This window comes from Kitasatospora sp. CMC57, from assembly GCF_045866025.2.
Lineage (GTDB): Bacteria > Actinomycetota > Actinomycetes > Streptomycetales > Streptomycetaceae > Kitasatospora.
The window spans coordinates 3,361,517-3,419,187 of record NZ_AP035881.2 but is presented as its reverse complement, the minus strand read 5'-3'; the positions used below and the strand labels follow the sequence as shown (position 1 = coordinate 3,419,187).

At 71.7% G+C, this 57,671-nt stretch carries 44 protein-coding genes, 2 tRNA genes, 3 rRNA genes, 1 pseudogene and 1 riboswitch (2 of these 51 running past the window's edge); of the genes and pseudogenes, 25 read left to right on the top strand and 25 right to left on the bottom strand.

Going from position 1 to position 57,671, the window contains the following annotated elements:
- The 4 genes in view from ACKUU6_RS15065 to ACKUU6_RS15050 are tightly spaced (at most 58 nt apart) and all read left to right on the top strand, a layout consistent with a single transcriptional unit that may run on beyond the window.
- On the top strand, positions 1-2,179 hold the 3' portion of the coding sequence (locus ACKUU6_RS15065; protein WP_407989045.1) for a glycoside hydrolase family 65 protein. It extends 230 nt beyond the left edge of the window; only the last 2,179 of its 2,409 coding nucleotides appear in the window; its start codon lies beyond the left edge, outside the window; it ends in the stop codon at positions 2,177-2,179.
- A gap of 55 nt (positions 2,180-2,234) precedes the next feature.
- A complete protein-coding gene (locus ACKUU6_RS15060) occupies positions 2,235-3,947 on the top strand; it encodes a pyruvate dehydrogenase (protein ID WP_407992134.1) in 1,713 nt (570 codons plus the stop codon).
- A gap of 58 nt (positions 3,948-4,005) precedes the next feature.
- Positions 4,006-4,590, top strand: coding sequence for a helix-turn-helix domain-containing protein (locus ACKUU6_RS15055; protein WP_407989044.1), 585 nt, complete (start codon positions 4,006-4,008; stop codon positions 4,588-4,590).
- A gap of 15 nt (positions 4,591-4,605) precedes the next feature.
- A complete protein-coding gene (locus ACKUU6_RS15050; RefSeq protein WP_407989043.1) occupies positions 4,606-4,743 on the top strand; it encodes a DUF6126 family protein in 138 nt (45 codons plus the stop codon).
- 7 nt (positions 4,744-4,750) lie between these two features.
- Here the strand turns inward: ACKUU6_RS15050 and ACKUU6_RS15045 are convergent, their stop codons facing one another.
- Complete coding sequence (locus ACKUU6_RS15045; RefSeq protein WP_407989042.1) at positions 4,751-6,172, bottom strand: PLP-dependent aminotransferase family protein; 1,422 nt, start codon at positions 6,170-6,172, stop codon at positions 4,751-4,753.
- Between the two features lie 50 nt (positions 6,173-6,222).
- Here ACKUU6_RS15045 and ACKUU6_RS15040 point away from each other — a divergent pair, with 50 nt between their 5' ends.
- Both ACKUU6_RS15040 and ACKUU6_RS15035 read left to right on the top strand, forming a co-directional pair.
- Complete coding sequence (locus tag ACKUU6_RS15040) at positions 6,223-6,702, top strand: carboxymuconolactone decarboxylase family protein (protein ID WP_407989041.1); 480 nt, start codon at positions 6,223-6,225, stop codon at positions 6,700-6,702.
- Positions 6,703-6,760: 58 nt separating this feature from the next.
- Positions 6,761-7,579, top strand: a complete 819-nt coding sequence (locus ACKUU6_RS15035; protein WP_407989040.1) for an isocitrate lyase/PEP mutase family protein — start codon at positions 6,761-6,763, stop codon at positions 7,577-7,579.
- Here ACKUU6_RS15035 and ACKUU6_RS15030 read toward each other — a convergent pair.
- The 11 genes from ACKUU6_RS15030 to ACKUU6_RS14980 form a co-directional block, all read right to left on the bottom strand.
- Positions 7,576-7,800, bottom strand: coding sequence for a hypothetical protein (locus tag ACKUU6_RS15030; protein ID WP_407989039.1), 225 nt, complete (start codon positions 7,798-7,800; stop codon positions 7,576-7,578). The two genes, ACKUU6_RS15035 and ACKUU6_RS15030, sit on opposite strands and share 4 nt — an antisense overlap.
- Positions 7,801-7,860: 60 nt before the next feature.
- Positions 7,861-8,970: a cytochrome P450 family protein gene (locus tag ACKUU6_RS15025; protein ID WP_407989038.1), complete on the bottom strand. Its 1,110-nt coding sequence runs from the start codon at positions 8,968-8,970 to the stop codon at positions 7,861-7,863.
- Positions 8,934-10,355 (bottom strand): cytochrome P450, encoded by a 1,422-nt coding sequence (locus tag ACKUU6_RS15020; protein WP_407989036.1) that lies wholly within the window; start codon positions 10,353-10,355, stop codon positions 8,934-8,936. Before ACKUU6_RS15020 ends, ACKUU6_RS15025 begins: the two co-directional genes overlap by 37 nt.
- Complete coding sequence (locus ACKUU6_RS15015) at positions 10,352-10,960, bottom strand: GTP-binding protein (protein ID WP_407989035.1); 609 nt, start codon at positions 10,958-10,960, stop codon at positions 10,352-10,354. The genes ACKUU6_RS15020 and ACKUU6_RS15015 overlap by 4 nt, the downstream gene beginning before the upstream one ends.
- Entirely contained in the window at positions 10,938-11,279 is a 342-nt protein-coding gene (locus tag ACKUU6_RS15010) for a DUF742 domain-containing protein (RefSeq protein ID WP_407989034.1), read from the bottom strand. Before ACKUU6_RS15010 ends, ACKUU6_RS15015 begins: the two co-directional genes overlap by 23 nt.
- Positions 11,280-11,352: 73 nt before the next feature.
- Positions 11,353-11,766: a roadblock/LC7 domain-containing protein gene (locus ACKUU6_RS15005; protein WP_407989033.1), complete on the bottom strand. Its 414-nt coding sequence runs from the start codon at positions 11,764-11,766 to the stop codon at positions 11,353-11,355.
- On the bottom strand, positions 11,750-12,946 hold the full coding sequence (locus tag ACKUU6_RS15000) for an ATP-binding protein (protein ID WP_407992133.1): 1,197 nt from the start codon (positions 12,944-12,946) through the stop codon (positions 11,750-11,752). The genes ACKUU6_RS15005 and ACKUU6_RS15000 overlap by 17 nt, the downstream gene beginning before the upstream one ends.
- A gap of 163 nt (positions 12,947-13,109) precedes the next feature.
- Positions 13,110-15,332, bottom strand: a complete 2,223-nt coding sequence (locus ACKUU6_RS14995; protein WP_407989032.1) for a SpoIIE family protein phosphatase — start codon at positions 15,330-15,332, stop codon at positions 13,110-13,112.
- A 197-nt stretch (positions 15,333-15,529) separates the two neighbouring features.
- Positions 15,530-15,739, bottom strand: a complete 210-nt coding sequence (locus ACKUU6_RS14990; RefSeq protein WP_407989031.1) for a hypothetical protein — start codon at positions 15,737-15,739, stop codon at positions 15,530-15,532.
- A 122-nt stretch (positions 15,740-15,861) separates the two neighbouring features.
- Positions 15,862-16,452 (bottom strand): TetR/AcrR family transcriptional regulator, encoded by a 591-nt coding sequence (locus tag ACKUU6_RS14985; RefSeq protein ID WP_407989030.1) that lies wholly within the window; start codon positions 16,450-16,452, stop codon positions 15,862-15,864.
- Positions 16,452-17,270 carry an alpha/beta fold hydrolase gene (locus tag ACKUU6_RS14980; RefSeq protein WP_407989029.1) on the bottom strand — a complete coding sequence of 273 codons (819 nt, stop codon included), beginning with the start codon at positions 17,268-17,270 and terminating at the stop codon, positions 16,452-16,454. Before ACKUU6_RS14980 ends, ACKUU6_RS14985 begins: the two co-directional genes overlap by 1 nt.
- A 102-nt stretch (positions 17,271-17,372) precedes the next feature.
- Between ACKUU6_RS14980 and ACKUU6_RS14975 the strand changes: the two genes are divergently transcribed.
- Complete coding sequence (locus ACKUU6_RS14975; protein WP_407989028.1) at positions 17,373-17,570, top strand: tautomerase family protein; 198 nt, start codon at positions 17,373-17,375, stop codon at positions 17,568-17,570.
- A gap of 7 nt (positions 17,571-17,577) precedes the next feature.
- On the opposite strand, the gene ACKUU6_RS14970 is transcribed toward ACKUU6_RS14975, so the two are convergent.
- Complete coding sequence (locus ACKUU6_RS14970; protein ID WP_407989027.1) at positions 17,578-17,868, bottom strand: YiaA/YiaB family inner membrane protein; 291 nt, start codon at positions 17,866-17,868, stop codon at positions 17,578-17,580.
- Positions 17,869-18,083: 215 nt separating this feature from the next.
- Positions 18,084-18,247, top strand: a riboswitch (cyclic di-AMP (ydaO/yuaA leader).
- A gap of 11 nt (positions 18,248-18,258) precedes the next feature.
- Here ACKUU6_RS14970 and ACKUU6_RS14965 point away from each other — a divergent pair.
- A complete protein-coding gene (locus tag ACKUU6_RS14965; protein WP_407989026.1) occupies positions 18,259-19,071 on the top strand; it encodes a M23 family metallopeptidase in 813 nt (270 codons plus the stop codon).
- A gap of 19 nt (positions 19,072-19,090) precedes the next feature.
- On the opposite strand, the gene ACKUU6_RS14960 is transcribed toward ACKUU6_RS14965, so the two are convergent.
- Complete coding sequence (locus ACKUU6_RS14960) at positions 19,091-19,966, bottom strand: hypothetical protein (RefSeq protein WP_407989025.1); 876 nt, start codon at positions 19,964-19,966, stop codon at positions 19,091-19,093.
- A 164-nt stretch (positions 19,967-20,130) separates the two neighbouring features.
- Here ACKUU6_RS14960 and ACKUU6_RS14955 point away from each other — a divergent pair, with 164 nt between their 5' ends.
- Positions 20,131-20,832, top strand: a complete 702-nt coding sequence (locus tag ACKUU6_RS14955; RefSeq protein ID WP_408649633.1) for a sensor domain-containing protein — start codon at positions 20,131-20,133, stop codon at positions 20,830-20,832.
- A gap of 90 nt (positions 20,833-20,922) precedes the next feature.
- Positions 20,923-21,630: a class I SAM-dependent methyltransferase gene (locus tag ACKUU6_RS14950; RefSeq protein WP_407989023.1), complete on the top strand. Its 708-nt coding sequence runs from the start codon at positions 20,923-20,925 to the stop codon at positions 21,628-21,630.
- Here ACKUU6_RS14950 and ACKUU6_RS14945 read toward each other — a convergent pair.
- From ACKUU6_RS14945 to ACKUU6_RS14905, 9 genes are all read right to left on the bottom strand, one after another.
- A complete protein-coding gene (locus ACKUU6_RS14945; protein WP_407989022.1) occupies positions 21,620-22,552 on the bottom strand; it encodes a hypothetical protein in 933 nt (310 codons plus the stop codon). The two genes, ACKUU6_RS14950 and ACKUU6_RS14945, sit on opposite strands and share 11 nt — an antisense overlap.
- Before the next feature lie 94 nt (positions 22,553-22,646).
- Complete coding sequence (locus ACKUU6_RS14940; protein ID WP_407989021.1) at positions 22,647-25,112, bottom strand: tetratricopeptide repeat protein; 2,466 nt, start codon at positions 25,110-25,112, stop codon at positions 22,647-22,649.
- 372 nt (positions 25,113-25,484) lie between these two features.
- A tRNA-Met gene (locus ACKUU6_RS14935) sits at positions 25,485-25,558 on the bottom strand.
- 151 nt (positions 25,559-25,709) lie between these two features.
- A tRNA-Met gene (locus ACKUU6_RS14930) sits at positions 25,710-25,783 on the bottom strand.
- Positions 25,784-25,836: 53 nt separating this feature from the next.
- Positions 25,837-27,087 (bottom strand): PrsW family intramembrane metalloprotease, encoded by a 1,251-nt coding sequence (locus tag ACKUU6_RS14925; RefSeq protein ID WP_407989020.1) that lies wholly within the window; start codon positions 27,085-27,087, stop codon positions 25,837-25,839.
- Between the two features lie 107 nt (positions 27,088-27,194).
- A complete protein-coding gene (trmB, locus tag ACKUU6_RS14920; RefSeq protein ID WP_407989019.1) occupies positions 27,195-28,025 on the bottom strand; it encodes a tRNA (guanosine(46)-N7)-methyltransferase TrmB in 831 nt (276 codons plus the stop codon).
- Positions 28,026-28,090: 65 nt separating this feature from the next.
- Positions 28,091-29,359, bottom strand: coding sequence for an L-2-hydroxyglutarate oxidase (gene lhgO, locus ACKUU6_RS14915; protein ID WP_407989018.1), 1,269 nt, complete (start codon positions 29,357-29,359; stop codon positions 28,091-28,093).
- 195 nt (positions 29,360-29,554) lie between these two features.
- Entirely contained in the window at positions 29,555-31,093 is a 1,539-nt protein-coding gene (locus ACKUU6_RS14910) for a TROVE domain-containing protein (RefSeq protein ID WP_407992132.1), read from the bottom strand.
- 413 nt (positions 31,094-31,506) lie between these two features.
- Complete coding sequence (locus ACKUU6_RS14905; RefSeq protein WP_407989017.1) at positions 31,507-32,928, bottom strand: MFS transporter; 1,422 nt, start codon at positions 32,926-32,928, stop codon at positions 31,507-31,509.
- 735 nt (positions 32,929-33,663) lie between these two features.
- On the opposite strand from ACKUU6_RS14905, the gene ACKUU6_RS14900 reads away from it, so the two are divergent.
- The 3 genes from ACKUU6_RS14900 to ACKUU6_RS14890 all read left to right on the top strand — a co-directional run bounded on the left by ACKUU6_RS14900 (position 33,664) and on the right by ACKUU6_RS14890 (position 37,168).
- On the top strand, positions 33,664-35,781 hold the full coding sequence (locus tag ACKUU6_RS14900; protein ID WP_407989016.1) for an asparagine synthase-related protein: 2,118 nt from the start codon (positions 33,664-33,666) through the stop codon (positions 35,779-35,781).
- A gap of 74 nt (positions 35,782-35,855) precedes the next feature.
- Entirely contained in the window at positions 35,856-36,374 is a 519-nt protein-coding gene (locus tag ACKUU6_RS14895; protein ID WP_407989015.1) for a universal stress protein, read from the top strand.
- Between the two features lie 104 nt (positions 36,375-36,478).
- Positions 36,479-37,168, top strand: a complete 690-nt coding sequence (locus tag ACKUU6_RS14890) for a DsbA family oxidoreductase (RefSeq protein WP_407989014.1) — start codon at positions 36,479-36,481, stop codon at positions 37,166-37,168.
- 50 nt (positions 37,169-37,218) lie between these two features.
- Here the strand turns inward: ACKUU6_RS14890 and ACKUU6_RS14885 are convergent, their stop codons facing one another.
- Positions 37,219-39,216 (bottom strand): sigma-70 family RNA polymerase sigma factor, encoded by a 1,998-nt coding sequence (locus ACKUU6_RS14885; protein WP_407989013.1) that lies wholly within the window; start codon positions 39,214-39,216, stop codon positions 37,219-37,221.
- A gap of 266 nt (positions 39,217-39,482) precedes the next feature.
- Positions 39,483-40,283, bottom strand: a complete 801-nt coding sequence (locus ACKUU6_RS14880) for a TetR/AcrR family transcriptional regulator (RefSeq protein ID WP_407989012.1) — start codon at positions 40,281-40,283, stop codon at positions 39,483-39,485.
- 370 nt (positions 40,284-40,653) lie between these two features.
- On the opposite strand from ACKUU6_RS14880, the gene ACKUU6_RS14875 reads away from it, so the two are divergent.
- The 12 genes and pseudogenes from ACKUU6_RS14875 to pstA all read left to right on the top strand — a co-directional run.
- Complete coding sequence (locus tag ACKUU6_RS14875) at positions 40,654-42,018, top strand: NAD(P)/FAD-dependent oxidoreductase (RefSeq protein ID WP_407989011.1); 1,365 nt, start codon at positions 40,654-40,656, stop codon at positions 42,016-42,018.
- A gap of 187 nt (positions 42,019-42,205) precedes the next feature.
- Positions 42,206-43,471 (top strand): annotated as a pseudogene (locus tag ACKUU6_RS14870) (PP2C family protein-serine/threonine phosphatase); the annotation flags it as partial.
- A 642-nt stretch (positions 43,472-44,113) separates the two neighbouring features.
- Positions 44,114-45,637 (top strand): 16S ribosomal RNA (locus ACKUU6_RS14865).
- A 284-nt stretch (positions 45,638-45,921) separates the two neighbouring features.
- Positions 45,922-49,043: ribosomal RNA gene (locus ACKUU6_RS14860) — 23S ribosomal RNA — on the top strand.
- Between the two features lie 84 nt (positions 49,044-49,127).
- Positions 49,128-49,244: ribosomal RNA gene (gene rrf / locus ACKUU6_RS14855) — 5S ribosomal RNA — on the top strand.
- Together the 16S, 23S and 5S rRNA genes form the textbook arrangement of a ribosomal RNA operon.
- 92 nt (positions 49,245-49,336) lie before the next feature.
- On the top strand, positions 49,337-50,260 hold the full coding sequence (gene mshD / locus ACKUU6_RS14850) for a mycothiol synthase (RefSeq protein WP_407989010.1): 924 nt from the start codon (positions 49,337-49,339) through the stop codon (positions 50,258-50,260).
- Between the two features lie 163 nt (positions 50,261-50,423).
- A complete protein-coding gene (locus tag ACKUU6_RS14845; RefSeq protein WP_407992131.1) occupies positions 50,424-52,610 on the top strand; it encodes an RNA degradosome polyphosphate kinase in 2,187 nt (728 codons plus the stop codon).
- A 77-nt stretch (positions 52,611-52,687) separates the two neighbouring features.
- Positions 52,688-53,734 carry a CHAD domain-containing protein gene (locus tag ACKUU6_RS14840; RefSeq protein WP_407989009.1) on the top strand — a complete coding sequence of 349 codons (1,047 nt, stop codon included), beginning with the start codon at positions 52,688-52,690 and terminating at the stop codon, positions 53,732-53,734.
- Positions 53,719-54,207, top strand: coding sequence for an NUDIX hydrolase (locus tag ACKUU6_RS14835; RefSeq protein WP_407989008.1), 489 nt, complete (start codon positions 53,719-53,721; stop codon positions 54,205-54,207). The genes ACKUU6_RS14840 and ACKUU6_RS14835 overlap by 16 nt, the downstream gene beginning before the upstream one ends.
- Before the next feature lie 233 nt (positions 54,208-54,440).
- A complete protein-coding gene (pstS, locus tag ACKUU6_RS14830; protein WP_407989007.1) occupies positions 54,441-55,568 on the top strand; it encodes a phosphate ABC transporter substrate-binding protein PstS in 1,128 nt (375 codons plus the stop codon).
- Positions 55,569-55,709: 141 nt separating this feature from the next.
- On the top strand, positions 55,710-56,690 hold the full coding sequence (gene pstC / locus ACKUU6_RS14825; protein ID WP_407989006.1) for a phosphate ABC transporter permease subunit PstC: 981 nt from the start codon (positions 55,710-55,712) through the stop codon (positions 56,688-56,690).
- Positions 56,690-57,671, top strand: the 5' portion of a protein-coding gene (pstA, locus tag ACKUU6_RS14820; protein ID WP_407989005.1) for a phosphate ABC transporter permease PstA. Its footprint extends 92 nt past the window's final position; 982 of the gene's 1,074 nt are visible here — the first part of the coding sequence; it begins with the start codon at positions 56,690-56,692; its stop codon lies beyond the right edge, outside the window. The genes pstC and pstA overlap by 1 nt, the downstream gene beginning before the upstream one ends.

Here is a 57,671-nt window from a genome sequence, read left to right as displayed (position 1 = left end):
GTCCGGCCAGAGCGTCATCAACGTCACCAACGGCAAGATCATCCGACTGCTGGTGGATGACGAGCCCTTCGACCTCAGGTACGGCGAACTACGGCACCACCAGCGGCGGTTGGACTTCCGGGAGGGTCTGCTCCGGCGGGACGCGGAGTGGACCTCGCCGGCCGGCAAGACCATCAAGGTGTCGTCTACCCGGCTGGTCTCGCTCACCCAGCGGGCGATCGCGTCGGTGGACTACCGGGTCACCGCCGTGGACGGCCCGATCCGGATCGTGCTCCAGTCCGAGCTGGTGGCCAACGAGCAGCTGCCCGGCGGGGTGGAGGCCGACCCCAGGGCCGCCGCGGTGTTGGAGGCCCCGCTGGTGGCGGAGGCCGGGCAGGCGTCCGGCACCAAGGCGGTGCTGGTGCACCGGACCAAGTACAGCGGCCAACGGGTGGCGGTCGGGATGGACCACCTGATCGAGGGCCCGGACGGCTTCCACGTCACCGCCGAGTGCGCCGAGGACCAGGGCCGGATCAGCGTCACCACGGTGCTGCATCCCGGCGAGGAGCTGCGGCTGACCAAGTTCACCGCGTACGGCTGGTCGGCGACCCGCTCGCTACCCGCCGTCCGGGACCAGGTGGAGGCCGCGCTGACCGCGGCCAGGTACACCGGCTGGAACGGTCTGGTGGCCGAACAGCGGGAGTACCTCAAGGAGTTCTGGGAGACCAGCGACGTCCAGATCGACGGGGACGTGGAACTCCAGCAGGCGGTCAGGTTCGCGCTCTTCCACGTGCTGCAGGCCGGTGCCAGGAGCGAGGAACGGGCGATCCCCGCCAAGGGGTTGACCGGTCCCGGCTACGACGGGCACAGCTTCTGGGACACCGAGGCGTTCGTGCTCCCGGTGCTCACCTACTGCCTGCCGGACGCGGTGAAGCAGGCGCTCCGCTGGCGGCACACCACGCTGCCGCTGGCCCGCGAGCGGGCGACCCAACTCGGGCTCGCCGGTGCGGTGTTCCCCTGGCGGACGATCAGGGGCGAGGAGTGTTCGGGCTACTGGCCGGCCGGAACGGCCGCGTTCCACATCGGCGCCGACATCGCGGTGGCGACGGCCCGGTACGTCCGGGCCACCGGTGACGTGGAGTTCGAGAAGGAGTACGGGCTGGAACTCCTGGTGGAGACCGCCCGGATGTGGCGTTCGCTCGGTCACCACGACGCGGCCGGGCGGTTCCGGATCGAGGGCGTCACCGGTCCCGACGAGTACAGCGCGGTGGCCGACAACAACGTCTTCACCAACCTGATGGCGCAGACCAACCTGCGGGCCGCCGCTGAGGCCGCCGCCCGGCACCGGGCGGTGGCGGCCGGGTTCGGCGTGGACACCGAGGAGACCGCCGCGTGGCGGGACGCGGCCCGGGCGATGTACATCCCGTACGACGAGAAGCTGGGCGTGCATCCGCAGGCCGACGGCTTCACCGACCACCAGTTCTGGGACTTCGAGGCCACCCCGCCGGAGAAGTACCCGCTGCTGCTGCACTACCCGTACTTCGACCTCTACCGGAAGCAGGTGGTCAAGCAGGCGGACCTGGTGCTGGCCATGCAGGTGCGCGGCGATGCCTTCACCGACGAGCAGAAGGCCCGCAACTTCGCATACTACGAACGCCTGACGGTCCGGGACTCCTCGCTCTCCGCCTGCACGCAGGCGGTGATCGCGGCCGAGGTGGGCCAGCTCGACCTGGCGTACGACTACACCGCCGAAGCCGCCCTGATGGACCTGCACGACCTCGGCGGCAACACCAGCGACGGTCTGCACATGGCCTCGCTGGCCGGGGCCTGCCTGGCCCTGGTGGCCGGGTTCGGCGGCCTTCGGGACCACGGTGACCACCTGTCGTTCCGGCCCCGGCTGCCCGCCGGACTGAGCCGGCTCGCCTTCGCCATGAAGATCCGGGACAACCTGCTGCACGTCGAGATCACCCACTCCCGGACCACGTACACACTCCGCCGGGGCACCTCGCTGAGCCTGCTGCACGAGGGCGAACCGCTCCGGATCGAGCCCGGCCGGCCGGCCTCCCGCCCGATGCCGGTGCAGGCGGCACCCGAGCGCTGCGTCCAGCCGCCCGGCCGGGAGCCCGCCCGGCGCCAGCAGCAGTCCGGCCCGGCGGTCGGCAGCGGAGCCGAAGCGCCGCCGCACCTGGCGGCCGAGTAGCGCTCTTCGAGAAGAAACGAGAGAGGGGTCAACCGTGGGCAGCGTGGCCGAGCAGATGGTCGAGGTACTCCGGCAGGCCGGCGTTGAGCGGGTCTACGGCGTGGTGGGGGACAGCCTCAACCCCGTGGTGGACGCCATCCGCCGGGCCGACGGGATCGACTGGGTGCACGTCAGGAACGAGGAGGCGGGCGCCTTCGCGGCGGCGGCCGACGCCGAGCTGACGGGCCGGCTGGCGGTCTGTGCCGGTTCCTGCGGGCCCGGCAACACGCACCTCGTCCAGGGCCTGTACGACGCCCAGCGCAGCGGGCTGCCCGTGCTCGCGCTGGCCTCGCACATCCCGAGCGCCCAGATCGGCACCGGGTTCTTCCAGGAGACCCACCCCGAGCGGGTGTTCGTGGACTGCAGCGCCTGGTGCGAGATGGTCTCCACTCCGGCCCAGCTGCCCCGCCTGCTCCGGGTCGCGGTGCAGCACGCGCTCGGCGCCCGGGGCGTCTCGACTCTCGTCTTCCCCGGTGACGTGGCCGCGCTGCCCGCCGCCAACCCGACCGGGACCGGCAGTTTCCTCACCGAGCAGGCGGTGGCCGCTCCGCCGTGGTCCCAGGTGCAGGCGCTGGCCGAGCGGCTGAACGCGGCCGAGCGGGTCACGCTGTTCTGCGGGGCGGGGGTGCGCGAGGCGCACACCGGGGTGATGGAGCTGGCCGGCCGGGTGCTGGCCCCCGTCGGGCACTCCCTGCGCGGCAAGGAGTGGATCCAGTTCGACAATCCGTATGACGTCGGGATGAGCGGCCTGCTGGGCTACGGGTCCTGCCACCAGGCGCTGCACGAGGCCGATCTGGTGGTGCTGCTCGGCACCGACTTCCCGTACGACGCCTTCCTGCCCGGGGCCAACACCGTCCAGGTCGACCACGACGCCACCCGGCTGGGCCGCCGTACGCCGCTGGAGCTCGCGGTGCACGGCGATGTGGCGGCCACCCTGCGGGCCGTGCTGCCGCTGGTGGAGCAGAAGACCGACCGGGGCCACCTGGACGGGCTGCTGAGCAGGCACTACAAGGCGCTCGAGGGGGTGGTCGGCGCCTACACGCGGAAGATCGAGAAGCACGTGCCGATCCATCCCGAGTACGTCGCCTCGGTGCTGGACGAACTCGCCGCCGACGACGCGGTGTTCACCGTCGACACCGGGATGAACAACGTCTGGGCGGCCCGCTACCTGACGCCCAACGGGCGGCGGCGGGTGATCGGTTCGTTCCTGCACGGCTCGATGGCGAACGCCCTGCCGCACGCGATCGGGGCCCAACTGGCCGAGCCGGGACGGCAGGTGATCTCGATGTCCGGGGACGGCGGCCTCGGCATGCTGCTGGGTGAGCTGCTGACGGTGGCGAAGTACGGACTGCCGGTCAAGGTCGTGGTGTTCAACAACGGCGCGCTCGGCATGATCAAGCTGGAGATGCTGGTCAGCGGGTACCCCGAGGCCGAGATCGACAACGGCGACGTGGACTACGCGGCGCTGGCCAGGGCGATCGGCATCGAGGCCACCCGGGTCACCGACCCGACGAAGGTGCGTGAGGTGCTGGCCGAGGCTCTGGAGCGGCCGGGGCCGGTGCTGGTGGACGTGGTGACGGACCCGAACGCCCTCTCCATCCCGCCGCACATCACCGCCGCCCAGCTGAAGGGCTTCGCGCTGGCGGCCGGGCGGACGGTGCTCTCGGGCGGGGTGGGACGGATGATCGACCTGGCCCGCAGCAACCTGCGGAACATCCCCCGGCCGTAGCTTTTGCCTCACGGGCAAATTTCTTGCCACCCAGGCAGGGTGGGTGTCCACTGGAGCCATGAACGTGGACCAGGAGGTCGAGGGCCTCGGTGCCCGACTCCGTGAACACCGCTCGGCCAGCCGTCTCACCCTGGAGGCGGCGGCCGGCCGGGTCGGGCTCTCCCCAGCGTATCTCTCCCGGCTGGAGACCGGTCTGCGGCAGCCCTCGCTGCCGGTCCTGCTCGGCCTGGCCCGGGCGTACGGCACCACCGTCTCCGACCTGCTCGGCGAGCAGCCCGGCGAGCCGGAGCCGGTGATCCGGGGCGGCGCCATCGAGCCGGACCGGGCCGGCGGCTGGGGCTACCGCCGGGCGGGCGCGCCGGGGCGGGCGCTCCAGGCGCTGCACGTCCAGGTGCCGCCCGGTCTGCAGGACGCCGTGGTGCGCGTCCATCCCGGTGAGGAGTGGCTGTACGTGACCCGGGGGCGGCTCCGGCTCACCCTCGGCGAGCAGGACCACCTGCTCGACCCGGGCGACTCGGCCCACTTCGACTCGCTCACCCCGCACTGCATCGCCGCCGACTCCCCGGACGGCGTCGAGCTGCTCTTCCTGCACACCCTGCTCCAGAGCCCCGGCAGCAACCTCTGCCTGGGCAACCCGCACTGAAAGGGGTCCACCGCCATGGCCAAGCCCACCACCACCGACGCAGGGAGCCGCACCGACCGCCGGGTGCTCAAGCGGGTCCTGATCTACATGGTCGCCACCCACGTCTTCCTCGGATTCCTCGCGCTGCTCTTCGAGATCGGCGGCCGGGGCTGACGCCTGGTCAGAGCGTGGCCAGCGTGCAGAGCGCCTCCAGCGCCCCGGGCCAGGCCCGTTCGGGCGGGGTGCCGTAGCCGATCACCAGGGCGGACGGGGCGTCCGGAACGGGCTCCGCCGAGTCGGCGCGGCAGCCCGACATGGTGTTCAGTGACAGGCCCAACCAGCCCGCGTGCCGCAGGAGTTCGCCATCCGTGAGCGAACCCGGAGGCAGTTCCAGGACGGCGTGCAGCCCGGCCGCGATGCCGGTCACCCGGACCTCCGGAGCCCGTTCGGCCAGGGTGCCGATCAGCTGGTCGCGGCGGCGCCGGTAGTGCAGGCGGCAGCGCCGGACATGCCGGTCGAAGCCGCCCGAGGTGATCAGCTCGGCCAGGGTGAGCTGGTCCATCGCGCCGGACTGCCCGTCGGCCAGCTCCTTCTGCCGCATCACCGGTTCGACCAGCGCGGCGGGCAGGGCCAGCCAGCCGAGCCGCAGGCCGGGGGCCAGGCTCTTGCTGGCGGTGCCCGCGTAGACCACCCGCTCCGGATCCAGCGCCTGCATCGCCCCGACCGGTTGCCGGTCGTACCTGAACTCGCCGTCGTAGTCGTCCTCGATCACGATGCCGCCGGTCTCCCGAGCCCAGTCCACCGCCGCAGCCCGGCGGTTGGCGCGCAGCGGCACCCCGGTCGGGAACTGGTGGGCCGAGGTGAGCACCACCGCGCCGACGTCGAGCCCGCCGAGCAGGTCGGTCCTGGCCCCGTGCCCGTCCAGCGGCAGCGGCACGGTGGCCAGCCCGGCGGCGGTGATCACCGCCTGCTGCGGCGGCAGCCCGTACTCCTCCACCGCGACCGCGCCGACCCCCCGTTCGCGTAGCGCCCCGCAGAGCAGCGCGAGCCCCTGGGTGTACCCGGCGCAGATCAGGATCCGTTCGGGATCGGTGCGCACCCCGCGCACCCGAGCGAGGTAGTCCGCGAGCGCCCGGCGCAGTTCGATCCGTCCGCGCGGGTCCGAGTATCCGAGCGCCTCGTGCGGTGCCACCGCGAGCGCCCGGCGCGCGGCGGCCAGCCAGGCCGAGCGCGGGAACAGCGTCAGATCCGGCCGCCCCGGCATCAGGTCGAACCGGACGGCCGGGGTTCGCTGCGGCGTACGCGGCGCGGCGGACACCGAAGCCGCCCCGCGCTCCGCCACCACGGTGCCCGAGCCCTGACGTGCCGTCATCCAGCCCTCGGCGGTCAGCAGCGCGTACGCCTCCGCCACGGTGTTCCGCGCGATGCCCAGGTCCGCCGCCAGCACCCGGGACGACGGCAGCCTGGTCCCGGCCGCGAGCCGCCCGTCCCGGGCCGCCGTCCGGAGCGCGTCCTCCAGTGCGGCGCGCAGGCCGAGCCCGCGTGCCCGTCCGGCGGAGAGGTCCAGGTGTAGGTCGCCGCCGAAAGTGGCCCAGGATTCCATCGGCCCAATGAACCATACGAGTGGGCCGCAGTGCACCTAGGGTGAAGATCATGACGAACGCACCGAAGGACTACGTGGACGCCCCCGAGCAGCGCTTCTCGATGCCCGACCTCTCGCCCGAGTGGTACCGGGCGATGATCCGCCTGGACGCCGCCTCGCGGCCGCTGGTCGACCCGGTGATCGGCGAGCTGGTGCGCACGCTGGCCTCCTCGATCAACGGCTGCGCGTACTGCCTGGACATGCACACTGCCGACGCCCGGAAGGCGGGGGAGCAGGAGCACCGGCTGTACGCCCTGCCGGCCTGGCGGGAGACCCCGTACTTCACCGCGAAGGAGCGGGCGGCACTCGCGCTGACCGAGTCGGTCACCCGGCTGAGCGAGGGGCACGTGCCGGACGACGTGTACGAGGAGGCGGCCAAGCAGTTCGCGCCGAACGAGCTCTCCCAGCTGCTCGCGGTGATCATCTCGATCAACTCCTGGAACCGGATCGGCGTCACCTGCCGTCTCAGCCCCGCCCCCAAGCAGAGCTGAATCGTCCAGATCCGAAAACCGCCGGTCCGACCCGGGACGAACTGACAAGGTAGGCAGCATGACGACCACTCAGCAGGCCAAGGCCGAGCTCCTGCACGAACTGCACGTCCCGGGTGCGCCGTTGGTGCTCGCCAACGTCTGGGACGGGGCCACCGCCCGGCTGGTGGCCGCCACCGGCGCCCCGGCCTTGGCCACCGCCAGCGCCAGCGTCTCCTGGACCAGGGGCGTGCGGGACGGCGGCGGCCTCGACCTGGCCGGTTCGCTGGCCCAGACCGCACTGGTGGTCCGGGCGGTGGACGTCCCGGTCACCGCCGACCTGGAGGACGGCCTGGCCGAGGACGCCGCCGGAGTCGGCCGGACCGTCACCGAACTGCTCGCCCTCGGCGCGGTCGGGATGAACCTGGAGGACGGCACCGCCACCGGCCTGCGTCCGGTCGCCGAGGCGGCCGAGCGGGTCGCGGCGGCCCGGGAGGCGGCCGAGGCGGCGGGCGTCCGGCTCTACCTGAACGCGCGCACCGACGTCTTCCTGTCCGGCGGGGGCGACGTCGAGGACGCGGTCGAGCGGGCCCGGGCCTACCTGGCGGCGGGCGCCAGCGGCATCTTCGTCCCCGGCCCGACCGACCCCGCCCTGATCACCGAACTGCTCGCCGCGCTGCCGGGCGTCCTGCTGAACGTCGGAGGTGGCCCCGGCACGCCCACCGTCGCCGAGACGGCCGCCCTCGGCGTCGCCCGGATCAGCCTCGGCCCCGGCCTGGCCAGGGTCGCGTACGCGGCGGTCCGCCGCGCCGCGGAGGAGGTCTACGGGTCCGGCAGCTACGGGTCCCTGACGGGCGGTCTGGAGTACGGCGAGCTGAACGCGCTGTTCGACAGGCCCTAACCCCGTGGTACCACCGCGTACGCCCCGCACACCGGGGTGGCGGCGGACGCCTGCTTGCCGAGCAGCGGGATGCTCCCGATCTGCTCGACGCAGGTGCCCGCCGCACCGACGGGGTGGTCGGAGTTGAGCTTGCCGCCCATGTTGTTGTCCGCCTGGGCGGCCGGCGCGGCGATGGCCAGACCGGCCATGGTGAGGGCGGCGAGCGCCGCGATCTTACGCATGGCCGGTCCAACGAGACGGACCCCCGGCCGTTACGGTCCGGAGGGCCGGGGGCCGCCGATTCAGCTCGTTCGGACGCTGAGCGTGCGCACGCTGTTGCTGACGAAGGACGCGATCGGCTCCGGTGCCTCCCCGTCCGCGAGCCGGAGGCCCGGGAAGCGGGTGAAGAGCAGCCGCAGCGCCGTCTCGGCCTCCAGTCGGGCGAGTCCGGCGCCGAGGCAGAAGTGCGGGCCGTGGCCGAGCGAGAGGTGCTTGGCGGGCCGCCGGCCGAGGTCGAAGCGGTCCGCGTCCGCGAAGTGCTGCTCGTCGCGGCCGGCCGAGGCGTACGAGGCGATCAGTGCCTCCCCCTGACGGATCACCACCTCGCCGACCCGGATGTCCTCGGTCGCGTAGCGGAGCGGGAACTGCCCGACCGGCGAGTCGTAGCGGAGCGTCTCCTCGACCACCGCCGCCCAGCTGTACGTTCCGTCCAGCACCGCCGCCAGCTGCGCCGGATGCGCCAGCAGGGCCCGTACCGCGTTGGTGATCAGGTTGAGCGTGGTCTCGTGCCCGGCGACCAGCATCAGCAGCAGGGTGCCGACCAGCTCCTGTTCGGTGAGCCGGTCGTCGTCGGCCCGCGCGGCGATCAGGTCGGTGGTGAGGTCGTCGCCGGGTTCGGCGCGCTTGGCCGCCACCACCGAGGCGAGCAGCGCGAACAGGCCCTGCTGCGCGGCGACAGCCGCAGCGGGGGTGGCCGAGCTGGAGACCAGGGTGTTGGAGAGCTCGTGCAGCTCGTCCTGCTGCTTGGGCGGCAGGCCGAGGAGCTCGCCGATCACCTGCATCGGGAGCGGGTACGCGAAGTACTCGCGCAGGTCGAAGTCCCCCTCCAACGAAGCGACTTCGTCCAGCAGCCGGGCGGCCCTGGCCTCGATCGCGGGCGCCAGCTCGGCGATCCGGCGCGGGGTGAAGGCCTGGGTGACCAGTCCGCGCAACCGTCGGTGGTCCTCGCCGTCGGCGGTCACCATGCCGGGCACGGTGACGAAGTTGAGCAGCGGCCAGCCCTCCGGCAGCCGGCCCTCCCTGAAGGTGGTCCAGAGCTGCGCGTTCTTGCCGACCCTGGGGTCGTTCAGCAGCGACTGGAGGGTGTCGTGCCGGGTTATCGCCCAGACCACCACCCCGCCAGGGAGTTCCACCAGGACCGCGGGCCCTGCCGCTCGGAGCCGGGCGTTCTCGGCGTGCTGGTCGCCGCCGAAGGGGTCGAGACGGAGGGGAGCGGCGGTGGCGTCCATGCGGGCCTTTCGGAGGGGGGAGTGCGGGGCGGCGTGAAGGCGCTGTAGAGCACCGGCAGGGAGACCAGGGCTCGCGACCAGGGGGACGGACGCCAGGCCAGTTCATGGCCGGGGACGGCGAGTTGGAGATCGGGCAGGCGGTGCAGCAGGGTCTCCACCGCAGTCTCCACGATCAGCCGGGCGGGCTGCTGGGCCGGGCAGACGTGCTTGCCCGCGCCCCAGGCGAGGTGGGCCCGGTTGCCGCCGATGCCCTCCGGGGTGAGCACCGAGGGGTCGGCGTTGGCAGCGGCCAGGCCGAGCACCAGCATGTCGCCCGCGCTGATGTACTGGCCGCCGAGCACGGTGTCGCCGGTGGCCCAGCGCCCGGGGAAGTTCTGGGTCGGCGGGTCCCGCCAGAGCACCTCGTCCAGGGCGTCCGAGACGGTCAGCCGACCGCCCGTCAGAGTGGCCCGGAACCGGCGGTCGGTGAGCAGCAGCCGAAGCGTGTTACCGGTCCAGTTGATGGTGGTCTCGTTGCCCGCGACCATGATCACCACCAGGTGGTGCACCGCCTCCTCGTCGGTGATCGCGGCCGGGTGGGCCAGCAGCCAGGAGGTCAGATCGGCGGCGGGCCGCTCGCGGCGCTTGCGGACCAGGTCGAGCAGGATCGCCTGGAACTCCGCGTTGGCCCGCACCGACTTGTCGCTGCTGTCCACGAAGTGGCTGATCAGCTGGACGATGTGCGGCCCGGCCTCGGCGGGCAGGCCGATCAGCTGGGTGAACACCATCAGCGGCAGCTGCCGGGCGTACTGGGCGATCAGGTCGGCGGTGCCGTCAGGACCCCAGCCGTCGATCAGGGTGTCGGCCGCGGCCTCGGTGGCCTGCCGGAGCTGCCGGTGGTCGATCCTGGCCAGCGTCTCGGAGACCGCCGCCCGCAGCCGGTGGTGCTCGGCACCGTCCAGGTTGAGCAGGGTCGGCCGCCAGGCGGTCATCGGCAGCAGCCGGGAGTCCGACTTCAAGCGGCCCTCGGCGGGCACCCGCCAGCGGCGCGAGTCCTTGGAGAACAGCTGCTCGTTCCGGGTGAGTTCGAGCAGCTCCGGATAGCCAAGCACGAGCCAGGCCTCCACCCCGGGCTCCAGCTCGATCGGCGCGACCGGGCCGTGCTGCTCGCGCAGCCTGGCGTAGAGGCCGTGCGGGTCCTCGGCCACCGCGGCGCCGAACAACGCGGTGGCGGCCGGACCGGCCGGTCGGTGGGCCGGGCAGCCGGGCGGGGGCACCGTGGCGGCCGTCTCCGGCAGGGGGGTCGTCATGGCTGGAGCTCCAGTACCGCGGTCGAGTGCAGGTGGTCGACGAAGTCGATCAGGACGTCGTACGAGGCCCGGCGGTCCCGGGCGTCGCAGCTGAGGATCGGTACCCCGGGCAGCAGGTCGAGCGCCGCCCTGAGGTCCTCCTCGGGGTGGTCCGGGCTGTCCGGGAAGGTGTTGACGGCCACCGCGAACGGGATCCGCTGCTCCTCCAACTGCCCCAGCACGTCGAAGCTCTCCTCGATCCGCCGGGTGTCCACCAGGGCGATCGCGCCCAGCGCCCCGCGCGAGAGGTCCTCCCAGAGCGGCCAGAACCGCTGCTGGCCCGGCGTGCCGAAGAGGTAGAGCGCCAGCCGGGAGTTGAGGGTGATCCGGCCGAAGTCCAGGGCCACCGTGGTGGTGGTCTTGTCAGGTCGTCCGGTCAGGTCGTCCACGCCCACCCCGGCGGTGGTCATGGTCTCCTCGGTGCGCAGTGGGGCGATCTCGCTGAGCGAGCCGACCAGGGTGGTCTTGCCGACCCCGAAGGGTCCGGTGACCAGGATCTTCACGGCGCTCTGCACGGTGTCGGGCAGATAGGCGGGCCGGAGCTCAGCGGAGCTGGCGGAGGCCAAGGAGCACCTCCTCCAGGAGGGTCGCGGGCAGGCGCTCGGCCTGCTGCACGGGGGGACGGACCAGGACGGCGCCGAGGTCCCAGAGGTCACCGATCAGCACCCTGACCACGCCGAGCGAGAGCCGCAGGTGGGCGGCGATCTCGGCGACCGAGAGCAGCTCCTGGCAGATCGTCAGGATCCGCTGCTGCTCCCGGTTCAGGGCCGCGGGTTCCGGGACGGTGCCTGGCACGGTGGAGACCAGGCTCTCCAGGGCCAGCACGTTCCGGCTCGGACGGCTCCGCCCGCCGGTGATCACGTACGGCCGGACCGGGCCGCTCATGCGACCACCCCGCCGCGCTCGTCAGCCGCGCCGCGGACCACGAACCCTCCGGCGGCCCGCTCGCCGCGCCCGCTCACCGGGTGCTCCCGGTCGCGTGCTCCGCCCTGGGCGGGCTGGTCAGGTGGGTGCCGATCCGGTCGACCAGCACCTGCATCTGGTACGCCACCAGACCCGCGTCCACCGCCTCGCCGGTCACCACGGCGAGGTGCGCCCCTGCGCCGGCCGCCACCACGAACAGGTAGCCGCCGCCGTACTCGACGATGATCTGCCGGGTGCTGCTCTGCGGGCCGCCGAAGCCCTGTGCCACGCCCCGGGCCAGCGACTGCAGGCCGGAGCAGGCGGCGGCCAGCCGCTCGGCGTCGTCCCGGTCGATCCGCTCGCTGCGACCGATCTCGAGACCGTCGTTGGACACCACGAGGGCGTGCTGCACCTCGGGGACGGTGACGATGTCGGCGAGCAGCCAGCCGAGGTCAGGATTCGGGGTCATGGGAGTCTCCGGAGCGCTGGGGTCGGGGGGAGTCGGGGTGCTGGTCCTGCTGGTGCCGGGCGGCCGAACGGCCGCTGGCGGTGCCGGCCTGGAAGAGCGACATGAAGTTCTGCGCCTCCCCGGCCGAGCGCGGCGGTACGGGGGTACCGCCGGAGTTGGTGCCGGAGGTGGTGGCCGGGGAGTCGGTGCCGCGCCGGTTGGCCCGGCGGGGCAGTCCGCCGGGGCCGGGACGGGCGGAGGGCGGCCGCTCGGGGAGTTCGGCGCGCCGCTCGGCGGAGGGCGCGGTCGGGGCCGGCAGCGGGTCGGTGAGCAGCGCGGTCGGCAGCAGCACCACCACCCGGACCCCGCCGTACGGCGAGGGCGCCGAGCTGAGGGTGACCCGGAAGCCGTACTGCTCGGCCAGCCGGCCGACCGCAGCCAGGCCCAGCTGCGGGACCTCGCCGAGCCGGGAGACCTCCAGGGACGCGCCGCCGGCCAGGGCGGCGGCGGCCTTCTCGATCGCGTGCTCGGGCATGCCGACGCCGCCGTCGTCGATCTCGATCACGACGCCGTTGTGCACCGGCATCAGGGTGACGAAGACCTGGGTGCTGGGCGGGGAGTAGCGGGTGGCGTTGTCCAGCAGTTCGGCCACCGCGTGGATCAGCGCCTCGGCGGCCGCGCCGACCACGGCTGTCTCGGTCCGGCTGCGGACCACCACCCGCTGGAACGGCAGGATGCGGGACTGCGCGCCGCGCACCACGTCCTCCAGTGCGACCGGCTCGGGCCAGTGCCTGCCCGCCCGGGCGCCGCAGAGCACGGCCAGGGTCTGGGCCAGCCTGGCCTGTTGGGCGGCCGCGTGGTCGGCCCGGAGCAGGCCCTCCAACAGCTCCGGGTCGTCGTGGGTGCGTTCCATCTCGTCCAGCCCGGCCTGCTGGTCATGCGCCATCACCAGGATCCGGCGGGCCACGCTGAGGAAGGCCCGCTGGGTGGAGGCGTTCAGCTCCTGCTCCTGCTGGACGGCGGCGCTCTCGGTGCTCCGGCGCTCGGCCTCCGCCCTGACCTGCTCGCGGAGTTCGGCGTTCGCCCGCTCGCTCTCGGCCAGCCCGGACCGCAGGGTGCGGCTGACCGCGCGGTAGCGGGCGGCGGCCAGGAGGGCGAGAACGGCGATGGCGGCGAGCGCCGCGCCGAACCACTGAGTCATCGTCACGCGGCGAATTCTAAGGCGGTGATCCTACGTAAGTATGAACGGATCTGACGTTCAGTGATCTGATCCGTCCGAAATGCGCCTGGTCGCGGCTGGGGGATGGTCAGAAACCGCAGGTGGGCGGCCGTGTACCGTCAACTCTCGCTACCAGCAAGTAATTTCAGTCCATCGTCGTCCGGTGCAGGAGGAGAAGCGCGACATCGTCCGGCCGCGAGTGCCGTTCGGTCACGTTCAGCGTGAGCAGGTCGGCCAGCCGCTCCAGCGCACCGCCGGCACCCGGCCGGTCCGGCGCGCCGGTCCGCCGGCTCCACAGCTCCAGGCCGCCGATCATCCGCTGCACCGAGTCGTCGTAGTCCTCGCCCCGGTCCTCGACCAGACCGTCCGTGTACACCAGCAGGGTCTCGCCCACCGCCAGCCGACCCTCCGTCAGCGGGTAGGCGCCATGCGGGTCCACGCCCAGCGGCGGGCCGCCCGGCAGCTCCAGCTCGACCGCCCGGTGCCCGGCGATCCGGACCGGCGGCGGGTGCCCGGCCCGGGCGCCGTCCAGCCGCCCGGTCAGCGGGTCCAGGGTCAGGTAGAGGCAGGTCGCGAACAGGTCGGTGTCCAGCTCGGACAGCAGCCGGCTGGTCCTGGTCAGGGTCGCCGCCGGGTCGTGCCCGTCGGTGGCGTACGCCCTGAGCCCGCTGCGCAGCTGCCCCATCACGGCGGTGGCCTCGGCGTTGTGGCCCTGCACGTCACCGATCACCAGCCCGATCCGTCCGTCCGGCAGCGGTATCAGGTCGTACCAGTCGCCGCCGATCTGCATCCCCTCGGTGCTCGGCAGGTAGCGCGCGGCGGCCGACACCCCGGGCAGCTTCGGCAGGCTGCGCGGCAGCATCGCCCGCTGCAGCTCGGTGGCCCGGTGGTGGTGCGTGTCGTACAGCCGGGCCCGCTCCAGCGACTGGGCCAGGATGCCCGCGAACGCCGAGTACATGGTGCGGTCCTCCCGGCTGAAGGTCCGCTCGGTGGCGAAGGTGATCAGGCACGACCCCACCTGCCGTCCGGACGCCACCAGCGGCAGCACCGCCCAGGCCGCGGGCGCCAGCGGATTGCCGGTGACCCGCTGCCCCGGCTCGCTGAACAGCGGCACGGCCCGGGCCAGCGCGCTCTGCATCACCCCGGCCGAGAGGTCGTGCAGCCGGCTCAGCTCGGTCCGGTACGGGCCGCCGAACAGCGTGTGCGAGACCGGCAGCAGCCGGCCGTCGTCCACCAGGTCCAGCACCAGGCTGGCGGCGCCCAGCGCGGGCCTGGCTATGTCGGTCATCGCGCTGGTGACGTCCCGGACGCTGACCGCCCGGGACAGCGTCCTGGTCAGTGCCAGCAGCAGGGCGGACCTCGCTCCCGGCGCGGGTCCTTCGCCCGGTCCTGAGTCGGGACCGGTGCCTCCGCCGGCCCGCTGAGGGTCGGTCAGCAGGCCCGCCACCCGGACCGGGCGGCCGTGGATGTCGAGCATCACCTCGCCGTCCTCCTGGACCTGCATGCTGCTCCCGTCGTCCCGTCGGACCCGGTAGTGCAGCCGGTACGGGCCGCCGGAGGCGAGCGCCTCGGCCATGCCCGCCTGGAGGTCGGGCAGGTCCTCGGGGTGCACCAGCTTGGCCAGGTCGGGCGCGGGCGCCGTCTCCGCCTCCGGTGGCGGCGTCAGCCCGAACAGCCGGTAGGTCCGGGCGTCCCAGGTGGTCTCGCCGGTCACCAGGTCCCGGTCGAACGCCCCCGCTCCGGCCGCCAGCGCCGCCAGCGCGAGTACCGGCTGCCGGGACTGCGACCCACCGGCCCTGACCCCGGGCGGCAGCTGCTGGTCGGCGGCCTGGACGTGGTCGATCAGATGGGACATCCGGTGCGCGACGGCCTCTGCGAGCGTCTCCAGCACGTCCAGGTCACGGCGCGGCACGGTGCCCCGGTGGGCCAGCGCCAGGGCCAGCACACCGATCGCGACACCGTCCACGATCAGCGGCATGAGCGCCAGCGTGACCAGGCCGGTGCCCCGGCCCGCCAGCGTCTGCGGATAGTCGGCGCTGGTCTGCTCCGGGCTGAGCAGCACGGTCCCGCGGCGCCGCAGCGCGAGCGCCGCAGGCAGGTCGGAGGCGGGGTCGACCAGGCTGTAGAGCTCGTGCGCCCACTCCGGCAGGCCGTGCGAGGCCGCCAGCCTCAGCATCCCCTCGGCGTCGACCAGGTACAGCGCCGAGCCCTCACCGGTGATCCAGGCCGGGCCCTCCGCCAGGATGGTCCCGAGCATCTCGGTGGCACTGCCACTGCGCAGCAGCAGCCGTACGCATCGCATCGACGTCCTGGAACCCTGTACCCGGCTCTCGTCCTCGGGCGGCAGCCACGGTGAGGAAAGGTCCATCGGAAGCCCGGCCCTTCCGCTCGCTCAACGGCCCTGGGTCATGCTGAACATCTTATTTGCAGGCCCCTGCTCCAGCATCTACGGAAGGTCCTGGCCGACAGCTCAGCCGCCCGCGCCGAGGCGTCGGAGCACGACCAGGGTGCGGTCGTCGGCGACGTCGCGGGCCACCGTCGCCTTCTGTCAGCGGCCGAACGGCCTCACTGGCCGTCGCACTCGCCGTACGACTGCTGCGGCCCGGCGGGGACCGGACGCAGCCGACGCGCGCCGAGGAGGATCGCCAGCAGCCGGCGGGCGGGGCCCGGCGTCGGTGCGGCGACCGTGGCCGGGGCGGCGGACGGGCTGCGCTGCTCCGGGATGCGCCGGTCGGAGACCTGGGCGGGACGGGCCGTCCGTGCGGTCTGCGTCATCTGCCCACATCCTTCGTACCGGTGACAGGCGAGCTGCCTGCACCCTGTCAGTGTCGGACCGGAACGGCGACGGAATGGTCTCGAAAACCACCCGAACGGATACCGTTCCGACGAACCGTGGTTTATCCCGTCCCGGGCCAGGCCCGCAAGCCCTCCACCACGACCCGGATCAGCCGCTCCCGGGTCACCGTCAGGTTCGCCGCGAGCTGGAAGGCCCCGCCCGCCGACAGCGAGGCGAAACCGTGCGCCGTCGAACGGACCGTCCTGGCGGCGTGCACCGACTCGTCGCCGGTCAGGCCGTAGCCGTTCAGCACCGCGATGATCACCCCGACCAGCTGGTCGGCGGCCCGGGTCCGCTCGGGGTCCTGGTCGGGGGCCTGCGGCAGGGCCGCGTACCGGCGCGGGTGCTGCTCGGCGTAGTCCAGGTAGGCGTTCAGCAGGGCGGTCATCGCCTCGTCCCGGCTAGGGCCCTGCGGCGATCCGAGCCCGACCACCGAGGCGGCCAGGCGCTCGGCCAGTTCCTCGGTGACCCGGACGGCGATCAGCCGACGCAGCTCGGGCAGGCCGCCGGGGACGTGCTTGTACAGCGAGGGGGTGGCGACGCCCGCCCGGGCGGCCACGGCGGCCAGGGTGAGGCTCTCGGGGCCGTGGGCATCGATCAGTTCGAGCGCGTGGTCCACCACGGCGGCGGGGGTGAGTCCGGCCCTCGGCATCAGGCGACCTCGTCCAGGAAGGGGAGCAGGGCGTCGGCGGTGGCCTGCGGGAACTCCGCCATCGGGTAGTGCCCGGCACCGTCGATCATCACCTTACGGGCCTTCAGTGCGGCCGCCTGACGGTCGGCCACCACGGCCGGGTCGGGGAAGTCCGGGTCCTGGCTGCCCATCAGGACGAGCGCGGGGCGGCGCACCTCGGCGCTCCAGCCGGTCGGCGCGGAGTCGCCGGTGGCGTACGCCCGGGTGACGGGCTTCCGGCCGGGGGTGCGCAGGGCGGTCACGGCGGCGGAGCGGTACTCCGCGAAGTCGGCGGGCCTGGCGGTCGGGTAGGCCTTGTCGAGGTAGCTGCCCCAGGCGGCGGGGACGTGCGTCACGGTGAAGGCGAGTGCCTTGAGCACGGCGCGCTGGACGGCGCTCGGCGGCAGGTTCTCGATGAAGGCGTCGATCAGGGCGATCCCGGCCACCCGCTCGGGGGCCAGGGCGGCGGCCCGCACCACGGTGGCGCCGGTGTAGGAGTTGCCGACCAGGGCGGCCCGCTCGATGCCCAGGTGGTCGAGCAGGGCCAGGGTGTCCTCGGCGATCGAGGCGGGGGAGTAGTCGCTCCAGGTCATCGAGGACTCGCCGAGCCCACGCAGGTCCAGGGTGACGACCCGGTGGCCGGCGGCGGTGAGCAGCGGGCGCAGGTGGCGGTACACGCTGCGCGAGTCGAGCATGCCGGGGAGCAGGACGACCGGCAGGCCGGTCTCGGTGGCGGTGTCGTCGTAGGCCAGTCGGCCGCCGGGAACGGTCAGGAACTGGGTGGTCAGCGTCTGCGTCATGCCCATAAAGCTAAGGCTAATAGCCTTAGCTGTCAAGGGGTGCCGAGAAGCGATGGGATACCGTGCGGAGCGATCGAGTCGCACCGGACCTGAGGGGTCGTCATGCCGTTCATCAATGTCAAGCAGCTGGCCGGCCGGACCGCGGAGCAGCGGGCCGAGATCGCCCGCGAGCTCACCGAGACCTACGTCCGGATCACCGGCGTGAGCCCGGAGGTGGTGAACGTGGTGATCGAGGAGATCCCGCTGGAGAACTGGATGGCGGGCGGCGAGACCTACGCGGCCAAGCGGGCCAGGGGCTGACCCCCGCTCAGATCCCCTCCACCCGGAACGGGTCGTGCTCGGCGAGCAGCTTGTCCAGCCGTGCCTGGTCGACCCGGCTGGTGATCGCGCCGACCTCCTGGCGGTCGCGGACCACCTTGGCGAGCGTGAACGCCGCGGTGATCTCGTAGAGCAGGCCGACTGCCAGGAAGCCGCGCATCCAGGGGTCGACGGGCAGGTAGGCGATCCCGATCGCCAGGGCCGCACTGGCCAGGGCGAAGGACAGGACGGCCTGGAGGTAGTAGGCACTGGTGGTCCGGGGCTGCATCGAAGCGCTCATGTTCCGAGGGTCCCGAACTCCCTTGTCCGGCACCTGAGTACGGATACTCAACCCGTCGTCGCGCACCGTCACCGAGTAGTAGATCAAAAGCCGCATTCCGGTCACGGGTCGTCAGAAGAGGTGGACTGCATCTCTCAAGCCGCTTGGAATCATGGGCTCCTAGGATTAACGTTTGATAACGCAGCGCGGTCGGCAACGCCGTACCAGAACGGCACCGTGCGCCGTCGCCTAATCCTCAGGACCCGCTTTCACCGGTGGGTCCGGGAGCCGGGGAACCACCGTTCCTTGGGGTGAATCGGCCGGGTCCACAACCCGGTCGTAGGAGACCTTCCTGCTCCGAACCCGTCAGCTAACCCGGTAGGCGAGAAGGAAGGAAAGGAGCGCGCCTCCGTGGCGTCGACGCACTCCCAGGCACACCCTCGTACCGACTCCGGCAACCAGCTGCTGCTGGACCACCCGGAGGCCGCCAGGCACCGGATACCCCGTCAGCCCCGCTCCGGCGGCCCGCTGATCGGTGTCACCGCGATGACCGCTGCGCTCGGCGCCACCGCCTTCGCCGCCGGCTCCGCCGCGGCGGAGCCGGCCGCCGCCGCCCCGCCGCCGCCCGCCGTCGCTGCCGCCGACTCCTCCGGGGCCGAGCAGCACGGGCTCGCCGCCGACCCCGGCCTCGCCCTCGCCGCCCGGATCCAGCTCCAGGCCGACGGGCAGCGCACCGCCGCCGACGAGTCCGCCCGGCTGGCCGCGGCCCAGGAGGCGGAGGCCAAGCGGTCCGCCCAGGAGGCCGAGGCGAAGCGCGCCGAGCAGCGCACCGCGTTCGCCGCGCCCACCAGCAACTACGAGCTGACCGCGCACTACGGGCAGTCCGGCTCGTACTGGTCGCACCTGCACACCGGCCTGGACTTCGCGGCCGCCACCGGCACCCCGGTCACCGCCGTCGGCGCGGGCACCGTCACCTCGGCCGGCTGGTCCGGGGCGTACGGCTACCGGGTGATCGAGACCCTGAGCGACGGCACCGAGATCTGGTACTGCCACCTCTCCGCCATCGTCACCGCCTCGGGCGAGGTCGCCCCCGGCACCGTGCTCGGCAGGGTCGGGGCCACCGGCAACGTCACCGAGCCGCACCTGCACCTGGAGGTCCGGCCGGACGGCGCGGCCCCGGTCGACCCGCTGGACTGGCTGCGCGAGCGCGGCATCAACCCCTGACGGGACCGGGCCGTTCCGGTCAGCCGGTCTGCTCGGGCTGTTCCGCCTGCTCGGCGAGGTACGCCTCGATCTCCTCGGTGCCCGGCTCCGGGGCCAGGTCCGGGTACTCGTGCACCAGCAGCGCGGGCAGACCGGGCACGGTCCACTCGCCCAGCAGCCGGAGCGCCTCCTCGGCCACCGCGGCCTCGAAGCCCTCGAAGTCGCCGGAGAGCTCGTCCGGCATCGGCAGGCCGAGTGCGTTCAGCCCGGCCAGGTTGCGGTAGCTGCGCTGCATCAGCCGGTTCTCCAGCAGCAGCCGGGCGCCGTCGGTGGCCATCCCGATCGAGATCAGCCGCTGCCGGCCCCAGCCGCCGTCGGCCTCGATCTCGTCCAGTTCGGTCAGGGCGCCGAACGCCTCGGCCCGCTGCTCCGCCGTCAGCTCCCGGAAGCCGTCCAACCAGGCCCGGATTGCCGCCGGATCGGTGGTGTCCACCCCGTCCGCCCGGAGCAGCAGCGCGTACAGCCGCGGCCAGGTGACCAGGTGCGGCTGCCGGAGCAGCCCGCAGAGCAGCTCGCCCTGCCACTCCACCTCGGCGTGCAGCCGCTCCTGCCGCTTGGCGTTCAGCCGCCTGGCGGCCCGCTGATGGTCGATCAGCAGCCCCACGGCCCGCCCGTACGCGCCGGGGTCGGAATCCGGTTGCACGTACATGTAGATCCGCTCGTACAGCAGCTGCTCGACCACCGGCGAGCTCAGCTCCGGGTAGCCGTCGTGCATCCGGCCGTCGCCCAGCTCCAGCAGGGCCAGCACCGTCCGGACCGCCTCCACCGGGACGGGCTCGAGACCCTCGTCGGCCGCCCACCTGAGCAGGTCGTCGGCACGGGTACGGGGGCTGAGCCGGAGGTCGTCGTCGTTCACCCTCGTACGGTATCCGGTGCCGGGAGCCCAGGCCGTCCGTCCAGGGCGGGGGTGGGGTTCTCCCTACCCCAGGTCCGCCGGGGGACCTCATGTCGCGGACGGCGCCGGTCGGGCACCTTGGAGGGGTGGGCACGGAGCAGGACAACCAGACCGAGGAGCCGGTGATGACCAGTCAGACCTTCCCGTACGCCGAGCGCAGCACCAGCGGCGGCCGGGCGCACCCGGAGTTCTGGCGGGCACCGTTCGCCGCCGCCACCTACCGGCAGGTCGGCTTCGTGCTCGGCTCGCTGCCGATCGCCGTGCTGGGCTTCGCCTCCGTGGTGGCCTCCTTCTCGCTCGGGCTCGGCCTGCTGGTCACCGCGCTGGGGATGCCGGTGCTCGCCCTGCTCACCTCCGGCTCGCGTGGCTTCGCCGCGCTGGAGCGGCACCGGGCCCGCACCCTGCTCGGCACCGAGGTCGCCGCACCCGGCCCGGTCGCGCAGTCCCGGCCCGGCTTCTGGGGGGCCGTCACCGCCCGACTGGCCGACCGGGCCGGCTGGAAGGCGGCGCTGTACCAGGTGCTGATGCTGCCCTGGAGCATCCTGAGCTTCACCCTCACGGTGGTCTTCCTGGTGGCCGGCTGGGTGGTCGCGCTCTACCCGGCCTACCACTGGGTGTTCGCCCGCTACACCGACTGGCCGGGCTACCGGGTGTACGACTTCACCACCGACGCCGGGGCGCACCACGAGTACTACCTCACCTCGGGCCGGGACATCGCGGGCGTCTCGCTGCTCGGCCTGGTGCTGGTTTTCCTCACCCCGGTGCTGGTCCGGGGCCTGACCGCCGTCTCCCGGACCGCGATCCGGGGGCTGTGCGGCGGCCGCTGAGCGCGGATGCGGCCCCGCCGCTCCCGTGCTGCGATGAACGGGCCCGGTACCGCTCCCCGGTACCGGGCCCGTCGCATCCCCGGAGGCCCGGTGCACACCCCCAGCACGCTGATCACCTCCCGTCCGCTGGACGAGTACTGCGGTCTGTTCGGCCTGACCAGGGCCGCGCTGGCCGCCGTGCCGGGACCGGTCCTGGACTGCCCCGGCGGCGCGGCCGGACTGACCGCCGAGGCGCGTGAACTCGGCGTCACCGTGATCGCCACCGACCCCGCGTACGCCGCCCCGCTGCCGGAACTCACCGCCCTGGCCCTGGCCGGACGGGACAGCGTGGCCGCCCGGCTCGCCGTGGACCCCGACCGGCACCTGCCCGCCGGGCGGCTGCGACCCGAGCGCTACCTGCGCAGCTGGGACCGGGCCCGCCGGCTGTTCGCCGCCGACACCGCCGCCCGGCCCGAGCGGTACGTGGCCGCCGCACTGCCCAGGCTGCCGTTCGCGGCCGGCTCCTTCGCACTCACCCTGAGCGCGTACCTGCTGTTCGCCTACCCGGAGCTGTTCCCGCCCGAGCGCCAGCTCGCCGGGCTGCTCGAACTGGTGCGGGTGACCGCGCCAGGCGGCGAGGTCAGGGTCTACCCGCTGCACGACGGTGCCGCCCGCCCCTGCCCGCACCTGCCGCAGCTGCGCTCCGCCCTGGGGGAGCGTCAGGTCTCCAGCGAGATCACCCGCTTCGCCCGCCCGGGCGACGGCCGGACGCGCCGGGTGCTGGTCCTTCGGCGGGCCCGGCCCGGGGTTAGGGCGTGATCGGGGCCGGGCTCGGAGCGGGTACCGGGGCGGGGAGCTTCTTGAGGATCTCCTCACCGACCACCCGGCGGCGGGAGTCCTTGGGCGCCGTCCGGTAGTTGCGCAGCTTGTCCTCGACCGCGAAGCGGAGGCTGCGCTTCTCCTCGGCGGTCAGCGGGAGTTGCAGGACCGCCTCCCGGGCGGCCAGCAGCGCCTGCAGCAGCTCGAACGCGGACAGGTCGCTGCGGATCGCCCCGATCACCAGCGGCAGGTTCTCGTGGTCGGGCCGCCCCTGGAACAGCGCCAGCGCCTGCACCCGGAGACCCTCGGTCTCGGCCTCGAACAGCTTCCTGATCTCGGCCGGGCTGAAATTGAGCTCCCTGGCCCGGCGGACGGTCTGGCCGACCGAGTCGGCCAGCGTCTGCCGGTCGGCGGTGGACAGCGCGCGGGCCAGCCGCAGGCGGGTCAGCAGCCAGCCGGAGAGGAAGCCGAGCACCGTGAAGTACACCGCGAGCGCGGCGGCGAACGCCGACGCCCCGCTGCCGCCGCCGACCACCGGGGCCAGCGCGTCGCCGAGCTGCGCCAGCCGGCGCGGCACGGTACCGATCTGGGTCAGACCGGCGCCCAGCAGGATCTTGGTCAGCCAGTCGGAGACCTGCTCCAGATTGGTGTTCGGCGCGTAGCTCGCGGTCGAGGTGGTGCTCAGGTCGGCCGGCTGCGCCGCCGCCCCGCTGGTCAGCAGGCGGGGGATACCGAACAGGAACCCGGCCCCGCCGCCGACCATCATCGAACTGGCCGCCACCACCAGACCGCCGCCCAGCGCGGCCGGCCAGTTCCCGCTGGCCGAGGCGTACAGGCCGAGCCCCAGCACTCCGGCCCCGACCACCGCCCCGAGCCCCGCCCGCGCCGCCGGTGCCAACTCCCCGTCACGTTCCAGCTCCACCGCACACCCCTCCCACCGCCCGAACCGCGCTGCCACCGTAGCGGACCCGTCACGCCCCAGGCAGGCCGCCGGTGCCACCGTTCCCCAACTGAGCTCAGAACATGCCAAGTTGACTCTGATCGCTGGTCAGCATTCGCCCGGTCAGCTCAGCGTCCAGCCGCCGGGCCTCGGTCCAGTCGGCGACCGCCTCCCGGTGCTGCCCGAGCAGCTCGTTGGTCTGACCCCGGCGGACCAGGGCCCAGGCGTACTCAGGGCTGAGCTCGATCGCCCGGGAGAAGTCGGCCAGCGCCCGGGAGTGACGACCCATCACCCGATGGGTCTCGCCGCGTTCGGCCACCACCCACTGCCAACCGGGGGAGAAGCTGACGGCCAGATCCAGATCAGCCAGCGCGGCGTCGAACCGGCCTGCCCTGCGGTGGAGTTCGGCCCGGCGGGTGAGCGCCCAGGGCTGCTCGGGGTTCACCTGCAGCGAGCGGTCCAGGTCGACCAGAGCCTCGGCATCCCGGCCGAGGTGGTGCAGCACCCAGCCCCGGCTGGCCAGCGGCCAGCCCTCGGCGCCGTTCAGCTCGGTGGCCCGGGTGAGCTCGGCCAGGGCCTCGTCCAGGCGGCCGGCGATGCGGTAGGTCTCTCCGCGCTCGGCCCGGCGGAGCCACTCCGACGGGTCCAGTGCGACGGCCCGGTCCAGATCGGCCAGGGCGTCCCCGAAGCGACCCATGGCCCGCAGCAGCCGGCCACGCTGGACCAGCAACCCGGCCCGTTCGGCGTTCAGTTCGAGCGCCAGGTCGAGGTCGGCCAGCGCCGAGGGCAGCTGCTTCAGCGCCTGCCTGCTCCGGGCCCGGGTCGCGAGCGCCCGGACGGATTCCGGGTCGAGCGCGAGCGCGGCCGTGCAGTCCGCGACCGCCGCCGGGTGGTCACCGCCGAGCTGGTACCGGTCGGCCCGGGTCAGGAAGCAGACCGCCCGGTGCTCGACGGGCAGCCCTGGCCGGTCCAACAGCAGCGTGAGCAGCGAGAGTTCCGGACTGTCGTCGAGGCCGGACAGCTGCTCGGCCCAGCGGGCCAGCGGCTCCGCCTCGGTGTCCAGAGCGGCTCGGACGACCGTCTGGGCGGCCCGGCGGCAGGCCGAATCACCGCTCGCACAGGCGTCGAGCAGCTCCAGCAGGGCGCCGGGCAGCGCCTGGTGCGGATTGGCGCAGAGCCGGTGGTAAGTCTCGCCCAGCCGGTACTCCAGCCAGGTCCCGTCCTCCCAGCGCCCGTCTGCCGGGAGGTGCTCCTCCAGCACCGTCCGCCAGCGGGCGAACGCCTCGGCCAGCGCGGCGTGCTGCGCCCGCCAGTCCAGCGGCGAGCTGGTGCGCTGCAGCCGGAGCATCGCCGTCCGCACCACGTCGTGGTACCGGACGCGCCCCGCCTGCTCGTTGACGAAGGGCAGCCCGCGCAGCCAGGCGTAGTGGTCGCCCCCGGCCAGCACCCGGTAGACGTCCTGGTCCAGCTGGAGCGGGAGCGCGCAGGCCAGCGCGGCCGCCCGCCGCTGCGGATCGCCCTCCCAGCGCAGGAAGCGCTCCACCGCCGTGCCCGACGGGTCGTGCACCGCCTCCGGGTCCGAAGGCCGCGCCTGCGCCAGGGTGTCCAGCAGCACCGGCAGCCCGCCGGCCAGCCGGAGCACCGTCCCGGTCACCCGCTCGTCGGTGATCCCCCGGGCCGACAGCAGTTGGCGCGCCTCGGTCTCGGTGAACACCTCCAACGGCAGCTCGGCGACCAGGTCCATCGCACCGGCCCAGACCCCCGGGTCCAGCCGCCGCTGTCCGGCCAGCACCACCAGGACGTTCAGCGGCAGTTCGCCGTACCCGCCGTCCACCAGCAGCTCCCGCAGCCAGCCGTCCAGCACCGACCCGGTCCGCTCGTACGTGTCGAAGAACAGCGCCACCCGGGGCCGCTGCCGGGCCAGCTCGGTCAGATCGGCGAGGAACACCGGCGTCAGCACCGGCACCGGAGTGAGCACCAGCTGGACGTCGTCGTGGCTGCGCAGCCGCGCGTTCAGCAGCCCGCGCAGCCGGTCCGCGCCGAGCGCCACCTGCTGCGGATCGACCACGCCGGCCAGCGCCCCCACCACCGGCACCGCCCCGAGCCCGGCCAGGCCGACCTGGGCCGCCAGCGTGCCGGCCACCGAGGGCTCACCGTCGGACTGGCCGAGCGGAGCACTCTCCGCCTCGTGCCGCCGCTGCCGGTAGGTGGCCAGCAGCCGGTCGAACCGCTTCAGCGGCCGCCCCTGCCGCTCGCACTGGGCACTGATCGCCGCCATCGCCTCGACCGCGCTGTGCACGTCGTCGTCCAGGTACGCGGTCACCGACCCACGCTCCCGGGCGACCGCCTCCAGCTGCCACAGCAGTGAGGTCTTGCCGACGCCCGCGTTGCCCCGGACGTGGAACAGGAACTGGTACGCCTCGTCGGCCGGATCACGGTCGAGGTTCGCCCCGAACGCGGCCAGCTCGGCCCGCCGCCCGACGAACCCGCCCCGCCGCCTGCGCCGGATCAACTCCTGCCGGGACACCTGCTGTTCCGCCATCACCCACCCCCGGCCGACCATCATGGCCCATCGGCGCCCGGGCATGCAGACGGCCCGTGGGTTGCTCCTCGCGGCCCGCCCCCGGAAGGGGCGGCCGTCGAGGCACCGGGGATGTTTCCGGTGAACCCACGGGCCGGGTGACTGCTGGGAATTAGCCTGCCGCCGGAGGCTGGTACCGGCCTCACTACTGCACAGGCAGGGGCGGCTCTAGCGAGCAGCCACCTCACGCATCCTGAAGGAACTCAACTCAGGATCACCTCCTTTCAGTGTGCTGCCACTGTAGGCAGGCTCCCCGACGCACACAACGGATTTTCGCCCGGGACGGCAGAAGGCCCGGCAGACGATGTCTGCCGGGCCTTCTGCGCTACTGAGTAGCGGGGACAGGATTTGAACCTGCGACCTCTGGGTTATGAGCCCAGCGAGCTACCGAGCTGCTCCACCCCGCGTCGGTAAACACGACAGTACGTGAGTGCCGGGCGAAAGGGAAATCGGTTTCCGTACCGCCCGCCGTGGAGCCCCCGGGGAGGTGCCGGGGAGGTGCCGGGGACGGCAGAAGGCCCGGCAGACGATGTCTGCCGGGCCTTCTGTGCTACTGAGTAGCGGGGACAGGATTTGAACCTGCGACCTCTGGGTTATGAGCCCAGCGAGCTACCGAGCTGCTCCACCCCGCGTCGGTAAACACGACAGTACGTGAGTGCCGGGCGAAAGGGAAATCGGTTCCAGTTCAGGCCGTGGCGGGGCGGTGCCGGGCCGCTCTGGCCCGGGTCCTGGCCCAGAACGCGAAGCAGACCAGGGCGGCGAAGCAGGGCACCATCAGCACCGCGTAGAAGAGCAGGAAGCCGTTGGTGCCCAGACCGGCTGCGGCGTTCCAGCCACCGTGCACCGCCATCGCGAGCAGCAGGCCGACCGGGGCGGCCAGCCGGGCCAGCCAGAGCCGGCCGGTGGTCAGGCTGATCGCGATGCCGAGCCCGGCGAGTGCGGTGAAGAGCGGGTGCGCGAAGGGCGAGAGCAGGCCGCGCAGGACGAAGGTGTGCACGGTGGAGTCGAAGTCCCGCAGGCTCGGGGCGGCGCCCAGGCCGATGCTGTCCAGCCGGCTCTGCTGGTCGTCGGTGAAGGCCCGGCCGAGGTAGAGCGCGTTCTCGGTGAAGGCGAAGCCGCAGGCGGTGACCCCGCCGAGGACCACCCCGGCGGAGAGCGTGCGGGGGCTGGAACGGGCCCGGGTGTGCGTACGGGCCCGGGGCGGGCGGCGGAAGTAGGGGAGCTGGCGCAGTCGTGGCCGTACCGGCGGCCGCCGGTACGGACGGCCGTCGGACGGCCGTCGGCCGGACGCCGACCGGTGCCGGAGCGGCACCGCGCAGATCCGCTGCACGTGGCAGCGGAGCCGGCGGCGGACCGGCAGCAGCAGCATCAGCAGCGCCGCGCCCTTCGCGCTCTCCTCGATCAGCGGGGTGGCGAAGTCGGCGAGCAGCGTCTCGCCCCGGGCACTGCCCTGGTGGGCGATCAGGAAGTCGCTGGCCCAGCCGTTGGCCAGGATCGCGACCGTGGTCGCCGCGCAGGCGCCCCAGGCCAGGCAGAACAGGGTGTGGCGGAGCGGCACCCGGGCGGTCTGGTTCAGCCAGGCGAGGGCGCCCAGCACGAACGGGAGCGGGAACAGGGCGAGGCCGAGGCCGACCAGCAGCCCGGTGGTTCCGGTCTGCCGGTGCACCAGCTGGAGGATCAGTACACCGCAGCCCGCCAGCGCGAGGGCGGCCAGGGCGGAGGAGAGCGCCGGGTAGCGCAGCGACCGGGCCCGGCGGAGCAGGTACTCGGCGCGGACGTACGGGTGCCAGGACAGCAGCGGGCCCGCCCGCCGCACCCGGGGCCCCGGGATGGTCCGGGTGCCGGTGGTGCCGGTGGGCGGGTCGATGGCGGCGGCGCGCTCCCCGGCCGGGGCCGGGGTCCGGGGGTACGGGCCGCCACTCGGCGGACTGCTCACGCGGACAGGGTAGGGGAACGATTCGCCTCGACGGGAGGTGTCGGAACGATCCGTACCGAATGGATCACCCCGTGTGATAGGGCGTCAGCCGAGCCGGGAGCAGGGTGTCAGCGGCGCCGGAACAGCAGGTCGTGCACGACGTGGCCCTTGGCGATCCCGGCCCGTTCGAACTTGGTGACCGGCCGCCAGTCCGGGCGGGGCGCGTAGCCGGGGACGCTGCCGGCCGGGTGGTCGGCGGGCTCCAGCCAGCCGGAGCCGTCGCCCTCGGGGTGCAGGTTGGTCATCTCGGGCGAGGCGGAGAGCACGGCCAGCATCTGCTCTGCGTACGGCTCCCAGTCGGTGGCGCAGTGCACCAGGGCGCCGGGGGCCAGCCGGGGCAGCACCAGGTCGAGGAAGGACTCCTGGACCAGGCGGCGCTTGTGGTGCTTCGGCTTCGGCCACGGGTCGGCGAAGTAGACCCGGAGTCCGGCCAGGGAGGCGTCCGGCAGCATGTCGCGGAGCAGGATCACCGCGTCCCCGGCGGCCGGGCGGACGTTACGCGAGTCGGTGCGCTCCAGCAGCTGGAGCAGGTTTCCGTGGCCGGGGGTGTGCACATCGGCCGCCAGGATGCCCATGGACGGGTCGGCGGCGGCCATCGCGGCCGTCGTCTCACCCATCCCGAAGCCGATCTCCAGCGTCACCGGCAGGCCGCCGAACAGCTCAGCCAGGTCCAGCGGGCTGCCGTCGATCGCCAGGCCGTACCGCTCCCAGCCCCGGTCCAGCGCGCCCGCCTGGGCGGGGGTCATCCGGCCCCGGCGTGGCTGGAAGCTGCGGATCCGGTGCTCGCGGTGCTGGGCCTCGGTGGCCCGGTGCGGGTACATCGGCGCGGGGTATCCGGCGGGTGCGGCGGACAGGCGCGCGGACGGGGACGGCTGGGGGCTGGGGGCGGTGGCAGTCACAATCGGCCAAGTCTACGGGAGGCGGTCCGGAGCCCGGGTGGGCCCTCGGTCGCCCGCGTCCCGTCTCAGCCGCCCGCTTCCAGCGCCGCCAGCCCGCGCCGGGCCACCTCCCGGCCGATCGCCAGGGAGGCGGTGGCCGCCGGGGAGGGGGCGTTCAGCACGTGCACCATCCGCCGGGTCGATCCGGCGTCGGCCGGGTCGAAGCCCGCGAAGGCGAAGTCGTCCAGCAGCGTGCCGTCCGCCGCCACCGCCTGGGCCCGTACCCCGGCGGTGGCCGGCACCAGGTCGGCGGCCGTCACTGCGGGCAGCAGCCGCCGGACCGCCGTGGTGAAGGCGCGCTTGGACAGCGAGCGGTGCAGCTCGCCCAGCTCGTACCGCCAGTGCCGCCGGGCGATCCGCCAGCTGCCGGGGAAGCGGACCGTCTCGGCCAGGTCGCCCAGTCTGACGGTGCGCCAGTCGTACCCCTCGCGGGCCAGGGCGGGGACGGCGTTCGGCCCGACGTGGATGTCGCCGTGGATGCCTCGGGTCAGGTGGACGCCCAGGAAGGGGAAGGCCGGGTCGGGCACCGGGTACACCAGGCCGCGCACCAACGGCCGCTTCTGGTCGGTGAGTTCGTAGTACTCGCCACGGAAAGGAAGGATCCGCACCCCGGGGTCGTCCCCGGCCAGCCGGGCGATCCGGTCGCTGTGCAGGCCCGCGCAGTTCACCAGCACGCCGGTACGGAGTTCGCGCTCCCCGGCACGCAGCGTCAGGCCGTCCGGGCGGCGGTGGACTTCGCGCAGCGCGGTGCCGGTGAGCAGCACGGCCCCGGCCTGCTCGGCGAGCCGGGCGTACCGGCGGGCCACGGCGGAGTAGTCGCAGATGCCGGTGGTCCCGATGTGCAGGCCGGCCAGGCCGGTCACCTCGGGCTCGTACTCGGCGATCCCGGCCGGCCCGAGCTCGGTGACCGGGATGCCGTTCTCCCGGCCGCGCTCCGCCAGGGCGCGCAGGCGCGGGAGTTCACCCTCCGCGGTGGCCACGATCAGCTTGCCGGTCACCTCGTACGGGAGGCCCTGCGCGCGGCAGAACTCCACCATCTCGGCGGCCCCCGCCGTGGCGTACCTGGCCTTGAGCGATCCCGGGCGGTAGTACACCCCGCTGTGGATGACGCCGCTGTTGCGGCCCGTCTGGTGCACGGCGAAGTCCGGCTCCTTCTCCAGCACCGCCACCCGCACCCCGGGCCGCGCCGCCGTCACCGCGTACGCCGTGGACAGCCCGACGATCCCTCCGCCGACCACCACGACGTCGAACTCCTCGACCACGTCCGCCCCTTCGCCGACCCCGACTCGTCCCAAGGCGATGCTAGGCCCTGTCCGGGCGATCCTGCCGGGCGTGCGACGCCGGACCCGCCGCGCCAGCAGCTGATGTCACAGCCCGGCTGGACGCACGGCCGAAACGCCCAAGTACGACCCAGCACGAGGCGGTTGTGGCCGCACGCCCCGCGGCGCTATCCGCACATGTCGGAGCCGACAAGATCGCCAGGACCGGGCCTAGGCGCACCCGTCGGCCGGTGAGGGTGCTTCCCACGGCCAGGTCGTGTCCGCGCCCGCCTCCAGCAGTGGGATCAGGCGGAACGCGGCGTCGCTCAGGCCGCCGAAGGTGTACCGGTTCGGACCGGCCGGGGCGTGGCCGGCCTGGTAGCCCGCGAGGTTCCAGGTGTAGACGGGTACCTCCTCCGGGACGGGGCCGAAGACCGGGGAGCCCGGCCTAGCCTGTTCGTCGGTGATCACCACCACCCGATCGTGGTCCCGGTAGTGCTTCCGGATCGCTCCCGCGGTGTCGGTGCCGCCGAGCGAGCCGAACCGGCCGACCACCCGGAGCACCGGTTCGCCCGCCTGAACGGGCATCAACCGGCTGCCTGAGCCGAACTGGACCAGGTCGGCGTCGGCGGCCCGGAGCTTGAGCGCCGTCCCGAAGATCGCCGCGGAGTCGGCCCGGTTGAGCTGGGTCCGCCCGCTCGCGGTGTCGAACATCGATCCCGAACGGTCCACCAGGACCAGGGTCCGGCCGGGAAGTTCGGGCACGTTGGCGAGCGAGTGCTGGAGCGCGAGCTCCAGCGCCGGTCCCCATCGGCTCGAAGGCGCGTTGCGGTACGCGGCCAGGTAGCGGAACGGGAACTGCCCTGACCTTGCCACCTCGGCCGGATCGCTGATCCGTCGCGCGACCTCGGCGGCCACCTCGTGGTCGAGGCCCGCCCGGTCGAAGTTCCGCAGGTTGCGGACCAGGGCCATCGGGCCCATCGACGGGATGGCGGCCGCCCAGACGGCGGCGTCCAGCGGGCCCTGCAGCCAGCCGGACAGTGCCTCCCAGGTCATCCCGGCCGCCGCCAGGCGCTCCGCTCCGTCGGGGCCGGTGACCAGCGCGCGACGGTCGGCGACCGGAACGGCGGTCAACTCGTTCCGAGCGACCAGTACTTGGTCGTCGGCTGGGGGAGCGGCGCGGTCCGCACGGTGCCGGCGGTCCAGGGCGTACCGGAACAGCCCGGCCTGCCAGGGCTTCCCGGGGTGCGGCGCCGGGTGGGTGAGCTCCAGGACGTCGCCGAAGCGGTAGGGCTTCGAGTCGGTGTCGTACTTGAGCAGGGCCCGGCCGGTGTAGAGCCGGCGGACGGCGTCGGCGATCCCGCGCTTCACCGGCGACGGCAGCGTACGGCCGTACCTGGTGGTCCAGTAGGCGAGCAACTCACCCGGCTCGTCCGGGCGTTGCAGAACGGCGTCGATCGCCTGACGGGAGTGCCCCGGGGCGCCTGCCGCCAGCCGGGCCCGCGTGAACTCGGCGGCGCCCACCAGGGACGCGGTGCGCAGCCGGGCGTCCTGGCGCAGCCAGCGGAGCAGGCCGAGGGCCCATTCGGGATCGCTGACCGCGAGCCGGCGGACCAACGCGGAGTACCGGTCGTCGCGCGCCTCGGCGCTCTCGTAGAACGAGCGCTGCGCGACGAAGTTGGCGGCGGCCAGCACGAACAACTCGGTCTTCGGCTCCCGGACGTAGCCGGTGCCGCACTCGTGGTTGGCCAGCGGGGTGCCCGGGGCCAGGACGACGGGTCGGACGGGCTGGGGTGGCGCGGGAAGGGCCTTCGGCCAACCCGGGTGGGAGGAGTCCGCCGGGCGGAGTTCCAGCCGGAACCGCTCCGGGAGGTCGGTGCTGATCTCGGTCCTGATGTCGGTCTTGGCCTGTTGGCGGTTGAACCGCAAGGCAGATGTCCCCCTGCTGGGCTGGACGATGGAGAGAGGGCCCGGAGCGGTCGCAGCAGGTGTCGTGGCACCAGGAGGCCGTTCCACCACAGGAGCCGAAGCCGCGCATCGGGCGGGCTGACTGCGCGTCCCCGAGATCAGAGGTGACCGACCGGTGTATTTGGGTGGTGCGTTCTCAGGGAAGTAACCGGCGGTCGAGCGCATCGGGGACGCGAGTCGTGACAGTAGCCGGTCCGCTCCGGCGGGGCATCCGATTAAACCGGCGCGACCAGCACCAACCGGGCCCGTTCGGTCAACTCCTGGACGCGGCGCTCCTCCTGGAACGGTTCCAGACGGCGGAGCAGCTCGCGGACGTACTCCCGGCTGCGCTGGGAGGAGATCCGGCCGGCCACCGCGACCGCCCGTTCGCCGGCGGCGACGGCTGCGTCCAGGTCGCCCGCCTCGGCCTCGGCCATGGCGGAGACGAACAGCCGCAAGCCGTGCGAGCGGACGTAACCCTCGGTGGGGCGGGCCAGTGCCTCCCGGGTGAACTGCCGGACCTTGCTGGGTTCGCCGAGGTCGCGGAAGCACTCGGCGGCGTCGGCGGCGAGCCGGTCGTAGGCGTAGAAGTCGATCCAGGGTGGGTCGGAGTCACCGGCGCGGGCACGTTCGAGTGCGCTCTCCGCGGCGGACAGCGCCGTCGCGCACGCCGGGGCGTTGCCGTTCCTGGCGTGGGCGCGGGCCTCCACCAGGTGGAAGAAGCTCATCGTCCGGGCGGTGGCCAGGCCCCGGTTCCGTTCGAGGGCGGCCTGGGCCAGGTCGACCGCCTCCTCGGCGAAGCCCCGGTAGCAGGCCTGGAGGCTCATCGAGGCGAGCACGTAGCCGCCGAGCGGCACGTCGGCGGCGGCCCTGGCCAGCCGGAGGGCCTGGATGTAGTACCGCTGGGCGGCCTCGTGCTGGCCGGTGTCGAACGCCATCCACCCGGCCAGCCTGGTCAGTTCGGCCGTCGCGCCGAAGAGCGCGCGGCCCACCGCGTCGCTGTACGAGCCGAGCAGCAGCGGCGCCGCCTCCACCCGCAGGCACTCCGGCACCATCGACGAACGCCAGTCCCCACCGCCGTACTTGGAGTCCCAGCGACGGGCCTCCTGGGCCGCCTCGCGGAGCTTGGCGGCGTCCGAGTGGCCGACCCGGTAGCCGCTCAGGTCGGGGGCGGGTTCGCCGCGGGCCACCGAACCGTCGGCCGGGGTGATCAGCCAGCGGGAGACCGGCGTCGCGTACGCCGCGACCGAGAAGGTGCCCGCCAGGCTGTCGCTCCAGCGGCCGCCGCCGGGGCCCCGGCGCAGCTCCAGGTCGACCCGCCAGAGGTCGGTGGCCGAACGGACCGCGGCCGGAACCTCGCGCGGGAAGGCCAGGCCGAGTTCGGGCGCCGGGTCGGTGTCGCCGAGCCCGATCTCGTCCAACGGCACCGGGCGGCCCAGCTTGCTGCCGATCGCGGTGGCGATCAGGTGCGGCACGGGCCCCTGCGGGATCATGCCCTTGCCCACCCAGCGGGCCACCGAGGTTTTGTCATAACGGAGCGTCAGCCCGCGCTGGGCGCCCAGGTCGTTGACCCGTCTGGCCAGGCCCGCGTTGCTGATCTGGGCCAGGCCGAGAAGCGTGCCGAGCCGTTCGTTCGGCCCTCGTGAGCTGACGGTCATGGTGGCTGCGGCACCCCCTGGCGGTGTCCGGCGGTTCTCGGTGTGCGCGGGCAGTTGGCTTGATCGGGATCGGCACGGCTGTCGGCCGAGGGTGGCGCACGGGGTGGCGGGCCCGTCGCCGAGCCTTGGCGCGAGCCACTGCTGCACCTAGCGTAGTCGTCCGGGTTCCGAGGGTTAAGAGTCCGGATTCCGGATGGCGGGATCGCGTGCCGCTCAACGGCTCCCGGACGCGGCGGCGCGCGGGCGGGCCCGAGCCGGTGGGGGCGCGGCGGACCGGCGTGCTCCGGTCCGGTGCGGTTGTGCGCCCGGCCGTGCTCCCTGGCCCGATCGCCAGGTCGGCGATTCGCTGGACGCTGTGGGTCGGCCCGTCGTCGAGGACCCGGCGGGCCGGGGGACACCACTGCCTACATCCCCGCGGGCGGTGGTGGGGTCCGGGAGGGCATGCGGATGCCCTCCCGGGCAAGGCGACGCCTTTCGGCCATCCGCTGATGTCCATGCCAGACCGGGGCGGCCCGGGCCCCGGAGGGGAAGGCCCGGCCCGCCCCACGCCGCGAACGGGCGACGCCGACGTCAGTAGCGGGAACGGCCACCCACTTTCGCGTGAACCCCTACGTCGGGCAGAACCTCAGCCGCGCCCCTGATGGTGCGGCGGGTGCCCGGAGTTCTGCCCAACTGCGCGCCGGGGGTGGCACGATGGCCTCCGTACGGCAGGTGCTGCGGCGGAGCGGAGGCACGATGCGGTGGCTCACGGGCTGGTGCCCCGGTACGGCCCTGCCGGTGGTCGGGGCGGTGCGTCCGCTGGCGGCCGTCACGCTCTGGACGGGGCCGAGTCCGCTGTGGGCGGTGGGTGACTGGCGGCCGGACGAGATCCGGCTGGTGACGCTGCGGCCCGGGGCGTCGGCAACGGTGACCACCGGCCCGCCCGGAGCGGAGGCAGCTGACGAGGCGTCGGACCAGCCGGGCACCGTACGACTGGCCGTGCTCGGCCGCTGCGGCGCGTCCGACCAGGAGCTCGCGGCGGGCCTGGCCACCGCCAGGGGTGGTGCGGTGCGCCACCTCACCACCTGGCCGGGCAGCTATACCGTGGTGATCCGCACCGGCCCGCGCAGCACGGTGCTGCTCACCGACCTGGCCGGGGTGCTGCCGGTCTTCCACACCCCGTGGGCGGGCGGTACGGCGTACGCGACGGCCGCGCTCCCGCTCGCCGACCTGGTGGGGGCCCCGCTGGACACCGGGCACCTGGCCGCCCGGCTGGCCTGCCCGGAGTCGCCCGAGGCGATCGGCTCGGGCTCGCCGTACCTGGGTGTGCAGCGGGTGGCCCCCGGCCACCTGCTCGGGGTGCGAAACGGACGCGCCCACGTCTCCGCGTACGAGCCGGAGCCCGGCGGTGCACCCTTCGAGCGCGAGGAAGCACCCGCGGTGCGCGAACTGACGCGCGCGCTACTCGAGTCGGTCCGCTGCCGGGTGCGCGCCCCCGGCAGCGGCACGGACCGGCCACGGCTCGGGGTGGACCTCTCGTACGGCACCGCGTCCGCCACCGTGGCACTGCTGGCCGCGGCCGTACCGATCGCGCCGGGACCGCGCGTCGCCCGGGACGAGCCGCCCGAGCTGCCTGCCCGGACCGGTGCCGTGAAGGGCTCCTGGGCCCGCCCCGACCACCGGCAGCCGACCGGACCCGAGACGCTCACCGCCGTGACCGTCCGGGAGTCGGCCGAGAGCCCGGCCGCCACCGTGGCCGAACTGCCCAGGTTGCGGCACCTGGTGCTGCCGACCACCCTCCCGTACGCCGAGTTGGCCGACCCGGGGGCGGAACCGCCCGCAGGGCCGCTCACCGACGAGCCGGGGACGGCGCTGGTGGCGGCGGCCCGGATCGGCGGCCGGCTGAGCGCGGGCGGCGCCGACCACCTGACCGGCTACGGCGCCCGGCAGGTGCTGGACGGTCATCCGGCGCGGCTGGCCGACCTGGTCCGGGCCGGCCGGGCCCGGCGGTTGGCCGCCCCGGTGGCGGCGCTGACCGGGGCCGAACGGGCGGCGGCGACCGGCGTGCTCGGCACCCTGCGCACCCCCCTGACGGTCTGGCGCGCCGCCCACCGGCTGGCCCGCGCCCGGTACGCGGAGGCCCTGGACGACGCGGCCGTCCGGCTGACGGTCCGTCACGGACCGGCCGGGCGGAGCCTCGGTGAGGTGTCGGCGGCCGAACTCGCCTGGTGCGTGCCCGGCCCCGCCGCCCGCTGGCTGTCGGACGACGCGCTCTCCGCCGTCGCGCTCCGGCTCCGGCTGGCGGCCAGGAGCCCCGCCCCGGCCGAACCGCCCGGCGCCCGCCGGGCCAGGCACGCGCTGCACCGGCACGCGGCCGAGTACCGCACCCTGCTGCACGCCGCCGAGCAGCGCGGCCAGCGGCTGCACGCGCCGTTCCTGGACAACCAGGTGGTCCGCGCGGCCAGGATGCTCCCGGTCGAGACCCGGCTCCAGCCCGGCGCCCGGCACGCGCTGCTGCGGGCCGTGCTGACCGGGGCCTCCCGAACCGACCTGCCGCCCGACTGGGGTCTGGCCGCCCGTCCGGACCGCCAGGGACCGGACCGGGACGGCCTGCGGCTGGCTGCCGATGGCCTGGCCGAACTGTTCCGTGCCCCCCTGCTGGCCGAGGCCGGGCTGATCGACCTGCCCGCCGTCCGGGCCGCCCTCGCCGAGGCCACCGGCCCGTCGGCCGAGCCGTCACCGGGGACGGTGGCGGGCCTGGCCGAACTGGTCTCCACCGAACTCTGGCTCCGCCGCATCCTGGCCCGCCGGCACGGTTCCTGCTGGACCGGCCTGCCCGCCCCCGACCGCCCGGCCCTGGCCCGCCCGGCCTGAGGCCGCGGCGGCACCGGTCGCGGCCGCGCGCGTCATCGCAGGTCGCCGGGCAGCTGACGGGCCATCATGGGGAGGTGCACAGCTCAGAGAAGGTTGCCGCGCCCGAGGCGCTACCGGTGTTCGGCGCGTTGCCGGCCGCTGATCCGCCCGGGGTGCTGGCGGCGTGCGACGGTTCGGACGGGTCGCTCTGGGCGCTCGACCGGGCGATGGCCGAGGCCGAACTGTTCGGCCTGCCGCTGTACGTCCTGGCGGTGGTCAACCCCTCCCCGACCGGCTACCCGCCGGGCGTGATCGAGCTGGTGCAGGAGAGCATCGAACGGCTGTCGGCCAGCATGGCGGACGGCCTGCGCCGGGCGGTCGCCACCGTCCAGCACGCCAGGGGCAGGCCGTACCAGGGCGAGCTGGCCCTGCACGTAGTGCTCGGCAACGTGATCGACGTCCTGCTGCGCTGCACCCGTGACCAGCACACCCTGGTGGTGGGCACCCGGGGCAACGGCGGTTTCAGCCGCCTGCTGCTCGGCTCGGTCAGCACCGCTGCCGTGCACCACGCCGCCTGCCCGGTCCTCGTGGTCCCGGCACCCCCGGCCCACTGACCTGGGTGTTCACGGTCACAGCCGACCGGGAACCGGGAATCAGGGCAGATTGTTGAGCGTTCACCAGTCAGTCCCCGAGGCCCGAGAGCAGGAGAGTCACCGTCATGAAGGTCGAGATCTGGTCGGACGTCGCATGCCCGTGGTGCTTCGTCGGTAAGCGCCGCTTCGAGCAGGCCCTCGACCGTTTCGCGGGCAAGGACGGCGTCGAGGTGGTCTACCGCCCGTACCAGTTGGTGCCGGATGCGCCCGAGACCGCGACCCCGCACCGGGCCTGGCTGGCCGAGCGGTACGGGCCGCAGTCGGTGGCGATGGACGCCCGGGTGACCGAGCTGGGCAGGGGCGAGGGCATCGAGTTCGACTTCGACACCGCGCTGCACGCCAACACCTTCCTCGGCCACCGCCTGCTGCACCTGGCCGAGAGCGAGTACGGCGCGGCGGTCCAGGGCGTGCTGAAGGAGGCGCTGCTGACCGCGCACTTCAGCCGGGGCGTGGACGTCGGCGACCGCACGCAGCTCACCGAGATCGCGGTGGGTGCCGGCCTCGACCGGGACCGGGTGACCGCCTACCTGGCCGGTGACGAGGGTTCGGACGCCGTCCGGGCGCAGCTCGCCGAGGGCCGGGAGATCGGCATCACGGCCGTCCCCACCTTTGTCTTCGAGGGCAAGTGGGCCGTCCAGGGCGGTCAGGAGGCGGACACCTTCCTCCGGGTGCTGGAGCAGGTGGCGGCCGAGACCGCTGCCGAGCCGGAGGCCCCGCACGGGGACAGCTGCGCGGACGGCGCCTGCGCCGTCTGACGGGTCATCGGGTGCCCTGGGCCGCTGACCGGCCCGGGGCACCCGTCCGTTCAGACGCAGCTGATCCGGGCGTCCGCCCAGTCGGCCAGGCTGATCAGACCCCACCCGCGGGAGTCCGGGGTGACGACCAGCCGGATCGAACGCTGACCGGTCAGGTCCGCCTGGACGGGGACCGCGCGATCGCCGGCGCCGACCCGGCCCGAACTCCAGAGCACCTCGCCGTCCCCGCCCTCGACGCGGAACCTGACGGTGCCGAGGCTGATCCCGAAGTCGTCCAGCCCGGCCTTCGCCCGGAAGGTCGTGCAGGCCCGGTTCAGGTCGATGGTCACGGTGGTCGGGCTGTTGACGCTCAGCCCGTGCCGGTAGCTGCTGCCGCCGATCGACAGGTCGGAGCGCTGCCGGAGACTGCCCCCGCCGCGCCGGATGGTGGGGCCCGACGGCGGATCACGGTGTACGCCGTTCGGGGTGAACGGCAGTACGTCGGCCCAGAAGTCGGTCGGCATCATCGGGGGCACCGGCGGCATGGGCGGCGGTGGCGGGGTCGGCACCGGCGGGGGTGTCGGGACCGGGGGCAGCTTGATCACCGGCGGCGTCGGGACGGGCGTCGGAGTCGGAGTCGGAGTTGGTGCCGCCGAGGGCGTAGGGGTCGGCGACGGGGTGGGCTTCGGCTTCGGTTTCGGCGAGGGAGGGGGCGTCGGCGTGGGGGACGGCTCGGGTTCCGGGGTGGGTTCCGGGGTGGGCGAAGGCGACGGGACGGGCGTCGGCGGAGCCGGGGCGGGCTTGGGCGGCGCCACCGGGGCGGCGACCACCGGAGCCGCCGTCGGCTGCTTCGGCTCGGGCGCACCGGTGAGCGCGTACGCGGCCACCGCTGCGGCGGCCACCGCGATGCCCGCCGCGATCCCGGCCTTCGCAGCGGTGCCCAGACCCTCCCCGGCCACCGCTGCGGCACCGCCGGAGGAGGAACCGGACGACGCGGCGCCGGCACCGGCCAGCGCACCAGCGCCGACCGCACCCGCACCGACGGCCGCGGCGGCCACGGTGAAGTACCCGGCACCGACCCAGAGGAGCACTCCGCCGGGCAGGATCGCCCGCAGCCCGGTGTTGATTTCGGTCAGCTCCAGGTAGGCCGCCGCGCAGCGGTCGCACTCCTGGACGTGCCGCCCGACCTCTGCCGAGGCCCGCTTGCGCAGCGAGCCACGGGCGTAGGCGCCGAGCCGGTTGGCGTACGCCTCGCAGTCCCGCGCCTGGCTGCCCGACACATGGGCCTGCAGGAAGGCGGCGGCCAGCCGGTCGCGGGCCCGGTGCGCCTGCACCGCCGTCGCGTTGGCGGTCTTGCCGAGCATCACCGCCACCGTCTTCGGCGACTCTCGCTCGACCTCGGTGTGCCAGAGCACCACCCGGTCGTCCTCGGGGAGTTCGGCGTACGCCTGCATGACCATCCGCTGGTCGGCCATCGCCATCGCCCACGCGTCCGCACCGGGATCGGCCAGGTCGAGGTCGATGGTGGCGGCCGAGGTCTGCGCGAACGTGCTGAAGTCGTCCACGAGTTGCTCGCGCCGCTCACTCCTGGCCCAGGCGGCGGCGACGTTCCGCACGGCGGTCAGCAGGTATGCGCGGACCGCGAACTCCGGCCCCTTGCCCGCCCGCAGCGCCTGGAGGGTACGGGCGAACACCTCGCCCGCCAGGTCCTCGGCGGTGAAGCTGTCACGGCAGCAGGTCCGCGCGTACCGGCGGACCGAGTCCGCGTGCCGCCGGTAGATCTCCTCGTACGCGCTGTCGTCCCCGGCCCGCACCCTGGCCGTCAACTCCGCGTCGGAGGGCGGCCGTTCACCATCCACCGGATCAGCGGGCGCCGGCACCACCGGCCGGGCGGACGGCTCGGCCTCGGCACCGACGAAGGCCGCCGGGGTCACCCCGCCGTGCCCGGCCGCGGCCTGCCCCGGCACCCGGCCGGTCAACGACTCACGGCTCGGCGCAGCCGCCTGGTCCGGCACCTGGCCGGGCGCACCGAGACCGTAGCCGTGCTCGTTCTGCTCCTCGGCGCTCAACCTGCCCTCCCGGACACCTGGATACGCCGGACCGCAAGGGGCACGGACCTGGCCGGACGAACGGCGCGCAACGGGACAATGGCTCCAACCACGGCCAAAGCTTGGCATAGTGCGGCCCGCACGTGAAGCCGCTCCACCTTCGCCCCACCCGATCGGGGACCGCCCCACGACGCCTGGCCGTTCGCGGTCCACCGCCGTGTGAAACGTCGGCCGCGCCCGGGGACGCACCGTCCGGCTGGTGCCACGCCCGGGGACGCACCGTCCGACTAGGCGCGGAGGCCGTTCAGGAGTATCTGCAACAACCGCTCGCCCGGGGCGTCCTGAGGTTGACTCTCGTCCTCCTCGGCCCGCGCCGGCCGCGCGTGCACCGGCACCGCCGCCGTCAACACGAGCACCACGTCCGACACCGTCACCCCAGGCCGCAGCTCGCCCGCCGCGGCCGCTCGGGCGACCAAGGCGGCCAACAGGTGCAGTAACTGCCGCGGATCCGAGTCCCAGACCGTCTCCGCGCCGCGCTGCACCGGCACCAGCGGTACGTCCGCCGCGTCCCGGAAGGTGGCCAGCTCGTCCGCGTACCGGAACGCGGAGGGCGGCAGCAGCCGTCCCGCGCCCGAACCGACCGCCCGGGACAGGTAGCCGGCCAGCGACTCCCACGGCCCGGCGCCGCCGTACAGCGACTCCTTGGCCTGGTCGGTCAGCCAGGCGACCTCCTCGGCGGCGATCCGCTGGACCAGGACCTCCTTGCTCGGGAAGCGCCGGTACACCGTGCCGACCCCGACCCCGGCGCGCCGGGCGACCTCCTCCATGGGGGCGCCGTAGCCGAGTTCGCCGAACACCTGCCGGGCGGCCCGCAGCACGCTCTCCAGGTTCCGCCGGGCGTCCACCCGCAGGCGGGCGGTACCGCCGGGCTCGTCCGCCGGGGCCACGGTCGGGGCGACCGCCCCGGGAGCGCCGTACGACTGGACCGGGCCGCGCTGTTCCGGCACCATGCCGTGGCCGGCCTGGACCGCGCCCTCACCCGCCGACGATGGCGCGGGCAGTCCCAGTAGTTGATCCTGATCCGTCATTCCAACCTCCCCCACGGGTGCCCGGCATCGGGCGCCCCAGTCCGGCCGTGGCAGCACCCCCAGGCGCGCCACTACGCCCGATCACACGGGCCTCCCCCGGTCGGGCGGCCGCTGTGGACCACCCTTCCCCGGTCGGCCGTGCCGCAGTCAGATACCACTCAGGCCGGACAATGGCCCGGCCCGACGCACAATCCGACCATAGTTCAAGGAAGTTCGCGGCAGAAGTGGACCGAAACCCCGCCCTCGCGGCAAAACCGACACTCCGACGGAGTAGTGGCGGGGGACGGCCGGCGAACTCACGGCCGAATCGAACCACCCGATCCGGTACGGCCTGTGGACAAGAAGCCGTCCGGCAGGGCGTCATGGAGGCGTGAACCAGCTCACAACGGAAGGAGGCGCCGCCATCAGGATCCTGATCGTCGGCGGCGGCTGTGCCGGAACCGCCACCGCACTCCGCCTCCAGCAGCTGCTCAAGGCCCAACTCCGGGACGGCCGGGTACAGATCACCCTGGTCGAACCGCAGCCCTACCTGACCTACCAGCCCCTGCTGGCCGAGGTCGCGGCCGGTTCGATCGATCCCCGGCACGTGGTCGTCCCGCTCCGCCGGGTGCTGCCGCACTGCCGGGTGCTGACCGCCCGGGTCACCGGCATCGAACACGCCGCCCGCCTGGTCCGGGTGGACGGCGCGAGCCGGGGCGAGCAGCCGGAGCCGGGCGAACTCCCGTACGACATCCTGGTGGTGGCGCCCGGCTCGGTCTCCCGGACCGCACCGGTGCCCGGCCTGGCCGAACACGGCCTCGGCTTCGCCACCGTCGGCGAGGCGGTCAGCCTCCGCAACCACGTGCTGGAACAGCTCGACCTGGCCTCCACCACCCGGGACCCGGAGCTCCGGCAGGCCGCGCTGACCTTCGTCTTCGTCGGCGCGGGGTACGCGGGCGTCGGCGCGCTGGCCGAACTCGAGGACATGGCCAGGTACGCCACCAAGGGCTACCACAACGTGACCGCCGAGGACCTGCGGTGGGTGCTGGTCGAGGCCACCGCGCGGATCCTCCCCGAGGAGCCGGCCGAACTCGCCGCGCACACCCTGGCCGAGCTCCGCGACCGCAGCATCGACGTCCGGCTCTCCACCACCCTGGAGTCCGCCACCGACCGGCGGATGTGCCTCTCCGACGGCAGCCGGTTCGCCGCCCGCACCCTGGTCTGGACGGCCGGCGTCCGTCCCGCGCCGCTGCTCCGCGCCACCGACCTGCCGCTCGACCGCACCGGCCGGGTCCGCTGCCTGCCCACGCTGCAGGCGGCCGGTCCGGACGGCGCCGCACTGCCGGACGTCTGGGCCGCCGGGGACTGCGCCGCGGTCCCCGACCCCGCCGGGGAGGCCGGGGCGTACTGCGCACCGAACGCCCAGCACGCCCTGGCTCAGGCCACCCTGCTGGCGGAGAACCTGGTCGCCGTACTCGGCGCCCGGGCGCCCGTCCCGTACCAGCCGGAGCGGCTGAGCTGCTCCACCTCGCTGGGCCTCCGCCGAGGCGTCGCCCACACCCGGCGCGGCCAGCTCACCGGCCGCCGGGCCTGGTGGCTGCACCGGGCCCGCCACCTGCGGCGGCTGCCCAGCACCGACCGGCGGATCAGGGTGCTGACCGGCTGGCTGCTGGGCGGACTGTTCAGCCGGGAGGTGGTCTCGCTCGGGACGGTGGAGCACCCGCGCTCCGAGTTCGAGGCCGGGTTCCGCCAGTGACCACGGCCCGACGACCGGGGGAGGACGCACCGCAATCGTCGTACGACTTTCGGAATCGAGGCCCGGCCTGACAGGATCACCCCGTCCGGGCCATCACACCGAGTGCTTTGCCAAGCACAAGATGTGATGATCCATCAGATGATCTTCGTCTTCCGCAAGCTTGCTGTCCCAAAGAAACGGCCGTCGTTTGAACCTCATGCGCTGGAGCGCGCGGCTCGCCGGAGCCTCGTGGCGCGCCGCCCCGTCCACCGCGCCCGGCGACCCGTTCACCGTCCCCGGCCCGCGCGAGCCGGGCCGGCCGGGACCGCTACTCGACCTGCGTGAGATCCACGAGCTGTACGACCTGCGCAACGTCCTCGGCCGGCTGCCCGCCCCCGTGGCGGTCACCTACGGGCCGCAGCACCAGCTCGGCTACGCCAACCGCGCGTACCGCGAACTCTTCGGCGAACGCACCAACGGACTGCCCGCTTCCGAGGCCCTCCCCGAGCTGGCCGCGATGGGTGTGCTCCCGCTGATGGACCAGGCCCTGCGCAGCGGACGGTCCCGGAGCGTCAAGTCCCGCTGCATCCTCGGCGTCGGCGGCAACCGCTACTACAACGTCTCCTGCGTCCCGCTCGGAAGCGAAGCCGACCCGGTCCCCGGGACGGAGCCCGGCCGCCCGATCGGTGTGCTGATCTTCGCCGCCGAGGTCACCGACCAGGTTCAGGCCGCCGCCCGGCTCCGCGAGTCCGAGGGCCGCCAGCGCGCCGCCGCCGTCACCCTCCAGCGCAGCCTGCTCCCGCAGAAGCTGGAACAGCCCGACGGCCTGACCGTCGCCGCCACCTACCAACCCGGCGGAGCCGAGGCCGCGGTCGGCGGCGACTGGTACGACGTCATCGGTCTCGGCGGCGGCCGGACCGCCCTGGTGATCGGGGATGTGATGGGCCGCGGCCTGCGCGCCGCCGCCGTCATGGGCCAGCTCCGCACGGCGGTCCGGGCGTACGCGCGCCTCGACCTGCCGCCGCACGAGGTGATGACCCTGCTCGACGGTCTGGCCATGGAGATCGATGCCAACCAGATCGCCACCTGCACCTACGCCGTCTGGGACCCGACCCCCAGCACCCTGGTGTACGCCTCGGCCGGCCACCTCCCCCTCCTGCTCCGCTGCCCCGACGGCACCGTCCTGCGCGGCGAGGAACAGAACGGCCCACCGCTCGGCACCGGTGACGGCACCCACCTCTCCCACACCCTCCGCCTGCTCCCCGGCACCACCGGCGTCCTCTACACGGACGGCCTGGTCGAACGCCGGGACGAGGACATCGACCAGGGCATCGACCAGCTCGCCCAGACCCTGTCCGGCGCCGTCGGCACGCCCGACGTGGTCTGCTCGCGCCTGTTGCGCGCCATGGGCGTCACCACCGAGCACGACGACGACGTCGCGGTGTTGACCTTCCAGCTGGCGGCCGATCCGGGCGGGGTTGACGTGGGTCCCGCAGAGGTCTAGAGTTCTTCGAGCTGCCTGACAGGGAGAAACGGACGCGCGCTCTGCACGGACGTTCCCGAGGTAGCCGATCCCCTGAAACACCACTTCTCCACTTTCCGTGGCTGGTTCGTGCCTCGTCGCGACCCAGTGCGAATTGGCGTGTGCGCATTTCGGGGATTGCAGCCGGATTCGCTTTGTGAAGCGGGGATCGGCTAAGGTTTGAAACGTCGGACAGGCCGTCAGGTCGGTTACGGCACAAGCTTCTTGAGGATCCGGAAGCGCGGAACGGCCGGCCAGGAAAACCTGGTAGAGTCGGAAGCGCCGAAAGGCCGAAGGAAAGAGCGAGTCGGAAACGCCGAACGGCGGACATGATAAGCTCGGAACACGAAAGAACGAACGAAGCGCCCGGAGGGTCCGCCTGATAAGCGGCTCGAAGGAAGTGTCCGTTCCTTGAGAACTCAACAGCGTGCCAAAAGTCAACGCCAGATATGTTGACATCCCCGGCCTCACTTTGTGGGGTTGGAGATTCCTTTATGAAGTAAAACACTAGCGAGGACGCAGTGCGCGGGGCCGCCTATTCCGGTGGTTGCCGTGCCGCTCAACGCGAGTGGCTCGCGAGATTACTCGCAGACATTCACGGAGAGTTTGATCCTGGCTCAGGACGAACGCTGGCGGCGTGCTTAACACATGCAAGTCGAACGATGAAGCTCTTCGGAGTGGATTAGTGGCGAACGGGTGAGTAACACGTGGGAAATCTGCCCTGCACTCTGGGACAAGCCTTGGAAACGAGGTCTAATACCGGATATGACCTTCCTCTGCATGGGGGTTGGTGGAAAGCTCCGGCGGTGCAGGATGATCCCGCGGCCTATCAGCTTGTTGGTGGGGTAATGGCCTACCAAGGCGACGACGGGTAGCCGGCCTGAGAGGGCGACCGGCCACACTGGGACTGAGACACGGCCCAGACTCCTACGGGAGGCAGCAGTGGGGAATATTGCACAATGGGCGAAAGCCTGATGCAGCGACGCCGCGTGAGGGATGACGGCCTTCGGGTTGTAAACCTCTTTCAGCAGGGAAGAAGCGCAAGTGACGGTACCTGCAGAAGAAGCACCGGCTAACTACGTGCCAGCAGCCGCGGTAATACGTAGGGTGCGAGCGTTGTCCGGAATTATTGGGCGTAAAGAGCTCGTAGGCGGCTTGTCGCGTCGGTTGTGAAAGCCCGGGGCTTAACCCCGGGTCTGCATTCGATACGGGCAGGCTTGAGTGTGGTAGGGGAGATCGGAATTCCTGGTGTAGCGGTGAAATGCGCAGATATCAGGAGGAACACCGGTGGCGAAGGCGGATCTCTGGGCCATTACTGACGCTGAGGAGCGAAAGCGTGGGGAGCGAACAGGATTAGATACCCTGGTAGTCCACGCCGTAAACGTTGGGAACTAGGTGTTGGCGACATTCCACGTCGTCGGTGCCGCAGCTAACGCATTAAGTTCCCCGCCTGGGGAGTACGGCCGCAAGGCTAAAACTCAAAGGAATTGACGGGGGCCCGCACAAGCAGCGGAGCATGTGGCTTAATTCGACGCAACGCGAAGAACCTTACCAAGGCTTGACATATACCGGAAACGGCTAGAGATAGTCGCCCCCTTGTGGTCGGTATACAGGTGGTGCATGGTTGTCGTCAGCTCGTGTCGTGAGATGTTGGGTTAAGTCCCGCAACGAGCGCAACCCTTGTTCTGTGTTGCCAGCATGCCTTTCGGGGTGATGGGGACTCACAGGAGACTGCCGGGGTCAACTCGGAGGAAGGTGGGGACGACGTCAAATCATCATGCCCCTTATGTCTTGGGCTGCACACGTGCTACAATGGTCGGTACAAAGGGCTGCGATGCCGCGAGGCGGAGCGAATCCCAAAAAGCCGGCCTCAGTTCGGATTGGGGTCTGCAACTCGACCCCATGAAGTTGGAGTTGCTAGTAATCGCAGATCAGCATGCTGCGGTGAATACGTTCCCGGGCCTTGTACACACCGCCCGTCACGTCACGAAAGTCGGTAACACCCGAAGCCGGTGGCCTAACCCGTAAGGGGAGGAGCCGTCGAAGGTGGGACCAGCGATTGGGACGAAGTCGTAACAAGGTAGCCGTACCGGAAGGTGCGGCTGGATCACCTCCTTTCTAAGGAGCACATAGCCAGACCGAGACGAATGCTCTCGGTTGGTTGCTCATGGGTGGAACGTTGACTATTCGGCACACACGGTCTGTTGGCCTCACAAGTACTGCTTCGGCGTGGAAAGTGGGTCGGTAAGGGCGGGTGTGTCGGGCACGTTGTTGGGTCCTGAGGGAACGGCCGTGAGGCTGTTGCTTCAGTGCCGGTCCTACTTGAGGACATCCTGTCAGGGGTGCCGAGGGTGGGTGTCTGGTCGTTGTTTGAGAACTGCACAGTGGACGCGAGCATCTGTGGCCAAGTTTTTAAGGGCGCACGGTGGATGCCTTGGCACTAGGAACCGATGAAGGACGTGGGAGGCCACGATAGTCCCCGGGGAGCCGTCAACCAGGCTTTGATCCGGGGGTTTCCGAATGGGGAAACCCGGCAGTCGTCATGGGCTGTCACCCGCACCTGAACACATAGGGTGTGTGGAGGGAACGAGGGGAAGTGAAACATCTCAGTACCCTCAGGAAGAGAAAACAACCGTGATTCCGGGAGTAGTGGCGAGCGAAACCGGATGAGGCTAAACCGTTTTGGTGTGAGACCCGGCAGGGGTTGCCAGAGCGGGGTCGTGGGAAAGTTCTTGATTGGTCTGCCGGCCGGTCGGTGAGTCAGAAACCGTATGGATAGTCGAAGGACATGCGAAAGGTCCGGCGTAGAGGGTAAGACCCCCGTAGACGAAATCTGTGCGGCTCACTTGAGCTTCTCCCAAGTAGCACGGAGCCCGAGAAATTCCGTGTGAATCTGGCGGGACCACCCGCTAAGCCTAAATATTCCCTAGTGACCGATAGCGGATAGTACCGTGAGGGAATGGTGAAAAGTACCGCGGGAGCGGAGTGAAATAGTACCTGAAACCGTGTGCCTACAAGCCGTGGGAGCGTCGGACATGCAGCTTGCTGTGTGTCTCGTGACTGCGTGCCTTTTGAAGAATGAGCCTGCGAGTTTGCGGTGTGTAGCGAGGTTAACCCGTGTGGGGTAGCCGTAGCGAAAGCGAGTCCGAATAGGGCGGTACAGTTGCATGCCCAAGACCCGAAGCGGAGTGATCTAGCCATGGGCAGGTTGAAGCGGAGGTAAGACTTCGTGGAGGACCGAACCCACCAGGGTTGAAAACCTGGGGGATGACCTGTGGTTAGGGGTGAAAGGCCAATCAAACTCCGTGATAGCTGGTTCTCCCCGAAATGCATTTAGGTGCAGCGTCACGTGTTTCTTGCCGGAGGTAGAGCACTGGATAGGCGATGGGCCTCACCGGGTTACTGACCTTAGCCAAACTCCGAATGCCGGTAAGTGAGAGCGTGGCAGTGAGACTGTGGGGGATAAGCTCCATGGTCGAGAGGGAAACAGCCCAGAACACCGACTAAGGTCCCTAAGCGTGTGCTAAGTGGGAAAGGATGTGGAGTCGCAGAGACAACCAGGAGGTTGGCTTAGAAGCAGCCACCCTTGAAAGAGTGCGTAATAGCTCACTGGTCAAGTGATTCCGCGCCGACAATGTAGCGGGGCTCAAGTACACCACCGAAGTCGTGTCATTGCAGCAATACCCCCAACGGGGGCTGTGATGGGTAGGGGAGCGTCGTGTGCCGGGTGAAGCAGCGGAGGAATCCAGTTGTGGACGGTTCACGAGTGAGAATGCAGGCATGAGTAGCGATACAAGAGTGGGAAACTCTTGCGCCGATTGACCAAGGGTTCCTGGGTCAAGCTGATCTGCCCAGGGTAAGTCGGGACCTAAGGCGAGGCCGACAGGCGTAGTCGATGGACAACGGGTTGATATTCCCGTACCCGCTTTGAAGCGCCAACGTCGAACCTCTGAATGCTAAGCCCGTGAAGCCGGCCCGGAGTCTTCGGACAAAGGGACGTGGTGGAGCCGGTGACCCAACAGGGTAGTAGGTGAGCGATGGGGTGACGCAGGAAGGTAGTCCAGCCCGGGCGGTGGTTGTCCCGGGGTAAGGGTGTAGGCCGAGTGATAGGCAAATCCGTCACTCATTAAGGCTGAGACCTGATGCCGAGCCGATTGTGGTGAAGTGGATGATCCTATGCTGTCGAGAAAAGCCTCTAGCGAGTTTCATGGCGGCCCGTACCCCAAACCGACTCAGGTGGTCAGGTAGAGAATACCGAGGCGTTCGGGTGAACTATGGTTAAGGAACTCGGCAAAATGCCCCCGTAACTTCGGGAGAAGGGGGGCCGGAACTGGTGATGAGTCTTGCACTCTGAGCTGGGGCCGGCCGCAGAGACCAGCGAGAAGCGACTGTTTACTAAAAACACAGGTCCGTGCGAAGCCGTAAGGCGATGTATACGGACTGACGCCTGCCCGGTGCTGGAACGTTAAGGGGACCGGTTAGTCAATCTTCGGGTTGGCGAAGCTGAGAACTTAAGCGCCAGTAAACGGCGGTGGTAACTATAACCATCCTAAGGTAGCGAAATTCCTTGTCGGGTAAGTTCCGACCTGCACGAATGGCGTAACGACTTCTCGACTGTCTCAACCATAGGCCCGGTGAAATTGCATTACGAGTAAAGATGCTCGTTTCGCGCAGCAGGACGGAAAGACCCCGGGACCTTTACTATAGCTTGATATTGGTGTTCGGTTCGGCTTGTGTAGGATAGGTGGGAGACTTTGAAGCGGCAACGCCAGTTGTCGTGGAGTCGTCGTTGAAATACCACTCTGGTCGTGCTGGATGTCTAACCTGGGTCCGTGATCCGGATCAGGGACAGTGTCTGGTGGGTAGTTTAACTGGGGCGGTTGCCTCCTAAAGAGTAACGGAGGCGCCCAAAGGTTCCCTCAGCCTGGTTGGCAATCAGGTGTTGAGTGTAAGTGCACAAGGGAGCTTGACTGTGAGACCGACGGGTCGAGCAGGGACGAAAGTCGGGACTAGTGATCCGGCGGTGGCTTGTGGAAGCGCCGTCGCTCAACGGATAAAAGGTACCCCGGGGATAACAGGCTGATCTTCCCCAAGAGTCCATATCGACGGGATGGTTTGGCACCTCGATGTCGGCTCGTCGCATCCTGGGGCTGGAGTAGGTCCCAAGGGTTGGGCTGTTCGCCCATTAAAGCGGTACGCGAGCTGGGTTTAGAACGTCGTGAGACAGTTCGGTCCCTATCCGCTGTGCGCGTAGGAATATTGAGAAGGGCTGTCCCTAGTACGAGAGGACCGGGACGGACGAACCTCTGGTGTGCCAGTTGTTCTGCCAAGGGCATGGCTGGTTGGCTACGTTCGGGAGGGATAACCGCTGAAAGCATCTAAGCGGGAAGCCTGCTTCGAGATGAATATTCCCACCTCCTTGAGAGGGTAAGGCTCCCAGTAGACGACTGGGTTGATAGGCCGGATGTGGAAGCCCTGTAAGGGGTGGAGCTGACCGGTACTAATAGGCCGAGGGCTTGTCCTCAGTTGCTCGCGTCCACTGTGTTGTTCTGAAACAACGACCCCCTGCCATGGTCACGGTGGGGTGCGGTTGACAGTTTCATAGTGTTTCGGTGGTCATAGCGTGAGGGAAACGCCCGGTTACATTCCGAACCCGGAAGCTAAGCCTCGTAGCGCCGATGGTACTGCAGGGGGGACCCTGTGGGAGAGTAGGACGCCGCCGAACAATCATTCACAGAAAGCCCCCCGGCTGATAGCCGGGGGGCTTTCTGCATTTCCCGGACGTCCCGACACCCGACGCCGCGTATGGTCGGCACCATGGAGACGACGAACCCGAGTCAGGACGGTATCCGCAGCACCGAGACCCTCAGCACGGAGGATCTCGCGGCGGTCAGGGCGGTGCTCGCGGCGGCGAGTGCGGTGGACGGTCGCGAAGCGGTGTCCGAGGCCGGGCGGCTGCGGCTGCGGGCGGACAGTGTCCGGCCGGGGGTGACCCATCTGGTGCAGCGTCGGGAGGCAGTCCCGGCCGGGTATGCGCAACTGGAGGCGGCGGAGGGACGGACCACGGTGGAGCTGACGGTCCACCCGGACCATCGGCGGCGCGGGCTCGGGCGGCAGTTGCTGGACGCGACGCTGGCGGAGGCGGACGCGGGCACCGTGGACTTCTGGGCGCACGGCGGCCACCCGGGAGCGGCGAGGCTCGCCGCTGAGTACGGGGCCGAGCTGGTCCGGGAGCTGCGGCAGATGCGCAGGCCGGCCGAGCCGGTGCCGGCCGAGCCGGAGCTCCCGGCGGGGGTGACGGTGCGGACCTTCCGTCCGGGCCAGGACCAAGCGGCCTGGCTGCGGCTGAACGCGCTGGCCTTCGCCCACCACCCCGAGCAGGGCAGCTGGACGGAGCAGGACCTGGCCGAGCGGCTGGCCGAGCCGTGGTTCGACCCGGCGGGGCTGTTCCTGGCCTGGCGGGACGAGGTCCTGGTCGGCTTCCACTGGACCAAGGTGCATCCGGACGGTCTGGGTGAGGTGTACGTGGTGGCGGTGGATCCGGCGGAGCAGGGCAGTGGGCTGGGCCGGGCACTGACCGCCACCGGACTGCGGCACCTGGCGGAGGACCGAAAGGTGCCGGCCGTACTCCTCTATGTGGACGCTGACAATCCGGCCGCGGTGCGGGTATATGAACGACTGGGGTTCACCGTGCACGAGGTGGACCTGATGTACCGCATCGACACGGCGGCTGGGCGATGACCGGTCCCCGGACACGGGGTGACGGACTCAGCTTTCCTCCTGGCCATGCGGTGTTTACCGTGGATTAAGTTGTCGCGGCAAAGATCACAGGATGACGTCAGCAGTACCAAGCTCCCGGTCGGCCGGGAACCCGGAGTACGTCCTGCTGGAGGAGCTGGAGCCCATGAGCATCCCCCGTCCCGCCCCCGTCCCGGCGAGCTCGAAGTCCCCGGGTCCCGCAACCACCCTGCCGCCGTCGCTGGCGCTGGCCGAGGCCGATCTGGAGGTCGACGGCCAGGAGCTGGAGGAGCTGCCGCAGGGCCGGTTCCTGGATCGTGAGCGCAGCTGGCTTGCGTTCAACGAGCGGGTGCTGGAGCTGGCTGAGGACCCGCAGATCCCCCTGTTGGAGCGGGCCAAGTTCCTGGCGATCTTCGCCAGCAACCTGGACGAGTTCTTCATGGTCAGGGTCGCCGGTCTGAAGCGCCGGATCGCCACGGGGGTGGCCCAGCGGTCGGCGTCCGGGCTGCAGCCGCGCGAGGTGCTGGACCAGATATGGAACCGGGCCCGTGAGTTGATGGCCCGCCATGCCGCGACCTTCCAGCACGAGGTGCTGACGGACCTGGCGGCGGAGGGCATCGAGCTGGTCCGCTGGGCCGAGCTGGCGGAGAAGGAGCAGGCCAGGCTGCACTCGCTGTTCCGGCAGAAGATCTTCCCGGTGCTGACCCCGCTGGCGGTCGACCCGGCGCACCCGTTCCCGTACATATCGGGGCTGAGCCTGAACCTGGCCGTGGTGGTGCGCAACCCGGTCTCCGGCCACAAGCACTTCGCGCGGGTGAAGGTCCCGCAGTCGCTGTCGCGGTTCCTGGAGGCGAGCCCGCAGCGGTACGTCCCGCTGGAGGACGTGATGGGGGCGCACCTGGAGGAGCTCTTCCCGGGGATGGAGGTGTTGGACCACCACGCGTTCCGGGTGACCAGGAACGAGGACCTGGAGGTCGAGGAGGACGACACCGAGAACATCCTCAAGGCGCTGGAGAAGGAGCTGATGCGGCGTCGGTTCGGCCCGCCGGTGCGGCTGGAGGTGGAGGAGTCGATCGACCCCTACATCCTCGACCTGCTGGTGCGGGAGCTGAACATCACCGACGCCGAGGTCTTCCCGCTGCCGGGGCCGCTGGACCTGACCGGTCTGTTCGGCATCGCCGACCTGGACCGGCCCGAGCTGCGGTACCCGAAGTTCGTGGCGGGGACGGCCCGTGGGCTGATCGAGGTGGAGTCGGCCACCCAGCCGGACATCTTCGCCGCGATGCGGGAGCGGGACGTGCTGCTGCACCACCCGTACGACAGCTTCTCGACCTCGGTGCTGGCGTTCCTGGAGCAGGCGGCGAACGACCCGGACGTGCTGGCGATCAAGCAGACGCTGTACCGCACCTCGGGTGACTCGCCGATCGTGGACGCGCTGATCGACGCGGCCGAGTCCGGCAAGCAGGTGCTGGTGCTGGTCGAGATCAAGGCGCGCTTCGACGAGCAGGCCAACATCAAGTGGGCCCGCAAGCTGGAGGAGGCGGGCTGCCACGTGGTGTACGGGCTGGTCGGCCTGAAGACGCACTGCAAGCTCTCGCTGGTGGTCCGCGAGGAGGGCGACACGCTGCGGCGGTACGCCCACGTGGGGACGGGCAACTACCACCCGAAGACCGCCAGGGTGTACGAGGACCTGGGGCTGCTGACGGCGGACCCGCAGGTCGGTGCGGACCTGTCGGACCTGTTCAACCGGCTCTCCGGCTACTCGCGCCGGGAGTCCTACCGTCGGCTGCTGACCGCGCCGCGCGGGCTGCGGGACGGGCTGGTGGCGCGGATCCAGCAGGAGATCGCGCACCACAGGGCGGGGCGTCCGGCGTTCGTGAAGCTCAAGGTCAACTCGATCGTGGACGAGACCGTGATCGACGCGCTGTACCGGGCCTCGCAGGCCGGCGTGCCGGTGGACGTCTGGGTGCGCGGAATCTGCGCGATTCGGCCCGGCGTGGCGGGGTTGAGCGAGAACGTCAGGGTGCGCAGCATCCTGGGCCGGTTCCTGGAGCACTCGCGGATCTTCGTGTTCGGCAACGGCGGCGAGCCTGAGGTGTGGTTCGGCAGCGCGGACATGATGCACCGCAACCTGGACCGCCGGATCGAGGCGCTGGTGAGGGTGACGGATCCGGGGGCCAGGGCCGAGCTGTCCGGGCTGATCGACCTCGGCATGTCGGACGCGACCGAGTCCTGGCACCTGGGGTCGGACGGCCGCTGGACCAGACACTCGCAGGACGCCGAAGGCCGACAGCTGCGGCACGTGCAGGACCTGCTGATCGACTCGAGGCAGCGCCGCCGCAAGCTCCCGTAGCAGGAGCTGAGAGACAGTCACCATCCCCGGGGCATCCGCCACCACAGCGGGGACAGCCCTCGGGGGGACGAGGAACCATGACCGAGCTGCCGACGACGGAGTGCACCGACCATCCGGCCCCGGCCGAGGAGGTGCTGGCGGAGTACCTGCACGCCCGGGCGGGCGCCTTCCTGCGGGCGCTGCCCCTGGCGGTGGGGGAGGCCGGGTCCAGGACCGGGTCGCTGCCGAGCGGTGGGGGGAGCCAGGCCGTCGCCGGTGGGACCGGGGAGCTGCTGCGCTGTGTGCGGCGGATCGGCGGGGCGCTGCACACCTTCGCGCCGGTCTTCGAGCCGGTCTGGGCGGAGGAGACCAGGACGGAGCTGCGCTGGCTGTCGGGACTGCTGGCGCAGGAGCCGGGGTACGTCCGGCGGTCGGCCCGGCTGCTGGCGGCGGTGGACTCGCTGAGCGAGACCGATCCGGGCCGCGCCGGGATGCTGGCCGGTCACGCCGGTGCGCCGAAGGCGAGGGCCCTGATGGAGCGCCAGCTGACGCTGGCGAGGACCAGGGCGCACACCACGCTGCTGCAGGAGCTGCGGTCGGCCCGGCTGCACGCGCTGGCTGACCGGATGACGTTGTTGGCCGGCGAGGTGCCGATGCTGCCGGAGGCGGCCGGTGCACTGCGGCCGCAGGTGGCGACGGCGCTGGGGCTGCTGGCTGAGGGTGCGGCGGCGCTGCCGCCCGTGCGGACGCCGTACGGGGGTGAGGGGCTGCACCGGCTGGGGGCGGTGCCGGTCCAGTCCGCCACGCGGGTGGACGCGGACCTGGTGCTGGCGGCGGACGACGCGCCGTGGCACCGGGTGCGAATCCTGGTGAAGCGGGCCAGGTACGCGCTGGAGGTGTGCGGGGCGTCGCTGGCGGAGCTGGACGGGATCGACCGGGTGCTGGACCGGCACCAGGAGGCGGCGGACGCGGCGGTGACTGTCTCCTCGGCGGCGCGAACGCCGCGGATCACCCCGGCGACGGCGTACGTGCTCGGCGTGGTGCATGCTGATCAGCGGCTGGAGGTGGAGGCGGCGCGCTACGCCTTCGGCCACCAGTGGCCGACTCTCCAGCATCACGGATGGCACGCATGGGCAAGCTGCTGACCACACCGGTCCGGGGGACGCGAGGGCGGCCGGCCGGGCGCGGGCAGACGGTGCTGGCGGCCGGGGCGGTGCTCTGGGTGCCGGGGCCGCCGAAGAAGGACGGGGTGGGCCGGAAGAAGCCGCGGATCGCGCTGATCCACCGGCCGAAGTACGACGACTGGTCGCTGCCGAAGGGGAAGCTCGAGCCCGGGGAGGGCTGGCGGTCGGCCGCGCTGCGGGAGGTCCTGGAGGAGACCGGGCTGCGCTGCGTGCTGGGTGTGGAGCTGCCCGCCCAGCACTACCTGGCCCAGGGGCGGCCGAAGGAGGTCAGGTACTGGGCGGCGGTGCCGACCGGTGGCTCGTTCACGCCCAACCGGGAGGTGGACCGTTTGAAGTGGCTGGCACCGCGGAAGGCGAAAGCCCGGCTGACCCATGAGCGGGACCGGGAGCTGGTGGACGCGCTGCTGGCCGCTCTGGCTGACGGAGCGTCATGAGAGACCTGCCCGCGCCCTGCCCGTGACGCAACCGTTACTACCGATCGGTGTTTCCCGCCATCCGCTACAGGTTCACTCTCCGTTCATTTGCGTCCGCCTGACGCGTCACCTACCCGGCCTAACTTCGGTAGCACCGGAGGGCCGCACGGACCCCGGACCACAGCAGAACCCGTACCGCCGTCCCGTGCCGGGACGTGACAGAGGTCGGGTGGTGCCACAGAAAGGGAACCCCTGTGAAGCTCCAGCGGAACGGCCGCTCCAAGGCCCTCGCGATCGGTGCCATGGCGCTCGTTGGCTCGCTGTCGCTCGCGGCCTGCGGCTCGGACGACAACGCCGACCCGAAGACGTCCGGCTCCGGCGCCCCCTCGGCCGCCGCCATCGCCTGTGGCAAGGCCGGCCAGCTGCTCGGCGCCGGTTCCACCGCGCAGCAGAGCGCGATCGACGTGTGGAAGGTCGCCTACGGCAACGCCTGCGCCGGTTCGACGATCACCTACTCCGGTGGCGGCTCCGGTGCCGGTATCCAGCAGTTCAACCAGGGCAAGGTCACCTTCGCGGGCTCCGACTCGGCGCTGAAGCCGGCCGAGGCCGACGCGTCCAAGGAGGTCTGCAAGACCGGCCAGGGCATCAACCTGCCGATGGTGGCCGGCCTGATCGCGATCGTCTACAACGTGGACGGCGTGGACAACCTGGTCCTGGACGGTCCGACCACGGCGAAGATCTTCGACTCGCAGATCACCAAGTGGAACGACCCGGCGATCGTCGCGCTGAACCCGGGCGCCAAGCTGCCCGACGCCGACATCCAGACGGTCCACCGCTCGGACGACTCCGGCACCACGGAGAACCTGACCAAGTACCTGGAGAAGACCTCGGGCGGCGCCTGGGCGTACAAGCCCGCCAAGGCATGGGCGGGCAAGGGCGGCCAGTCGGCGGCCCAGAACGCCGGTGTCTCGGCCCAGGTGAAGCAGGTCAAGAACTCGATCAGCTACGCCGAGCTGGCCTACGCCCAGACCAACAACCTCAAGTCGGCCGCGATCGCGACCGGCGCCGCCAAGCCGGTCGAGGCCACCGCCGCCAACGCCGCGAACACCTTCGCCAAGGCGAAGATCGCGGGCACCGGCAGCGACCTGGCGCTGAGCCTGGACTACGCGACCAAGGAGGAGGGTTCCTACCCGCTCGTCCTGGTCACGTACGAGATCGTCTGCGACAAGGGCAACAAGGCCGAGACCCTCGAGACCCTGAAGTCCTTCCTGACCTACACCATCAGCGACGCGGGCCAGCAGGCCATCTCCGCCAAGGGTTACGTGCCGCTCCCCAAGGAGCTCAGCGACAAGGTCAAGGCCGCGGTCACCGCGCTCGCCTGACCTGACCGACCACCGGCCGGGCGGCCCTCGAAGAGGGGGGCGGGGCTGCCCGGCCGGCACAGTTGAGCACCACACGTCCGGGGCACCGCCGCCATGGTGCCGCCCTCCGCGGGGCAGCACCACCAGACCGGAGTAGAGACCATGACGACATCACCCCCTGCCGCCGTCGGCAGCAGGGCCCGCCGGGGCCGATCGGACAGCCGGCGCGGCGACAGCATCTTCTTCAACCTCTCCCGTGGTTCGGGCATCCTGCTGCTGGTCATCATGGCCGCGATCGCCGGGTTCCTGACGTACCGTTCGTTCCTCGCGCTCGGTCACAACGAGGGCAACTTCTTCACCACCTTCGAGTGGCTGCCGGACGCGCCCAAGCCGGTCTTCGGCATCGCGGTGCTGGTCTTCGGCACCGTCGCCAGCGCGCTCATCGCGATGGTCATCGCGGTGCCGGTGGCGATCGGGGTGGCGCTGTTCATCTCGCACTACGCGCCGAGGAAGATCGCCCAGCCGTTCGCCTACCTGGTGGACCTGCTGGCGGCCGTGCCGTCCATCGTCTACGGCCTGTGGGGCGCGCTCTTCCTGGTGCCGCACATGAGCGGCCTGACCAGCTGGCTGGACACGTACCTGGGCTGGACGTACCTCTTCGACTCCACCAAGACCGGTGCCGCCCCGCGGTCGCTGTTCACGGTCGGGATCGTGCTGGCGATCATGATCCTGCCGATCATCACCGCCGTCTCCCGCGAGGTCTTCAAGCAGACGCCGCGGATGCACGAGGAGGCGGCGCTCGCCCTGGGGGCGACCCGCTGGGAGATGATCCGCACCGCGGTGCTGCCGTTCGGCCGCCCGGGCGTGATCTCGGCCTCGATGCTCGGCCTCGGCCGGGCGCTCGGTGAGACCATCGCCGTCGCCACCGTGCTCTCCTCCAGCTCGCTGCTCTCGCTGCACCTGATGGACCCGGGTGGCGGCACCTTCGCGCAGAACATCGCCCTGCGCTTCGGTGAGGCCGGTGAGAACGGCCGGAACGCGCTGATGGCCTCCGGCCTCGTCCTGTTCGTGATCACCCTGCTGGTGAACGGTGCCGCGCGGATGATCATCGCGCGCCGCAAGGAATACTCGGGGGCCAACTGATGTCCACCACCGTTACCGACTCGGTGGCCGTCGCGCCCCAGCTGCGCCGCGGTCTGACCACCGACCGGCTGCCGAACTGGGCCCCCGCCGGGATCGCCGCGGTCTCGATCGCGATCGGTGTCGCGATCGGCCTGGGCGCCGGCCTGACGAGCAGGATCCAGTGGGGTCTGCTCGCCGGTCTGGCCTTCGTCGGCCTCACCTACGTCCTCTCGGCCAAGGTCGAGGGCCGTCGGCAGGCCAAGGACCGGCTCGCCACCTCGGTGGTCTGGCTGGCCTTCGTGCTGGCGGTCATCCCGCTGGTCGCGCTGATCTTCTACACCGTCCAGCAGGGCGCCGGTGTGGTGAACGGCTACTTCCTCAACCACTCCATGAAGGGCGTGATCAGCACCGAGGCGGGTGGTGGTGTCTATCACGCGCTGATCGGCACCCTGGAGCAGGTCGGTCTGGCCACCCTGCTGGCCGCCCCGGTCGGTCTGCTGACCGCCGTCTACCTGGTCGAGTACGGCCGGGGCCGACTGGCCAAGGCGGTCACCTTCTTCGTCGACGTCATGACGGGTGTCCCGTCGATCGTCGCCGGTCTGTTCATCCTCTCGCTGTGGATCCTGCTCTTCGACTTCGAGTACTCCGGCTTCGCGGGCAGCCTCGCGCTGGCGATCCTGATGATGCCGGTGGTGGTCCGCTCCACCGAGGAGATGCTCAAGCTCGTGCCGAACGAGCTGCGCGAAGCCTCGTACGCCCTGGGCGTGCCGAAGTGGAAGACCATCCTGCGGATCGTCCTGCCGACCGCGATCGGCGGTATCACCACCGGTGTGATGCTGGCGGTCGCCCGCATCACCGGTGAGACCGCGCCTGTGATGATGCTGGTCTTCGGGACCGAGATCATCAACTCGAACCCGTTCGAGGGTCCGCAGCAGTCGTTGCCGCTCTACATCTGGCAGCAGTACCAGAGCAACAACGACTTCGGGTACGCCCGGGCCTGGG

Coding starts and splice junctions, on each gene's coding strand:
- pstC (WP_407989006.1), top strand. CDS start 55,710: ATGACGACATCACCCCCTGCCGCCGTCGGCAGCAGGGCCCGCCGGGGC.
- ACKUU6_RS15035 (WP_407989040.1), top strand. CDS start 6,761: ATGACGACCACTCAGCAGGCCAAGGCCGAGCTCCTGCACGAACTGCAC.
- ACKUU6_RS15060 (WP_407992134.1), top strand. CDS start 2,235: ATGGTCGAGGTACTCCGGCAGGCCGGCGTTGAGCGGGTCTACGGCGTG.
- ACKUU6_RS14970 (WP_407989027.1), bottom strand. CDS start 17,868: ATGAGCGCTTCGATGCAGCCCCGGACCACCAGTGCCTACTACCTCCAG.
- ACKUU6_RS14880 (WP_407989012.1), bottom strand. CDS start 40,283: ATGACGGATCAGGATCAACTACTGGGACTGCCCGCGCCATCGTCGGCG.
- ACKUU6_RS14940 (WP_407989021.1), bottom strand. CDS start 25,112: ATGGCGGAACAGCAGGTGTCCCGGCAGGAGTTGATCCGGCGCAGGCGG.
- mshD (WP_407989010.1), top strand. CDS start 49,337: ATGGAGACGACGAACCCGAGTCAGGACGGTATCCGCAGCACCGAGACC.
- ACKUU6_RS14995 (WP_407989032.1), bottom strand. CDS start 15,332: ATGGACCTTTCCTCACCGTGGCTGCCGCCCGAGGACGAGAGCCGGGTA.
- ACKUU6_RS14905 (WP_407989017.1), bottom strand. CDS start 32,928: ATGACCGTCAGCTCACGAGGGCCGAACGAACGGCTCGGCACGCTTCTC.
- ACKUU6_RS14835 (WP_407989008.1), top strand. CDS start 53,719: ATGGGCAAGCTGCTGACCACACCGGTCCGGGGGACGCGAGGGCGGCCG.
- ACKUU6_RS14845 (WP_407992131.1), top strand. CDS start 50,424: ATGAGCATCCCCCGTCCCGCCCCCGTCCCGGCGAGCTCGAAGTCCCCG.
- ACKUU6_RS15005 (WP_407989033.1), bottom strand. CDS start 11,766: ATGACCCCGAATCCTGACCTCGGCTGGCTGCTCGCCGACATCGTCACC.
- ACKUU6_RS15040 (WP_407989041.1), top strand. CDS start 6,223: ATGACGAACGCACCGAAGGACTACGTGGACGCCCCCGAGCAGCGCTTC.
- ACKUU6_RS14955 (WP_408649633.1), top strand. CDS start 20,131: ATGACCAGTCAGACCTTCCCGTACGCCGAGCGCAGCACCAGCGGCGGC.
- ACKUU6_RS15050 (WP_407989043.1), top strand. CDS start 4,606: ATGGCCAAGCCCACCACCACCGACGCAGGGAGCCGCACCGACCGCCGG.
- ACKUU6_RS15055 (WP_407989044.1), top strand. CDS start 4,006: ATGAACGTGGACCAGGAGGTCGAGGGCCTCGGTGCCCGACTCCGTGAA.
- ACKUU6_RS14840 (WP_407989009.1), top strand. CDS start 52,688: ATGACCGAGCTGCCGACGACGGAGTGCACCGACCATCCGGCCCCGGCC.
- ACKUU6_RS15010 (WP_407989034.1), bottom strand. CDS start 11,279: ATGAGCGGCCCGGTCCGGCCGTACGTGATCACCGGCGGGCGGAGCCGT.
- ACKUU6_RS14980 (WP_407989029.1), bottom strand. CDS start 17,270: ATGACGCAGACGCTGACCACCCAGTTCCTGACCGTTCCCGGCGGCCGA.
- ACKUU6_RS15020 (WP_407989036.1), bottom strand. CDS start 10,355: ATGACGACCCCCCTGCCGGAGACGGCCGCCACGGTGCCCCCGCCCGGC.
- ACKUU6_RS14975 (WP_407989028.1), top strand. CDS start 17,373: ATGCCGTTCATCAATGTCAAGCAGCTGGCCGGCCGGACCGCGGAGCAG.
- ACKUU6_RS15045 (WP_407989042.1), bottom strand. CDS start 6,172: ATGGAATCCTGGGCCACTTTCGGCGGCGACCTACACCTGGACCTCTCC.
- ACKUU6_RS14900 (WP_407989016.1), top strand. CDS start 33,664: ATGCGGTGGCTCACGGGCTGGTGCCCCGGTACGGCCCTGCCGGTGGTC.
- ACKUU6_RS14985 (WP_407989030.1), bottom strand. CDS start 16,452: ATGCCGAGGGCCGGACTCACCCCCGCCGCCGTGGTGGACCACGCGCTC.
- ACKUU6_RS15000 (WP_407992133.1), bottom strand. CDS start 12,946: ATGACTCAGTGGTTCGGCGCGGCGCTCGCCGCCATCGCCGTTCTCGCC.
- ACKUU6_RS15030 (WP_407989039.1), bottom strand. CDS start 7,800: ATGCGTAAGATCGCGGCGCTCGCCGCCCTCACCATGGCCGGTCTGGCC.
- ACKUU6_RS14890 (WP_407989014.1), top strand. CDS start 36,479: ATGAAGGTCGAGATCTGGTCGGACGTCGCATGCCCGTGGTGCTTCGTC.
- ACKUU6_RS14990 (WP_407989031.1), bottom strand. CDS start 15,739: ATGACGCAGACCGCACGGACGGCCCGTCCCGCCCAGGTCTCCGACCGG.